51 protein-coding genes and 1 tRNA gene (1 of these 52 running past the window's edge) are annotated in these 57,671 nt (G+C 46.6%); 33 read left to right on the plus strand and 19 right to left on the minus strand.

Annotated elements, in window-relative coordinates:
* The 9 genes from QUA10_RS03940 to QUA10_RS03980 all read left to right on the plus strand — a co-directional run.
* Positions 1-1,633 (plus strand): hypothetical protein (locus tag QUA10_RS03940; RefSeq protein ID WP_333086176.1); only part of this gene is annotated, 1,633 nt, incomplete at its 5' end.
* A gap of 2 nt (positions 1,634-1,635) precedes the next feature.
* Complete coding sequence (locus QUA10_RS03945) at positions 1,636-2,646, plus strand: hypothetical protein (RefSeq protein WP_333081303.1); 1,011 nt, start codon at positions 1,636-1,638, stop codon at positions 2,644-2,646.
* A 5-nt stretch (positions 2,647-2,651) separates the two neighbouring features.
* On the plus strand, positions 2,652-3,755 hold the full coding sequence (locus QUA10_RS03950) for a hypothetical protein (RefSeq protein ID WP_333081304.1): 1,104 nt from the start codon (positions 2,652-2,654) through the stop codon (positions 3,753-3,755).
* A 127-nt stretch (positions 3,756-3,882) separates the two neighbouring features.
* Complete coding sequence (locus QUA10_RS03955; RefSeq protein ID WP_333081307.1) at positions 3,883-4,539, plus strand: hypothetical protein; 657 nt, start codon at positions 3,883-3,885, stop codon at positions 4,537-4,539.
* A gap of 8 nt (positions 4,540-4,547) precedes the next feature.
* The gene (locus QUA10_RS03960; RefSeq protein WP_333081308.1) at positions 4,548-4,796 is read left to right on the plus strand and encodes a hypothetical protein; all 249 of its coding nucleotides are present in this window, start codon (positions 4,548-4,550) and stop codon (positions 4,794-4,796) included.
* On the plus strand, positions 4,793-5,278 hold the full coding sequence (locus QUA10_RS03965; RefSeq protein WP_333081309.1) for a hypothetical protein: 486 nt from the start codon (positions 4,793-4,795) through the stop codon (positions 5,276-5,278). The genes QUA10_RS03960 and QUA10_RS03965 overlap by 4 nt, the downstream gene beginning before the upstream one ends.
* Positions 5,279-5,314: 36 nt before the next feature.
* The gene (locus QUA10_RS03970) at positions 5,315-5,608 is read left to right on the plus strand and encodes a hypothetical protein (RefSeq protein ID WP_333081310.1); all 294 of its coding nucleotides are present in this window, start codon (positions 5,315-5,317) and stop codon (positions 5,606-5,608) included.
* A gap of 180 nt (positions 5,609-5,788) precedes the next feature.
* The gene (locus tag QUA10_RS03975) at positions 5,789-6,001 is read left to right on the plus strand and encodes a hypothetical protein (protein WP_333081311.1); all 213 of its coding nucleotides are present in this window, start codon (positions 5,789-5,791) and stop codon (positions 5,999-6,001) included.
* Positions 5,989-6,423, plus strand: a complete 435-nt coding sequence (locus QUA10_RS03980; protein WP_333081312.1) for a hypothetical protein — start codon at positions 5,989-5,991, stop codon at positions 6,421-6,423. Before QUA10_RS03975 ends, QUA10_RS03980 begins: the two co-directional genes overlap by 13 nt.
* Positions 6,424-6,492: 69 nt before the next feature.
* Here the strand turns inward: QUA10_RS03980 and QUA10_RS03985 are convergent, their stop codons facing one another.
* The 3 genes from QUA10_RS03985 to QUA10_RS03995 all read right to left on the minus strand — a co-directional run bounded on the left by QUA10_RS03985 (position 6,493) and on the right by QUA10_RS03995 (position 11,148).
* Entirely contained in the window at positions 6,493-7,995 is a 1,503-nt protein-coding gene (locus tag QUA10_RS03985) for an RtcB family protein (protein ID WP_333081313.1), read from the minus strand.
* A gap of 410 nt (positions 7,996-8,405) precedes the next feature.
* Complete coding sequence (locus QUA10_RS03990) at positions 8,406-10,241, minus strand: APC family permease (RefSeq protein WP_333081315.1); 1,836 nt, start codon at positions 10,239-10,241, stop codon at positions 8,406-8,408.
* Between the two features lie 67 nt (positions 10,242-10,308).
* Positions 10,309-11,148, minus strand: a complete 840-nt coding sequence (locus tag QUA10_RS03995) for a prephenate/arogenate dehydrogenase (protein WP_333081316.1) — start codon at positions 11,146-11,148, stop codon at positions 10,309-10,311.
* 38 nt (positions 11,149-11,186) lie between these two features.
* Between QUA10_RS03995 and QUA10_RS04000 the strand changes: the two genes are divergently transcribed.
* The 7 genes from QUA10_RS04000 to QUA10_RS04030 all read left to right on the plus strand — a co-directional run bounded on the left by QUA10_RS04000 (position 11,187) and on the right by QUA10_RS04030 (position 19,348).
* A complete protein-coding gene (locus QUA10_RS04000; RefSeq protein WP_333081317.1) occupies positions 11,187-12,749 on the plus strand; it encodes a pentapeptide repeat-containing protein in 1,563 nt (520 codons plus the stop codon).
* 96 nt (positions 12,750-12,845) lie between these two features.
* Positions 12,846-14,408, plus strand: coding sequence for a pentapeptide repeat-containing protein (locus QUA10_RS04005; protein WP_333081318.1), 1,563 nt, complete (start codon positions 12,846-12,848; stop codon positions 14,406-14,408).
* Positions 14,409-14,487: 79 nt separating this feature from the next.
* The gene (locus QUA10_RS04010; RefSeq protein WP_333081319.1) at positions 14,488-16,017 is read left to right on the plus strand and encodes a pentapeptide repeat-containing protein; all 1,530 of its coding nucleotides are present in this window, start codon (positions 14,488-14,490) and stop codon (positions 16,015-16,017) included.
* A 22-nt stretch (positions 16,018-16,039) separates the two neighbouring features.
* Complete coding sequence (locus QUA10_RS04015; protein ID WP_333081320.1) at positions 16,040-17,548, plus strand: helicase C-terminal domain-containing protein; 1,509 nt, start codon at positions 16,040-16,042, stop codon at positions 17,546-17,548.
* A 106-nt stretch (positions 17,549-17,654) separates the two neighbouring features.
* The gene (locus QUA10_RS04020; RefSeq protein ID WP_333081321.1) at positions 17,655-18,893 is read left to right on the plus strand and encodes a transposase; all 1,239 of its coding nucleotides are present in this window, start codon (positions 17,655-17,657) and stop codon (positions 18,891-18,893) included.
* Between the two features lie 45 nt (positions 18,894-18,938).
* The gene (locus QUA10_RS04025; protein ID WP_333063857.1) at positions 18,939-19,151 is read left to right on the plus strand and encodes a DUF2839 domain-containing protein; all 213 of its coding nucleotides are present in this window, start codon (positions 18,939-18,941) and stop codon (positions 19,149-19,151) included.
* A gap of 125 nt (positions 19,152-19,276) precedes the next feature.
* Positions 19,277-19,348, plus strand: a tRNA-Val gene (locus QUA10_RS04030).
* A 93-nt stretch (positions 19,349-19,441) separates the two neighbouring features.
* Here the strand turns inward: QUA10_RS04030 and QUA10_RS04035 are convergent.
* On the minus strand, positions 19,442-20,287 hold the full coding sequence (locus QUA10_RS04035; RefSeq protein WP_333081322.1) for a hypothetical protein: 846 nt from the start codon (positions 20,285-20,287) through the stop codon (positions 19,442-19,444).
* Between the two features lie 27 nt (positions 20,288-20,314).
* Positions 20,315-20,569, minus strand: a complete 255-nt coding sequence (locus QUA10_RS04040; protein ID WP_006631515.1) for a hypothetical protein — start codon at positions 20,567-20,569, stop codon at positions 20,315-20,317.
* A 151-nt stretch (positions 20,570-20,720) separates the two neighbouring features.
* On the opposite strand from QUA10_RS04040, the gene QUA10_RS04045 reads away from it, so the two are divergent.
* Both QUA10_RS04045 and QUA10_RS04050 read left to right on the plus strand, forming a co-directional pair.
* A complete protein-coding gene (locus tag QUA10_RS04045) occupies positions 20,721-21,671 on the plus strand; it encodes a DNA polymerase beta superfamily protein (protein WP_333081323.1) in 951 nt (316 codons plus the stop codon).
* A 47-nt stretch (positions 21,672-21,718) separates the two neighbouring features.
* Positions 21,719-22,480: a nucleotidyltransferase domain-containing protein gene (locus tag QUA10_RS04050; RefSeq protein ID WP_333081324.1), complete on the plus strand. Its 762-nt coding sequence runs from the start codon at positions 21,719-21,721 to the stop codon at positions 22,478-22,480.
* A 160-nt stretch (positions 22,481-22,640) separates the two neighbouring features.
* Here the strand turns inward: QUA10_RS04050 and QUA10_RS04055 are convergent, their stop codons facing one another.
* Together QUA10_RS04055 and cobJ are read right to left on the minus strand one after the other, a co-directional pair.
* On the minus strand, positions 22,641-23,426 hold the full coding sequence (locus QUA10_RS04055) for a hypothetical protein (RefSeq protein ID WP_333081325.1): 786 nt from the start codon (positions 23,424-23,426) through the stop codon (positions 22,641-22,643).
* Between the two features lie 524 nt (positions 23,427-23,950).
* Positions 23,951-25,726, minus strand: coding sequence for a precorrin-3B C(17)-methyltransferase (gene cobJ / locus QUA10_RS04060; RefSeq protein WP_333081326.1), 1,776 nt, complete (start codon positions 25,724-25,726; stop codon positions 23,951-23,953).
* A 219-nt stretch (positions 25,727-25,945) separates the two neighbouring features.
* Here cobJ and QUA10_RS04065 point away from each other — a divergent pair, with 219 nt between their 5' ends.
* Positions 25,946-29,893: a cobaltochelatase subunit CobN gene (locus QUA10_RS04065; RefSeq protein WP_333081327.1), complete on the plus strand. Its 3,948-nt coding sequence runs from the start codon at positions 25,946-25,948 to the stop codon at positions 29,891-29,893.
* Positions 29,894-29,982: 89 nt separating this feature from the next.
* On the opposite strand, the gene QUA10_RS04070 is transcribed toward QUA10_RS04065, so the two are convergent.
* Positions 29,983-30,594 carry a COP23 domain-containing protein gene (locus tag QUA10_RS04070; protein ID WP_333081328.1) on the minus strand — a complete coding sequence of 204 codons (612 nt, stop codon included), beginning with the start codon at positions 30,592-30,594 and terminating at the stop codon, positions 29,983-29,985.
* A 363-nt stretch (positions 30,595-30,957) separates the two neighbouring features.
* On the opposite strand from QUA10_RS04070, the gene QUA10_RS04075 reads away from it, so the two are divergent.
* The 3 genes from QUA10_RS04075 (at position 30,958) to QUA10_RS04085 (ending at position 35,116) form a co-directional block, all read left to right on the plus strand.
* Complete coding sequence (locus tag QUA10_RS04075; RefSeq protein WP_333081329.1) at positions 30,958-32,643, plus strand: NAD-binding protein; 1,686 nt, start codon at positions 30,958-30,960, stop codon at positions 32,641-32,643.
* 169 nt (positions 32,644-32,812) lie between these two features.
* Positions 32,813-34,639, plus strand: a complete 1,827-nt coding sequence (locus QUA10_RS04080; RefSeq protein ID WP_333081330.1) for an N-acetylmuramoyl-L-alanine amidase — start codon at positions 32,813-32,815, stop codon at positions 34,637-34,639.
* An 81-nt stretch (positions 34,640-34,720) separates the two neighbouring features.
* Positions 34,721-35,116: an SH3 domain-containing protein gene (locus QUA10_RS04085; protein WP_333081331.1), complete on the plus strand. Its 396-nt coding sequence runs from the start codon at positions 34,721-34,723 to the stop codon at positions 35,114-35,116.
* Positions 35,117-35,355: 239 nt separating this feature from the next.
* Here the strand turns inward: QUA10_RS04085 and QUA10_RS04090 are convergent, their stop codons facing one another.
* From QUA10_RS04090 to QUA10_RS04110, 5 genes are all read right to left on the minus strand, one after another.
* Positions 35,356-36,273, minus strand: coding sequence for a sulfotransferase (locus QUA10_RS04090; RefSeq protein WP_333081332.1), 918 nt, complete (start codon positions 36,271-36,273; stop codon positions 35,356-35,358).
* Between the two features lie 112 nt (positions 36,274-36,385).
* Positions 36,386-38,134 (minus strand): hypothetical protein, encoded by a 1,749-nt coding sequence (locus tag QUA10_RS04095; RefSeq protein ID WP_333081333.1) that lies wholly within the window; start codon positions 38,132-38,134, stop codon positions 36,386-36,388.
* Positions 38,135-38,357: 223 nt separating this feature from the next.
* Positions 38,358-38,600: a hypothetical protein gene (locus QUA10_RS04100; protein WP_333081334.1), complete on the minus strand. Its 243-nt coding sequence runs from the start codon at positions 38,598-38,600 to the stop codon at positions 38,358-38,360.
* A 325-nt stretch (positions 38,601-38,925) separates the two neighbouring features.
* A complete protein-coding gene (locus QUA10_RS04105) occupies positions 38,926-39,486 on the minus strand; it encodes a Uma2 family endonuclease (RefSeq protein WP_333081336.1) in 561 nt (186 codons plus the stop codon).
* Positions 39,487-39,564: 78 nt separating this feature from the next.
* Positions 39,565-40,542 (minus strand): hypothetical protein, encoded by a 978-nt coding sequence (locus QUA10_RS04110; protein ID WP_333081337.1) that lies wholly within the window; start codon positions 40,540-40,542, stop codon positions 39,565-39,567.
* Between the two features lie 63 nt (positions 40,543-40,605).
* On the opposite strand from QUA10_RS04110, the gene QUA10_RS04115 reads away from it, so the two are divergent.
* Complete coding sequence (locus QUA10_RS04115) at positions 40,606-41,835, plus strand: CapA family protein (RefSeq protein ID WP_333081339.1); 1,230 nt, start codon at positions 40,606-40,608, stop codon at positions 41,833-41,835.
* A 101-nt stretch (positions 41,836-41,936) separates the two neighbouring features.
* Here QUA10_RS04115 and QUA10_RS04120 read toward each other — a convergent pair whose 3' ends face one another.
* A complete protein-coding gene (locus QUA10_RS04120; RefSeq protein WP_333081340.1) occupies positions 41,937-42,716 on the minus strand; it encodes a calcium-binding protein in 780 nt (259 codons plus the stop codon).
* Between the two features lie 164 nt (positions 42,717-42,880).
* A complete protein-coding gene (locus QUA10_RS04125) occupies positions 42,881-43,099 on the minus strand; it encodes a precorrin-6A/cobalt-precorrin-6A reductase (RefSeq protein WP_333081342.1) in 219 nt (72 codons plus the stop codon).
* A gap of 438 nt (positions 43,100-43,537) precedes the next feature.
* Between QUA10_RS04125 and QUA10_RS04130 the strand changes: the two genes are divergently transcribed.
* Positions 43,538-43,678: a hypothetical protein gene (locus tag QUA10_RS04130; protein WP_333081343.1), complete on the plus strand. Its 141-nt coding sequence runs from the start codon at positions 43,538-43,540 to the stop codon at positions 43,676-43,678.
* 231 nt (positions 43,679-43,909) lie between these two features.
* The gene (locus tag QUA10_RS04135; protein WP_333081344.1) at positions 43,910-44,428 is read left to right on the plus strand and encodes a transcriptional regulator; all 519 of its coding nucleotides are present in this window, start codon (positions 43,910-43,912) and stop codon (positions 44,426-44,428) included.
* Between the two features lie 212 nt (positions 44,429-44,640).
* Here QUA10_RS04135 and QUA10_RS04140 read toward each other — a convergent pair whose 3' ends face one another.
* Positions 44,641-46,569, minus strand: coding sequence for a penicillin-binding protein 2 (locus tag QUA10_RS04140; RefSeq protein ID WP_333081345.1), 1,929 nt, complete (start codon positions 46,567-46,569; stop codon positions 44,641-44,643).
* Positions 46,570-46,990: 421 nt separating this feature from the next.
* A complete protein-coding gene (locus QUA10_RS04145; protein ID WP_333081346.1) occupies positions 46,991-47,566 on the minus strand; it encodes a hypothetical protein in 576 nt (191 codons plus the stop codon).
* Between the two features lie 337 nt (positions 47,567-47,903).
* Between QUA10_RS04145 and QUA10_RS04150 the strand changes: the two genes are divergently transcribed.
* The 3 genes from QUA10_RS04150 (at position 47,904) to glgB (ending at position 51,733) form a co-directional block, all read left to right on the plus strand.
* Positions 47,904-48,107, plus strand: coding sequence for a serine protease (locus QUA10_RS04150; protein ID WP_333081347.1), 204 nt, complete (start codon positions 47,904-47,906; stop codon positions 48,105-48,107).
* Between the two features lie 532 nt (positions 48,108-48,639).
* On the plus strand, positions 48,640-48,789 hold the full coding sequence (locus QUA10_RS04155) for a hypothetical protein (RefSeq protein ID WP_333081349.1): 150 nt from the start codon (positions 48,640-48,642) through the stop codon (positions 48,787-48,789).
* Positions 48,790-49,438: 649 nt separating this feature from the next.
* Entirely contained in the window at positions 49,439-51,733 is a 2,295-nt protein-coding gene (gene glgB, locus QUA10_RS04160; protein ID WP_333081350.1) for a 1,4-alpha-glucan branching enzyme, read from the plus strand.
* Between the two features lie 383 nt (positions 51,734-52,116).
* Here the strand turns inward: glgB and QUA10_RS04165 are convergent, their stop codons facing one another.
* Complete coding sequence (locus QUA10_RS04165; protein WP_333081351.1) at positions 52,117-53,034, minus strand: glycosyltransferase family 2 protein; 918 nt, start codon at positions 53,032-53,034, stop codon at positions 52,117-52,119.
* 86 nt (positions 53,035-53,120) lie between these two features.
* Positions 53,121-53,951 (minus strand): hormogonium polysaccharide biosynthesis protein HpsJ, encoded by an 831-nt coding sequence (gene hpsJ-B, locus QUA10_RS04170; protein ID WP_333081353.1) that lies wholly within the window; start codon positions 53,949-53,951, stop codon positions 53,121-53,123.
* Positions 53,952-54,737: 786 nt separating this feature from the next.
* Between hpsJ-B and rfaE2 the strand changes: the two genes are divergently transcribed.
* The 5 genes from rfaE2 to QUA10_RS04195 all read left to right on the plus strand — a co-directional run.
* Positions 54,738-55,241 (plus strand): D-glycero-beta-D-manno-heptose 1-phosphate adenylyltransferase, encoded by a 504-nt coding sequence (rfaE2, locus tag QUA10_RS04175; protein ID WP_333081354.1) that lies wholly within the window; start codon positions 54,738-54,740, stop codon positions 55,239-55,241.
* Positions 55,242-55,386: 145 nt separating this feature from the next.
* On the plus strand, positions 55,387-56,256 hold the full coding sequence (locus QUA10_RS04180) for an STAS domain-containing protein (RefSeq protein ID WP_333056896.1): 870 nt from the start codon (positions 55,387-55,389) through the stop codon (positions 56,254-56,256).
* 55 nt (positions 56,257-56,311) lie between these two features.
* Positions 56,312-56,689, plus strand: coding sequence for an STAS domain-containing protein (locus QUA10_RS04185; protein WP_333081356.1), 378 nt, complete (start codon positions 56,312-56,314; stop codon positions 56,687-56,689).
* 264 nt (positions 56,690-56,953) lie between these two features.
* The gene (locus QUA10_RS04190; protein ID WP_333081357.1) at positions 56,954-57,352 is read left to right on the plus strand and encodes an anti-sigma regulatory factor; all 399 of its coding nucleotides are present in this window, start codon (positions 56,954-56,956) and stop codon (positions 57,350-57,352) included.
* 302 nt (positions 57,353-57,654) lie between these two features.
* On the plus strand, positions 57,655-57,671 hold the start of the coding sequence (locus QUA10_RS04195) for an ATP-binding SpoIIE family protein phosphatase (RefSeq protein WP_333081359.1). Its footprint extends 1,003 nt past the window's final position; 17 of the gene's 1,020 nt are visible here — the first part of the coding sequence; the start codon lies at positions 57,655-57,657; its stop codon lies beyond the right edge, outside the window.

The raw sequence follows: 57,671 nt of genomic DNA on the forward strand, positions 1-57,671 counted from the left end.
AATTAATCCCTGGTATGGCTCTCCTTATGATTACAGTATAGAAATATTAGAAATATTTCCAGCTCCCCCTTGTCCAGATGGGTACATTCCTGTCCCTCTTCCTTCTCCTGCACCTTCCCCTGCACCTTTTCCAAACCCACCACCAAGGAAGAGAGATATGGATGAATGTTGTAGAGCAAGCGTTGCGTTGTTAAGAAGAATTCACAAACATCTAGGAGTTAGCCCCGTACCGGGAATGGAGCCCCTAGAACAAATTGCAGGTGTAAAAACCAAAGGCGAAAATTTTCAAGGCGGTAAAATGGCTTTTCCTTTTGAGGTGCCCAAAGTTTGGCTAGACCCTAGGGTAAAACCCAATGAAAAATTAACAGTAAGAAATTTAAGCGAACTGTTACTTGTTATGGGCGCGCAATCCGAGCGATTAGAAAGCGTTTTCGGCACTAAAGAATTTTTAAAAGACAGCCAACGGCAACTGAGGCAAAGCGAAACTGGTACTTTAAGATGGCTTACCCAACGAGTTACCGGACTTGCTGGCAATGATTTTACCTATCCAGATCCAAATGATTTCTGGTTCAATACTGATGATGGAATTGTTAACGAAAAAAAGGTTGAAGTAAAGTCTTTTGCTGACGGGTTGCGGTATTTAATTGAATCGCAAAACCGACTAGAAAGAATTTTGCCAGTAGCAGAAATCAAAAACTCCACTATTCCCGCTCGCTGGGTTTATCCAGGTAAAAAAGGGCAGTTACGGGTAGGAAATCTAATTCACTTGATCGAGTATATGTTTAGGGCTGATGACCGCGCTCGCGGTTTTTGGCCTCAAAAGATAACAATTAAGGCAGCTAACCCAGCGATAAAAGATGACAAGCCAATAGAAACCGATGTACACTCCCAAGCCGATATGTTGCGAATCATACTTCAACAGCTTCTAGATGTTGAAGGCGACGGCGATATGGGTTCTAATTACGACTTGCGCCGGACATATTTGGATATTATGGCATTTCAAATGCTAGCCAAAAACACCAAATATGTTCAAGCTATAACCGAATATTTGGGGTTTGACATAACAGAGGAAGTTAGCAAAATCCCTATACCGTTCGATCCGTTTGCGGGACAAGACCGCTCAGTGATTGAGCAATGGTGGGTCAAGTACGGTTTTGGGGAAGCAAAAACAAACTTTCCTACTAAAAACACAGAATCGGAAATCGAGCAGTTATCGGCAGGTCTTTTGCAAAATTCTGAGTTAGAGGTTAATACTATCAAATTTGGCTCAGTAGATGCCAAGAAAGACCCCAAAACTTTAAAAGAAGCGCTAATCGAAATTCTAAAACACAGCTCGGCTAGCGCGGCAGCCGTAACTGAAGTGGCAACCGAGAGCGCACTCGATCGGGTAGTAGATGCAGCGGGCATCGCGCAAAAATTAGCTTCTTTTTTGATGAGACGAGACATCAGAGAAAGTCTAGGAATCGGCGATTTGGACAATTGGATATCTAGCGCTGAAAAGGGTTACACCGACAACCTAGAGAGCGAATCTCTGAGATTCCCAGAATCTAGCACGCTGGAACCCTACGGGCGGCCAGCAACACAAAACCCCACTATTCGAGAAATCGACACTAAAGACCCAAAGGCAGACTAACTATGCAAATACTAGACGGTCAAACAACTTCGGATTATTTTAACGGGACTGCTGAGAAGTCCTGGATAGACAAATTAGGCGATTTATTCAACTCTGCAACCGCATTCATCGGGGATGTTATCGGCAATATCCAAATCGGAGACGTAAAACTCGGTGACTGGTACGCAGCCGATCCGGTGGGAGCTGCTGCGGGTGTAACTCTGGGCGGCGTTATTGTTTACTTGGGCGGGCAGATTGTTGTCGGCGGGTATCAATCATTGAGCTCACTTGTTGCAGCTTGCCGATCGCTGGGAGTGTTGGGAAGTTTGCGAGCAGCAGCAATGGCAGCAGGTCATGGAGTGTTAGCTGCGGGGCGAGCGATCGGGGGGCGGGCGCTTTACCTGCTAGGTCATCCTGGCGCCTTGGTATCCAGCCTGCTCACGGGGGTAACAGTCGGCGCTGTCATGCGCTGGTGCGCGGGCAAGGCGATGCAACTCATCAACTTCAACTGGAATCAAACCGACGAAGCCTTGGAAAAAAGAATAGCATCGGCACAGGCTCAACTGTGGAGCGTTGCGGGCGGGACTCTAGGATTGCTACTAGGCGCAGCTTCTTGCGGTATCGCTCCAGGCGCTAGCATCGTTCGGGTAAATCCATCAAAATTAGCCGCTATTAAAGAAGTCAACCAAGAGCTTTATGAAGAAGCTATCCCGCAAGTTAGGAATTTAATCAACGCAACAATTCGAGTAGGTACGACGGCTGCATTTGTGCAAATCTTTAAAAATGCAAGAAAGTTTTTGAAGAGTTTATCACCAGCCATTAAAAGGGTTCCTTTGATAGGAGAAAGTGTGGCAAGCTGGCTTGAAAAATGGGGCGCGCCTGATGCCAAACCTTGGAGCATTAACAGCGGCGTAAAGGCTGTAATTCAAACGATTTCAGACAAGAACATACAAGGATTTTTCGAGGAATTGTGGGAGGAATTTTTAGAAAGCTGCCAAGAGGGAGTTTTTGTTCTGTCAACTGCTTTTGGATAAAAATCATGACATGGGAAGATAGGTTGAGAGAAACGATCGCCCCTACCGCTAACAAGTGGCCGTATAGAGTAATCCAGGTCAAGCCCAACAAGAAAAAAGACCAAGAAATTTACACGCTGTCGGGGCGGGAAGAGGACATTGCCGCCAATGGAGCGCTGTTTTTGGCGCTTTACGATTTGTTGGAGCGTGAGAAAATTGATTTCGAGGAGTGGTGGGAACAGTGGGAAAATGGCTTTCCGTTTCTATCAGAAAGGATAGAATCTAATTATCAATTATCTGGTCTTTCGCCGTGGCGACAAACAGAATCTCGCCCGCGCTATCGAGAATGGCTGCCCCGATCGGGCAGAGAAAAACTTAAATTTAAAACAATAGAATACTGGCGCGACCGCAACAATGAGTCAGATTCTGTAATATTCAGCGGAACTGATTTGCAAATTATCAATCAAATTATCCAGTTTGAATGGCAAAGCAGCGGCAGCGGCGGCATATCTATTCCCGGCAAAAATAGCAAGCCATTGTTAAAAGGGTGGCCGGCGATCGTTCTGACATTTTACGAACCTAACGACAACAGAAGACGAAAACCTACGGGAGAGCCTCGGAGTCGAGTCGAGGGCGAAAAAACGATTCGCTGCTGCGGCTACTCGGATGATTTAGAAATTGTGCAGCGTGGCTTAGCTGAACTTATCAGTAATAGTGATGTTCGGCGGTGGGCAACCAAAATTAGAGATGAATTCGCTTTGCCGGAGTTGTACCGATGGCAAAAGGGGCGCGAGTGTCTTTCTTACTCCGGCCAAATCGCGAGGCTTCAAGGCTTGGAGGGATACGCCCTAGTACGGACTCCCCGGCAAGGAAAAGAAATCTTCGAGAAATTGCTGAGAATTTTTAACTTTACCCCTGACCCCGCTGGTTTCAAATATTCGGTGAACGAAACACCGGAACTTGCTTATCCGCAAAATCCCCAAAACTTCCAACTTTTAGGGAAAGAATGGGAAGCCGAAACTAACAGACCCAACGCAACAGTAGTGTTTGATAACGCTACTTTGTACCTGCCAAAAGTGCGATCGCCGATTCCGCTCGTTAAGGGCAATAAAGTCATCTACGACGCTTAACAATTCTTAATACTACGCTTGCTAACTTTTTGGAAACCTATTAGGTTTCCGTGCTAAAAACGCTTAAAAATGCCTCTGGGCAAGAGTTTCAAGATTTGCTAGCCTAAAAAAAAAGGGGAAAGCGAAAATGGCACGACACGGTAAACGATTTACTAAAAAAACTTTGACGGCGACTGAGGTAGACATCTACGCAAGTTACCTCAAGGGAGAAAGAATTCACTCTCAACCCCGGAAAGCGCCGGCCGTATACAAAGAGCGACGGGCCGTAGGGGTTGTGCCGTTCGGGCTAAGTCCTGGTACGGCAGATAATTTTGTCCGAACCTCAATGACCCGCGGGGCCCTCGGTTTACTCGGTACGTTAGGTATCGCCAATTTAGATGGTATTTTTGGGCTTAATTTGACTAATACACCGACCGTAACTGATGCACCTGCGGGCTTTTATCCGGCAATCGCACGCATCACCTTAATTCCTCAAGCTGCCGTGGCAAATACCGCGGGAGTCTCTGCTTTTACAGGCCGACCAAGAAATTACAAAGGAGGTCGCAGCGGTTCGGTTCCTTTTGGCAGAGGCAGTTCAATAGTTCAAACGGATGCAAAAAATCCTGCATCTACGCAAACAACGATCGCCGATATCGACTATAAAGATGCTGAAAATGCAATCAAATTGGCGGTTGGCGCCGCCGCTTACACAGGCAAAAAGCGCCTTTCTTTCGAGCCGGAGATTTACCGATCGGAAAGAAGCCAACCAGGGTTTACCGGCGACGCAGTTGCTCCAGCATTCTAAAAATTAAAATGACTTCTGAAGCTATCAACAAAATCAAGTCGGCGCTGCAAATAGTCATCAACCTCGACGACTCGATAGAAGAAATTGAATATCGCTGGAATCTGGCCAAACAAATCAGCCAGCATTCAAAACTATTCTTAGAGGGGCGAATATCGGGCGGTGACTTTCTCGACTTAGCAGAAGCAACCGAAATTGATATTGACCAATACGCTGACGAAGTTGAGGAAAATTTAGAAGAAATAGGGCTTCTCCTGTGAGTTTAATCGTCAATCTCAATGACCCAAATTTGTGGGTTCCGGTTTGGGAGCTTGACGTTACTGCTCAAACATTAGGCTCGGATGTAGAGACTGACAGCTACGTTCGGATTCCCGAACAAAAATGCCCGATTATTTTGCATAAATCGCTTCTGGCGGTTTATGCAAGTAATCCCTTGGCAAAACCTGGCTGGTTTAGTGCGGGTTATTTGAGTCAAAGCATCTCTTTGCCCTTAACAGTGGGCGGTAGTCCTACAAGTTACGGGTCGAGCCGTCGAATTGTTTTAGGTAAAACGCAGATAGTACCTTTCCTCGACATTGGAGTTTCTGACTTTGCAATAGCATTTTTATCCCATCGCTGGCACCGACAAATAAAATTAGTTGTTTGGGAATATCAAGGGAATATTTCGACAACTGAGTTAACTGCTATAGCAGCTCTTGGTCAACAGCTAAACTCTATCGAATCAAAAATAGACGGCTTATAAGTAGCAGTAAATTGGAATTGTCGAAAAGTGTAAACGATGAACACTAGAGAGTTAATAGAGATTATCGGAATCGCGATCGGCTGTGCTGGAGCGGTTGCCACGGGAGCTTTCACGGTTGCCACGCTGCGAGCTGAAGCCAATATGAAAGAAGTTAGAAATGATATTAAAGAGTGGAACAAATTCGCTAAAAAATCAATTCAAAACGACAACCATACTATGGTAGAAATTGGGCTTTTAAAAACTGCCGTTAGCGATATCTTTAGAGTCTTGGACATGAAACGTAAGCCGACACTGCCGGAAGATAACAAGCCCAAACACACAGACTTTTAACAGTGGATAAATACTCGTACCGCTTCACAATTGCTTCGCTCAATGTGTCCGTGATCATGCTAGTTGGCGCGGGGATAGTATTGGTATTTCAAAAAGAAAACGCCACGCAGCTTATCCCTTATTTAGCGCCGATTCTGACACTGTTGGGCGGTTTGCTAGTTTCCCCCCCGAAGGCGCAACATGACAATAGACAAAGCTCGGCAACTTTTGAGCGCTGACAACCCTAGTAAACATCAATTAGTGGATTGCTTAGAAGATTTAAGCAAAGAATACGGATATATACAGGGCATGACTATCGGCAATTTGCGGGATTTGGTGTCCGGTCGCAAAACTCTTGCAGAAATCCAAAATCTAATCGAACAAATTAAACATAAAATAAAATGCACAAATTAATTTTTACAATGCAATTAGCTCAATCTTCAGAGCTAATTTACGGAAATTTGCAACTCATCTATCCCAACGGTCGGGCGATCGACTATCTGGCAACTTCTGGCTGTGCCGACTGGCAGCGCCCCGGCGATGAATGGGCGAGGGGGAAGGGCCCAATTCCGGCCGGCGAATACGAAATCCCCAGTGAGCCTTACTATCTCGAAACTCGCGGCGTAGAGGGCGACTTTTTCCACATCACGCCCGACCCGGTGGTTTCAGAAAAAGGAGTGCGAGCGGAACTTGGAATTCACTTTGACGCAAACGTACCCGGCACGGCTGGCTGCATAGGGGTGGTTCGCGAGTACGGGTGGCGGCGTTTGTGTGATCGGCTCGCGTCGATTGCCGATCTGGGCGTAAAGTCTTTGCCGCTGACTGTGAAGTATTAAAAAACTGGGAGGCTGGACATCCCCCAAGACCTAAACGGCGCAAGGTTATTGCCAGCCAGTCCTATATTATCATCTCTGGGGATTCATTTTAGCGACTACACCAACTATTTGCGCCTCAACCTGAACGTCAATTACTGGTTGAATTGGCTTGTAAGCGGCCGGTGCTTCTTCGATTCTGCGTTCTTCGTGCAAGGTAATGCAATCTACGCCAGTTAATCCCAAAGCGGAGTCAGTTTTGTCAACACCTTTGCGACTCATATTGAAGCGCGATCGCGCTTTTCCTGCACCGTGAGAGGCCGATCGCAAAAATCGATCGTTCCCCTTCCCAACCAGCAAAAAAGACGGCGCGCCCATCGAACCCGGTACAATTACAGGCTGACCGGAATGTGCGGGACAAGCGCCTTTGCGAGTCACCCAACCGGCACCTTCAGCTAAAGTGATATTGTGAGGCAAATCGTATACTAAGGGAGCTTCCACATCGCCGAAAACTTGCCGCAAACGCCAGCGCAGAAGTTCTGCTAGCAGCAAACGGTTGATAAAACCGTAGTTAGCGGCGGTTGCTTCCGCTTGCAGGTAGCTGTTCACAAGTTCGGGATTTGCTGCCACAGACAGCGGAAAAAGCCTGGATTCAGGATGTTTCAGAGTTTTCGGCCAGGCGTCGCAAGCTCGATCTCGCCATATTCCGCCGATGTATTTGCCGACATTCCGCGAACCCGAGTGAACCATGAACGCGATTTGTCCCGATCGAACTCCCCAAGTATAAGCCGTAGCTCGATCGATAACTTCCTCAACCACTTGAATTTCGACAAAGTGATTGCCGCCACCGATGGTAGCTAACCCGCCATCCCTGACTAAGCCGTCATTTGGGACTAATTCTTCCGGAGCCCATTTGACATCGCCATTCATGGAACCGCCGAGGAAAGTGCGATCGCACTCTGCGGCCAACTGCTGGAAATCCGAATTAGCCGCGCTGCCGGTGGGCTCGTCGGACATAGCATCCAGCCATCCGGGAATCCCGTGTTGGAACATCGCGCGAGCAGTTTTTGCACTCATGCTGACATCGCGAGTACCGAACAAATAATCCCCTTTGAGCAATTCTACAAATCGATCGCGCTGACTGAGGAATTGTTCGATCGACAAATCCGCAACGTGTAACCGCATCCCGCAGTTAATATCGGAACCGGTAGCCGCCGGAATCACCATTCCTGCTGTTTCTACAATAGAGCCGATTGCCACTCCCGCATCCCCCGGATGGAAGTCAGGAGTAGCGCAAGCGCGGCAAACGCAGCCGCCTTGAGGGTGTCGAACATTCGCCAAATTTGCTAACTGTTTGAGCGCCTTTGCTTCCACAGGAAAATCCTCTGGCAGCAAAAGTTCTGCTGTTGTGGCACTGGCATCTTGCCAGTGTTCATTCAAAGAACTATTGACTTCTCTTGTGGCACTGGCATCTTGGCAGTGTTCTTTCAGAGAACTATTGAGATAAATCGAGTAGACTTTATTGTCGTAACTAACATCAAGACCTTGCCGAGACAAAGCTCGCAAAAGCCTGTTCAAGTTTTTTGGCTGCTGCATAAATACTCTATTGCGGGTTGCTATGCAACCCCCAAGAGTTGAAGAGATTTTTTAGGGAACAAAAGACTTGGGTTCAGCAGCCACAATCTTTTTCTAGATAAGTTGAAAGGCAAATTATCTAACTACCAAAATCTTGACACATTATTTTTAATATGTCAATATATTTGAGATTTTAGATTATAAATTTATCCATCTACTCGTTCCCAGGCAGAGCCTGGGAAAGCATATCCGGAGGCTCTGCCTCCATTTTTTCTACTCTCCAAGCGAGGCAGAGCAAGAGTGACATCGATTCCCAGGCAGAGCCGAAGAACCAGTTAAACCAGTTAAAAAGTATTCCTAATTTCACAGTTTATAGTTGACAGCAAAAATCCGATTAGGGTTTTTGCTGTCAACTGTCAAATGTCAACTGTTTAAAGATAATATCTAACCGTTGTTACAACCCGACTTTTTTTAGCCCGCAAAGTCGCTTTCAAAAAGAAAGCAGTTTGATTGTGCAGCAGTCCCTCCCACCAATTTCGCGTCACAAAAGCCGGAATTATCAGCGTTAAATAAACTCCCGGTCGCTGCTCTTCAAACAAAGTCAAAAAGTGCGTCAAAGCCGAACTCACAGAACGGTAAGGTGAGTCCAGAATTTCCAAAGGAATATCTGACTGCAAATCTTTCCAAGCTAATTGTAATTTTTCTCGATCGGTCAAACCAATATCGACGTGAACTGCCACAACTTCATCAGCAATTAAACGAGCGTAATCAAGGGCCTCGAAAGTACCCCGGTGCAATTGCCCGACTAACACCACTGCCGGATGTGTCACCGTCTTGACTCTAGGTCTGCGAAGATAAGACCTCGGTTCTATTCCCTGAATGCTCAAGCGAGCCGCTACATAACGATAGTGCCGGTGAATAGCTAAAAATAGACTGACTACGATCGGGATAGTTACTACGACAACCCAAGCTCCCAAAAGGAATTTTGTAGCGAGAATTACAGCCAAAACTCCCGTTGTTGCCACTGCACCAATACCGTTCATCACAGCACTAACTTGCCAACCTTTACCTCGTTCCTTAAACCAGTGAATTACCATTCCCGATTGGGAGAGAGTAAAAGAAGTGAAAACTCCAACCGCATACAGGGGAAGCACCGCGCTCGTATTGCCTCGAAAGATGATAATTAAGAGAGCAGCGCAGAAGCTTAACAGATTAATGCCATTAGAATAAACCAGGCGATCGCCCAACAGCGACAATTGCCTCGGCAAAAACCCGTCCCGCGCCAAAAAATAACAAAGTCGCGGAAAATCCGCATAACTCGTATTCGCCGCCAACAGCAAAATCAACAGAGTAGCTGCCTGCAAATAGTAATAAAATATACCGACACCGAAAATCTGTTTTCCCAACACAGAAAGGAGCGTTTCATGTTCTGTAGGAATCACCTGATAAATATGAGCCAAGTAACTAATTCCCAAAAACATTGCTCCCAGAATTCCCCCCATATAGCTCAAAGTCAGGCGCGCATTTTTCCATTCAGGAGGCTTAAAAGCCAACACCCCGTCTGATATGGCTTCAACTCCAGTCAGGGCTGTACAGCCCGCCGCAAAAGCCCGCGCTAGCAGAAATAATCCCAAAGGTTCCTTAGCTGGAATATTTTGTAATGTCGGCATAACATTACCTGTTGCCTGTTGGAATAAACCGCAGCCAATCAAAACAAAAATGCCAACGAGAAACGCATAGGTGGGAACCATAAATATATTTCCCGATTCCCGCAATCCCCTGAGATTGGCAAACATGATTAGGACAATAAAAACTAAGCACAGTTCAACTGTGTAGGGGTGCAGCGAGGGAACTGCTGAAGTCAAGGCCGCCACCCCAGCCGAAATACTGACAGTTACAGTTAAAATGTAATCAATCATCAGCGAAGCTGCGGCAATCAAACCAGGATAAATACCTAAATTTTCTCGCGCCACAATGTAAGCGCCACCGCCGTTGGGGTACGCTTTAATTGTCTGTCGGTAAGACAGCGCCACGATCGCCAACAGTAAAATAATAATTCCAGAAATAGGCAGCGATAAACTCAAACTGCTACTCCCCGCTAGTAACAGCACTAGCAGAGTTTCTTGAGTAGCGTAGGCAACAGACGAAAGTGCATCGGAAGCCAGAACCGCTAGTCCTGTAGCGTTGCTCAACCGTTCATGAATAGATGCGCTAGTGGGGAGAGATTCACCTAGTAAAAATCGCTTGAGTCGAGAATAACTGTACATTGAAACTCAATATATAGGCATCCACAAATCATAATCTAGACGAGGACTGTTTTAAGTAATTTTTGGATCACAATTTGTAATTCTGTCTCGCTTGTTGAGTCAGCTTCAGCTTGTGTTCCAGAGCTTGCCAATTTTCGGCTTCGATATCAGTGATGAACTCGTCAAGACTGTCACGGTAAATAGAGAGCGATCGCAACAATTCCTCTCGATTGTACTTTGCCACCATCACTCCCAGTTCGGGATTGCCACCCCCCACCCGGCTCGTGTCCCGAAAACCAGAACTCGCTAAATGTTGGGCTAAATTAACAATATCCCGATCGCCCTCTCGATCGCAGGCAGCAACCAGCGTCGCGCTCGCCATGAGTGGCAAATGAGAAATCCAAGCCACAGCTCGATCGTGCTCTTCCGGTTCACATCGGTAAATTTTAGCACCAAGCAACCGCGCAATTTCCTCAACCTTATCCACCGCAAACGTCGGCGTCTGGGCAGTCGGCGTCACCACATAAGGCCGGCCCACAAACAAATCCTTTACCGCCGCCTCAATCCCGCTTTCAGCAGTCCCCGCCATCGGGTGTCCCCCCACAAAATTCGGCCACAGAGGAGACACAGCCTGCACTATGGGTGTTTTTACGGAACCGACATCGGTTACAATGGTATCAGGGGAAAGATAGGGCACTAACTCTCGGACGATCGGCTCGATCGACCCCAGTGGCGTGCAAATAAAAACCACATCGGCTGGTGCCATCAGAGACAGGTTTATGCTGGCTTCATTGACAACACCGCGAGCTTGCGCCCGATCGCAAGTCTGCTGCCGACTCGAAACCCCAAAAACATTAAACCCGCGCGATCGCAAATCCAGCCCGATCGAGCCGCCAATTAAACCCAGTCCTACAATACCGATATTCATAGCAATAAAATGGGGATATTTGATACGGTGCCGCCCCCATGACAGTCGAGGAACTCCTAAAAAAATATGCCGCCGGAGAAAGAAACTTTGCCGGAATCAACCTGACTGAGGCCAACCTCAGCGGCGTCAACTTGAGCGGAGCCAACCTCAAGGGTGCGAATCTGAGTGTAGCAAACCTAAGCGGAGCAAACCTCAGCAAAACCAACCTCACAGGTGCCAAACTCAACATCGCCAGACTCAGTGGCGCCCATCTAGGTGGCGCCGACCTCACCGACGCCGACCTCAACGTCGCTTATCTAGTGCGAGTTGACCTCAAAAAAGCCATACTCATAGGAGCCAAACTGATCAGAGCCGAGCTGATTCGAGCCGAACTCAGCGGCGCAAACCTCAGCGGCGCAAACCTCAGCGGCGCCACCCTCACCGAAGCCACCCTTCGAGGAGCCAACCTAGCTCAAGCCAACCTTCGAGGCGCTCACCTCAGCGGCGCGTGCTTAACAGAAGCCAACCTCGAACAAGCCAACCTGCAAGGCGCCGACCTCAGCCGAGCCGACCTCAGCGGCGCCGACTTGCGAGGCACAGAACTGAGACAAGCCAACCTCACTCAAGCCGTACTCAGCGGCGCCGACCTCAGCGGCGTCAATTTGCGCTGGGCCATTCTCAGCGGCTGCAATCTCCGCTGGGCCGACCTCAGCGAAGCCAAATTGAGCGGTGCCGACCTCAGCCGAGCCGACCTCTGCCACGCCAACTTGCTGAATGCCAGCTTAGTTCACGCCGACCTGACAAATGCCTATCTGATCCGCGCCGACTGGATTGGAGCCGACTTAACCGGAGCCACCTTAACCGGAGCAAAACTTCACGCAGTTTCGCGGCTGGGCATCAAAACCGAAGGCATGACCTGCAAGTGGGTTGATCTTAGCCCCAACGGCGACCACAGCCAAATTTACTGGTTGAACTCGGGAGGAACCCAGGAATTTTTTCATGAAACCTTGCCCACAGTTCGGATTGTAATTGACTCGCCCTTAGACCAAGGCGCTCATTTTGCACTAGCTGCAACTTATTACCAAATTGCCCAACAATACCCAAGTTTAAGTCAGCCTCCCACGATCGAAGTCAGCTCCAGGCGCACCGTACTCGCATTTAAAATGGACAGCGACGATAAATTATTTGCCACCGCTTACGTTGCCATCATTCCTTTTAACGACGCTGCCATAACTCAAAAAAACCTAATAGCTTTGATGAAAATGATTCAATCCCACGATGCAGGCAAACTTAACGTCAAAGAATCTAAACACGTCCAGTTATGCAGCAAAGCTCTCAACCAAGCTATCAGCAAAGTAGACCAAATCAAAATTTCCAGTTCTTTTCCAAAAATCGGTGAAAGCATCAATTTCTTTCAAATTCCAACACAGATGAGCTTAATTAATTCCCGCGATCAAAGACTCAGCGTGTATCACCACCCAGGCTTCGGCAAGCGCCTGATTAAAAAATACGAGCAAAGTAACTCACCATCGGGTAAGTTAGCCGAAAGCACAAAATTGGCTCAAGCTAATATCACTACCATTTTGGATTTTATAAAAGGCTTCCACAATATAGATGTCTAGGCATATTGCATCAAGTTACAAAAAATGCTTATTCTAGTTTAAAGGTTGGGACAATAAAGCTTTGTTCTAGCTAAGACATCAGGGAAATTGAAAAGCATGGATGCCGAAGAACTCATCACCAAATATGCAGCAGGAGAAAGAGATTTTACTGCCATCCTCCTTTGCGAGGCAAATCTCAGCAGGATCGATCTCAGCGGGGCTAATTTCAGTGAAGCAATCTTGAGCCTCACCAACATGAGCGGCACCAATTTGTCAAACGCCAACATGAGAAAAGCCAAACTTAATGTTGCCAGACTCAGCGGTGCTAATCTCCACAAAGCCAACCTCAGCGGCGCTATCCTCAACGTGGCCAACTTGATTAGAGCCGACCTCAGCGAAGCCCAACTCGTTGAAGCTACACTGATCAGATCCGAACTGATTCGAGCAAACCTCAGCAGTGCTAACTTGACCGGTGCAAATCTCAGCGAAGCAGATTTGAGAGAAGCAACCCTCAGAGAAGCCAATCTAGAGCAAGCCGACCTCAGCGGGGCTCACCTGAGAGGCGCTTTTCTAACAGCGGCCAACTTGGAACGGGCCAACTTGCACAGAGCCGACCTCAGCAGGGCAGACTTGCGAGGAGTCAACCTCTGCAATGCCGAACTCAGACAAGCTAATCTGTCTCAGGCAAACCTTAGCGGCGCTGACTTGCGAGGCGCTAATCTCCGGTGGGCTGACCTCAGCGGGGCGAACCTGACCGGCGCTGACCTCGATGAAGCGAGATTGAGCGGGGCTAACTTGTACGGAGCAAATTTGAGCAATGTCAATCTGTTGAACGCTACTCTGGTACACGCGGATTTGACTCAAGCGAATTTGATTCACGCTGATTGGGTGGGCGCAGATTTGACGGGGGCGGCCCTGACGGGGGCAAAAATTTACGCGGTTTCTAGGTTTGATGTGAAGGCAGATGACATTACCTGCGATTGGGTTGACCTCAGTCCTAACGGCGATCGCAGCCACATTCAGCGCTTTACCCCTGAAGAATCTCAAAGGTTTTTCAATGCTACACCACCGACAGTTCAAATTATTGTCGATCGACCCCTCGACCCCGATGCTAACTTTGTCCTTGCAGCTACCTACCGCCAAATTGCCCGTCAATACCCTGCTTTGAATCATCCTCCCAGTATCGAAGTTAATTCCAGACGCACAATCATATCATTTAAAATAGAGCAGGACGAGCAACTATTTCCCACAGCTTTCGTTGCGATTGTTCCCTTTAGTGATGCAGCATTTACTCAGAAAAATTTGATTACTTTGATCAAGATGATTCAACCCCAAAGTGGTAATAACCTGGGCGTCAGAGTGTCAAATATGGTAGTGCAATTAAATGTAGCCCTGACCAAAACCATGAGAAAAATAGGGGAAATGAAAATTCAGCCGATTCGCCTCGATCGCGAACCGATGTCAAGTTTTTTCCAATCGCCTACCCAAACTGTACTGGCCAACTCCAGCGCCGAAACTTTGATGATTCACTATCACCCAGATTTTGGCCGAAACTTGACAAATTTGCCGGGAGTCAACAAAACCTCTATCAGTCCTGCAATTAAAGCTCAAAGATTTACCACCCCGCCACTAAATACGGTCATTGAGTTTGTCAAAAGCTTTTATCAGCTCGGTGAGTAAGTATTATAAATTAATTTGATCTTATTTCTATTTATGCCATATAAAAGTTAGCCGATCGCCATTTTATTCAGGTAAACAAATGGAAGCTGAAGAACTGCTCAAACGATTTGCAATCGTCAAAAGATACACTGAAGGCGACAGAGATTTCACAGGAATCAACCTGAATGAAGCTAATCTCAGCCGCATCAACCTCAGCCAATCAATTTTAAGGCGGGCTAGCTTATTTGTCACCAACCTCAGCGGTGCTAACTTGAGCGAAGCTAACTTGAGCGAAGCTAACCTGAATGTGGCTAGACTCAGCAGTACCAACCTCTCGCGGGCAATTTTAAACGGGGCTACTCTCAACGTAGCAAACTTAGTGAGAGCCGATTTAAGTGCAGCTCAATTAATCCGAGCATCCCTGATTAGAAGCGAATTAGTCCGCTGCGAACTCAGCAAAACTAACTTCAGCGGCGCAAACCTGACTGAAGCAGATTTAAGAGAGGTAAAACTGACGGAAGCTAACCTGTGCGGTGCTAATCTTTCCGGTGCAAATCTCAGAGGTGCTTCGGCTGCTTCAGCTAACTTTCAAGAAGCTAACTTACACGGCGCAGATTTGACGAAAGCAGAACTTAGCGGCGTCAATTTGATCAATGCTGATATGAGACAAGCTTCTTTGCAACAGGTGAATCTCAGCAGTGCCAATTTGAGCGGAGCTAACCTCAAATGGGCTGATTTAACGGGAGCTAACCTCAACGGCGCGGATCTGAGCTTTGCTAAATTGAGCGGAGCTAACCTTAACGGAGCAGATTTAAGAAATACTAATTTAGGAAGTGCTAGTTTCGTTCACGCTGATTTGACAGAAACAAATTTGATTAATGCGGATTGGGTGGGCGCTGATTTGAGGGGAGCAACTTTAACAGGAGCAAAACTGTATTTGGTTCCTCGATGTGGCATCATTGCAGATGATATTACTTGCCAGTGGGTTGACCTCAGCCCCGCAGGCGATCGCACTCAGATTCAACAATTTAATTCGCCGTCAGAATCGATAAAATTTTTAAATCACACGCCTGGGTTAGTGCAAATTGTGGTTGACGCACTTTTAGACTACTCAGCAAACAGCACTTTAGCAACAGTTTACAGCGAAATAGCTCGGCATTACCGGGCAATGAATTTTCCTCCTAATATTGAAGTCGGCTACCGCCGCACAACTCTAACTTTTAGATTTGAGAGCGATGAGCATTTATTGCCAGCAGCTTTTTTAGCGATTCTTCCTTTTAAGGATGCTGTACAAACGCAGAGAAATATTATGGTTATCGGCAAAAATATTGAAAGTCAAAATTTAGATGAGAAACGAATACTGCAGTTGCGTAAAGCATTGAGTAAAGCTACAAATAAGTTAAATGAGTTGATAAATTTGCTCTCTAATATATCAGTGGTTAGTCAGCCAACAAAGTTTTTTGAGTCACCTACCCAAACTATTTTAATTAGTTCGGGACAGGAGAGTTTGATGGTGAATTCTCACGGGAATTTTGGGAAGGGAGGTGCAAGTCATCAGCCGAGTAAATTCTGTTTGCCTCTAGGTCAAAAAGTAGTTGATTTTCTGGCCAGTTTTGATTATCTTGAGTGAGAAATGTCAATTTTAAAACCGATTGATTGAGGTAGAAGTCCACAACTCATTGCTCCGCTTCCTGCGATCGCACTCCGAGCCGCACTGGCCTCACCATTTAACGATGGCGCGGCTCGTGGCGCGGGCTTTGCGCTTGGGGCGCAGCGCTCTGATCCAAACGGGGCTTCCTGCTGGAGCTTACCGACAGCGGTATCGAGTCAGCTATTTGATGCCGATTTTGATGTGGCCAGAGCCTGTAATTTTAGTGGCGCCGACACCGCTGATTGAGCATTTGAGAGCTGTGGAAATTCCGCGTTTGCAAGAGTGGCTGCAAACAGAGGGGTCGATCGAGACTTATTCGGATCGGGCCACTGGGCAAGGATTGATGCTAGCCGATCCAGAGTCTTGGCTCGCGGCTCGCTTGGCGGGGAATTCGGAACTACACAGGAATATTCCGACAATTATTGACGGTGTGGATGACTTGGAAGTTTGGACTCGCCAGCAATTGACAGCGTGTTTGCAACCGGCTGATTGGAATGATTTAATGCAATCTCAGCCTTTGGAAGCCGATGCAATCCTCCAAGGGCGGGTAATGCTAACGCGGGCTTTCTTTAAGCATCCGGCGAAACCAGAGGAGTGCTATTTGCTGGAAACGGCAGAGCAAAATATTTTGGAGGGGCTGTTTGAAACGATCGAGCCAAACCCCCTAATTCCGGCTGCTTGGAGCAATTTTTGGCTGCGGTGGGAAGGAAACGGAAAATTGCGGTGGGCGGAAATTAATCGGGAGGCTGGGTCATTTTCTCTGTTCTGCGCGCCGATTCAGGTGGCTGAGGTTTTGAGCAAAATTTGGGATTCTCAGCCTGTGGTGTTGATTGGGGGGGCGGTGGATGTGGAACCGAAGGCTCCGATCTTCCGGCAAATGCTGGGACTGCCAGAATTGACGAGCGTTAAGTTTTCGCCCGATCGACAAAGCGAATTAATTCAACTGTACATTCCCAACTGGCTGCCGCTGCCGAATACGCCGGAATTTCAGGGTGTTTTAATGGAAGAAATTCGGACTTTGCTGTTGATGAGCGCGTCGGTGGCGGGTTTAACGGTGCTGATTGTTGGTGATGTACCGCTGAGGGCTCGGCTGGCGGCGATTTTGGCTTCTGAGTTCGGTTCTCGGGTGCAGGTAGAAAAGACTGATGTGGGCGAGAATGCGATTTTGGTGACTGGGTGGGAGTTTTGGCGGGAACATCAGGGGGAATTGAGGGCGCCTCACTTGCTGGCGATCGCAACTTTGCCGCTACCTTCTTTGGAGAATCCTTTGGTGACGGCGCGTGTGGCTTATTATAAGGAACGGCGCAAGGATTGGTTTCGGTTGTATTTGCTGCCGGCGGCGCTGAATGAGTTGCAACGGGCGATCGCGCCGGTGCGAGAACGTCAAGGGGTGGTGGCGATTTTTGACAGTAGGGTGATTCACCGCAGTTATGGACAGCAGGTTTTAGCGGCGCTGAGTCCTTTTGCGAGGATTGATTATTTGGATACGACTTGGCTGACGCAGGCTTGAGATGACCTGTTGGCGTATAATTTGGTTAGGTATTGTAAAACTTTATTGACTTTATGGCCATTAATAGCCATTTCTAGTATAGAATAGTCAAAATGACGGTACAACAATGCAGCTAGTTGAAAAGCACATTATCGATCGAACCCACTGGCTATACAAGCAGCTAGATAATTTGTGCTTTCTCTCGAAGAATCTTTTCAACTACGCTAACTACCTAATCAGACAAAAATTTATTATCTCAGGAGAATACCTCGACTATTACAAAATACAGAAACTATGTCAGGGAACGACTGACTATCTAGCATTACCAGCCAAAGTATCTCAGCAAGTATTATTGAGATTAAATGAAAGCTGGAAATCATTTTTTGAAGCTACCAAGGAATATGCCATCCATCCAGAGAAATTCAAAGCCCGACCAAAAATACCCAGATACAAACACAAAACATTAGGCAGAAATGTCCTGACTTACACCGCTCAAGCCATCAGTAAAGAATGGCTCAAGAAAGGAATTATCAATCTCTCGAAAAGCCAGATATTTCTGACTACTAAAGTTAGGGTCGTAAATCAAGTCAGAATCGTCCCAAAAACTTACCATTACTCGATGGAGGTAGTTTATGAACCCAAGGATGTAAGTCAATCATCATCAGGTAGAGAAGGGATAGCAGGAATTGATATGGGGCTCAATAATTTAGCGACAATTACATCCACTCAAAAAGGGTTGGTTCCGCTGATAATAAATGGCAAACCCCTCAAATCAATCAATGCTTACTATCACAAAAATAAGACAGTGTTTCAGTCCTACTTGAAGGGGGAAAGAAAGACATCAATCAAAATTGAACAATTAACTCACAAGCGGAATGTAAAAGTAGATAATTACCTGCATAATGCAAGTCGATTCATCATCAATCATCTGGCAGCTAACCGAATCGGGACACTGGTGATTGGTAAAAACGATAACTGGAAACAGGGAATAAATCTCGGCAAGCGGAATAATCAGAACTTCGTAGCCATACCTCATGCAAGGTTTATTGAAATGCTAACTTATAAAGCGCAGTTAGCAGGAATCGTTGTGAAGGTTATTGAAGAAAGTTACACTTCAAAGTGTTCTTTTTTAGATAATGAACCTTGTGTCAAGCATTCGGAGTATAAAGGTAAACGCATTAAGCGAGGGTTGTTTCGTGCTGGTGACGGCAGACTGATTAATGCCGATGTCAATGGCAGCGCTAACATTGTCAAAAAAGCATTTCCCAACGCTTTTGCCGAGGGAATACAGGGCGTGGTAGTACGTCCGGTGAGGGTCACACCTTACAAAATGGTTGTCCGAGGCAAGTGTAATATTTGCCTATAAAACCTGTAACTATCCAGTTGAAATCTAATTTAGTAGACAAAGATTATGGGTGAAGCTAAGCGTCGCAAAGAGTCGATCGGCGACGAATACGGTAAAGAAGAACGCATCGTTCCCTGGCTGCCAATCACGAAAACCCAAAGCGAAGATTTTGTGAAGTGGACAAGTCGCGGAAGCTGGATGGGGATTAGTCTTTTGGTGGCTTGGTGGATTGTAGTGCGGTTTGTCGGCCCATCCGCGGGTTGGTGGCAGGTTAACTGATGCCAGACTCGACAAATGCCTGTATTCTTGGCATTGTGTCGAGTTTAACTCGGAAACAAGCGGCTGATTTTTTATGAAAAATTTAGTTGCGAATTTGGACTTGGTATGGTATCTTAGTTATCTGCGGGCAATTAGCACAGTGGTAGCGCACTTCCTTCACACGGAAGGGGTCGCAGGTTCAAATCCTGCATTGCCCATTAATTTTTATGATAAGTGACAAGTTATTTGTCATCGGTAATAGCTTTTTTAGCTTACTTGCTTTTGTTGTTGTCTTTACTGCAAAAATTCGGCTAAATCCCGAACTTCCGCTTGTTTACGGCTAACTCATAATCTAATACTGATTCCCCATTGTTCAGTTCAACTTGTCCTCCAATCCAGATTTGATCGATACTTTCAGGTACATCGATAGTTTGTATAATCTGACTTAAACTTTTAATTGAAAAAGTTAAGACGTTCGTGTGTAACTCCAAAATTAAAATCTTGATACAATCGCGATATTTATCAAACTTAGGAGCCGCACGTTCAATGAGTTTAGCTACTTCCGATTTTATTTGGGTGGATAAATCTCTTATTTCTTGTTGGCTATAGAACTTAAATGGGTTTTTCAGACTACAACAAATACCCGACTCAATAGGGGCATCCTCTCGGTCTATCTCTGCTATTCTGAAGAAGATCCATAACGGTGATTCATCCGTGGCAATTCCTTCGGAATTCTTAATCCATGCTTCATGCTCAATAACTGAGCTTGCTATTTCATTTGCCAACCTAATCACTTCTCTCTTGTTTTTTGGCATATCTACATTATTAATCTCAAGCACATAAACATCGTCGAAAAAAGTGCTTCTTACTTTATTTGTAAATGTCTTGGTAAACTCATGCCAAAGTTGGTGATGTCTGATATGGTCTGAAGTCCATGAGAACGCCTTACGCTCAATTACCATCCGTGCATCGCCATCACGAAGTAGAATCTCCGGTTCGGGAGTTGTACGATTATCGTTTTCAGGAAAGGATTCTAGGATGTAGTGTGTAGTATGAATGGAGTTATAAATATCTACAAAGTCTTTAAGATTCAACCACTCATTTTCATTGCTTGGGGGGAGACATCCAAAGGGGTATAACCAATCAATTTCATCCATCTATCAGCCTCTGTGTTCTTCTATACTTTAAGAGTGAGAGCCGGGAGAGTTGGTAGACGTTTCCAATGTTGGGCGCTTTGTAGAACAAAAGTAGTATACCGTATTGATTCCAATTACCTTCAAATTAAACGCCTTGCGAATATTCGACTCCGACAAATGCACGTTTTTTCTACGCAACTCTTGCCTCAGTGTAGCCTCTAACGTCACCAATTGCAAGTCCGTCACCGCTTGCCCGTTGCTAATCGTGGCAATTGTCGGGTGAGTCTCCACAATCTCCAACACCTCCCCCTCAAAGCGCTGGCGGTATTCCTCGTCGATCGTGAATTACACACTGTTCAACAAGGCAAAAACAGCCGATCGCCCAAAACTCCCCTTCTATACTACACTTATGCTACAATAACATTGTAGCTCGTGCCCCGCAGGAGGTTCCCTGATGGCAAATGCCAATCTTCCTCAAAATTTCAACTTAATTCTACCCGCAGGAACCCAAATTGTCACCAAAATCGAAGTCAAAAACCCCGCAGGCGACCAATCTTGGAAACCGGGATTAGTAGGTGTCATCGTTCAATCGCCTACGGACAATTCCCACGCATATTTAGTTAAACTCCCAGACGGAACACAAGTTAGTCTGCGGCGGCACGAACTCAGTATCCGCAAGCAGTTTCAGAGCGAAGGATTGCATTCAGGAGGAGATTTTCTTGCAGAATACAACCTCTATGATTCTGTAATTTACCGCTGCATTGTTGGTTCCAGAGCTTATGGCCTTGATAACGAGCAATCCGATACAGACAGACGCGGGATTTACCTGCCGCCCGCAATCCTTCATTGGTCGCTTTACGGCATCCCAGAACAATTGGAAAACAAGGAAAATCAGGAATGCTATTGGGAACTGCAAAAGTTTCTAGTTTTGGCACTAAAAGCTAATCCAAATGTGCTAGAATGTTTGTACACGCCTTTAGTAGAAACTGTTTCTCCTGTAGCACAAGAATTGCTCGAAATTAGGGAAATCTTTCTTTCTCAATTGGTTTATCAAACTTACAATAGCTACGTTTTGTCTCAATTTAAAAAAATGGAGCAAGACCTCCGCAATACCGGGGAAATTCGGTGGAAGCACGCGATGCACTTAATTCGCTTGTTGCTGTCAGGAATTACGGTGCTCAAGGAGGGGTTTGTACCCGTTCGGGTGCAGGATTATCGATCGCAACTTTTATCTATCCGCAACCAAGAAATATCCTGGGATGAGGTGAATCGCTGGCGGTTGAGTTTGCACGGTGAGTTCGATCGCGCTTTTGCTGCAACTTCCTTACCAGAACGTCCTAATTACGAGAAAGCGAACCTGTTTTTGATTAAATCTCGTAGAGGTGCGATCGAAATCGGATCTTGAAATCGCTTCTTGTCAAACAAAGCCGCCGCAGAGGGGGAGTGAAATAAATGACAGAATACATTTCCGATTTAGCACCAATTATCTCAGTTCAACCTTACCCGCTGCTGTTTGCGACTGTCAGCGGTTCGCATCTATACGGCTTTCCTTCCGCAGATTCTGACTTCGACTTGCGGGGAGTACACATTTTGCCGCTACCGAAAGTAATTGGACTAATTTCTGGAGAAGAAACCATCGAAGTTTCTGAAGTTCGGGATGGAATGCAACTCGATTTAGTAACTCACGACATTAAGAAATTTTTTGAGTTGCTGTTGAAGCGCAACGGCTACGTGCTAGAACAACTGTATTCGCCGCTGATAGTTTACACTACAAAGGAACACGAGGAATTAAAGGCTATTGCCTCGAACTGCATTACCAAGCACCACAGCCACCACTATCTCGGTTTTGCTAAAACTCAATGGAAACTGTTTGAGAAAGAACAGCCGCGTCGGGTTAAGCCGCTGCTGTACGTTTACCGGGTGTTGCTGGCTGGGATTCACTTGATGCAAACGGGGGAAGTCGAGGCGAATTTGGTGAAACTTAACGAGAAATTCCAATTGTCGTATATTCCTGATTTGATCGATCGCAAGCTGGCTGGGGAGGAAAAATCTGTGCTGGAAAATACAGATATAGAATTTTATCAGCAAGAGCGCGATCGGCTAATTAATATATTAGAAGAAGCAAGTTTTACAAGTCATTTGCCGTCAAATCCTCATGCCAAGGTTGCTCTTAGCGATTTTCTGGTAAAGGTGAGAAGGTCATCTGTGAACTAACCTATTTCACGCCTAATTACTCGTTTAGTGCAGCAAGCAGCCTACATATTAGTAATGGGGTGCGCCGAAGAGCGCAGAACCACATAAACCGGGTTTTTTATTGCGATTAAATACCCAAGAGCAGTATTTTCGTTGTCCATCAAACCCGGTTTCAAGTGATTTACTTTAATAGCTTTCTGTTTGCTAGTTCGCTAATGGCAGCTATGCCAGTATTTTGTATCTCGGTAGGTTGTGTATTTTTTCCTTGTATGTAAATATTCCAACTTACCCCGCCTAAATATGTCTTGATATATGACATCAAGGCATGGATAAATACAACGATGCCCACCATTTCTAATGACTCTTCAATCGTCGCTATTATCACGTAGGATACATTCTCCATCCCCGTTGTAGAAGCGAGGTATCCCCCTAGCATTTCCACCCCGAATGCACCTCCAATATACAGAGCACTGGCTACAACAAACAATTTTTTTGTAGATACAGGAAGGTGCAACAGAAACTTAATGTAGGATAAGAGAAATATCGCTACTAGAAAACTTATCGGCACAACCCAAGTAAAGTAAAGAAATCCTGTGGCATTTAGCAGGTTTCGCATCGGGTCAACCAATTTTTCGTGCAATTGGCCAATTTCGTCTAAAGATATATATAAAAATATGAATGATAAAATTTTCCACTGATGCTTGTAGCGACAGCTATCCAAATTTTTCGCATGGGCGATGACACCCAGCAAGATAGAACTAAACAACAATGCCAAAAATGAGTATAAGGTTGGAATGTTCCGCTCGTAATCAACGTTGAATGCCTTTGCGAAGTAGTCTCTAGACGGGTATTCCGGCAAGAAGTACAAAGTCATCTGACTTAAGAAAGATAGTACAACTAGACCGACCACCACTCGCAGCAGAAACTGGGTTACAGCTCCAGGAGTTAGAGGAATTTGGAATTTCATGTTCTCTTAACCCTTCTCTTAACCTTGATTTAAAGGTATGCTATCAAAAAAAATCTTTTTTCGGTATATCTACAGATAGAGAAGACTCATCCTGGTGAAGGCGCTCTTTTTTTTAACTGTAAGATTACTGCCAGATTAAGGAATTTAGCCGACATCGATCGCCCTTAATTTTATTGTGGCTATATAAAAATCTTTTTATTTCCTGAGACGTAAATTGTAACTCTCCCCAAATGAAGCTGAAATCCTTACTACGGTTGAGTCGCTCTCTAAATTCGATCGATATCTGCAAGAAAAACTCGGCTTCAGGAAGCCGAGATCCTCTGTACCAAGGATTTCTGTAATCAAAGGCGATCACTCCTCAATCGAGAGTGACAACTATGAGATGAAATAAGAGGTCGATCGCGATCGAGTGATTCGCCGCCATTTGTTAACCTAGACTTCCCCCAGCGAGATCAAAAAATATCCTTGTCAAAGTCAATTAGCTTTGAGTCAATTGCTGATTTCCGAAGTTTTTGCTGCTTTACTTATTTTTCGTACCTGCGCGGCGTGTAAACCCAAACATCTCCATATTTGCGAGGAATAATCCGAGTTTGACTCGAACCGACAATCACTAAAGTTCTCATATCGGCGTCTTGCGGCTGGAATTCGCCGAGGGTGCAAACGCGCACAGATTGACCGGGCCGGCCGAGGTTTCGCCCCAATATGACGGGGGTATTAGCATCGCGACTTTGCAACAAAATCTCGATCGCCTTTGCGAGTTGCCAAATCCGCTGTTTCGAGATCGGATTGTAAAATGCGATCGCGAAATCTGCGATCGCAGCAGCCGAAATCCGCTGTTCTATGACCTTCCAAGGCTTGAGAATATCCGAAAGCGAAATCACGCAAAAATCGTGTCCGAGGGGTGCTCCGATCGCAGCAGCGGCCGCCTGCATGGCTGAAATGCCCGGTGCTACCCGAATATCGATGCCTTGCCATTCGGGTTTGGCGTCAAAGTCGATCGCCTCAAACACCGCTGCAGCCATCGCAAAAATACCCGGATCTCCCGACGAAACGACGGCTACAGATTTGCCGGATGCTGCTAAATCTAGGGCAAAACGGGCGCGATCGATCTCTTCGCGGTTGTCGGAATCGTGGCGCTTTTGCCCTTCCCGCAGGGTTCCGGCTAAGTCGAGATAGAATTTGTAACCCACCCAATCTGTGGCTTCGCGCAAAATTTCCTTAACTTCCGGGGACATCCAGGCCGCGCCTCCTGGGCCGGTACCGACGATCGCGAGTTTGCCACGGCTAATTCCGATCGCGCTAGCATCTATGGGTTCGGCGGCTAGGGCGATCGCGCAATTCAGGGATAAAGTGCGATCGGACTCGATTAAGTGACTGTTGGCACCGGCTGCTGTCAGGGCAATTTGTGCGGCCTTATTTTCGATGAATTCAATTGAGTCTAATTCGACAAGTTCGGAGAGATTGAAAAAGCGGACGGGGACTTTAAAATATTGTGAAACTGCTTCAAGTGCCGGATTTCCCATCTCCTCTTTTAATGCAAAAAATCCCGCCACAGAAGCTGCTGCTAAACCTGCATTTTCCAACACTTGATTGACCAATAAAACCGCTATTTCCGGCTCAATATTCGATAGCTTTGTGAGTGCAAATGCCACATTTTGCGGATGGTAAACTAAACAATCGGGCGTTGGCGCAATTGCTTTTTCGGTGACGCGGATAGTCAATTTTGCGTCGGGGGCGATCCTCTTCGAGGGCTTCGCTAACGGCAAATTGCTCTCAGAAAGCCAGCTTGCAGCCCCTTCTAGGCGTACTTTTGCCCCGGCGAGCAAATTTGAAATAAAAGTCTTCGCGTCCTCTGGATTTGCCAAATAATAGCCTTGGGGAGGACTCAGCAACGCGGTGCGAAACCGGATATCTCCCGTTGTTGTAATTGCAGGTTGTACGCCGAGGGCTGCTGCAATCTCTCTGGCCAAATCATTAACGCCGTGCAAACCGCCCAGCAGCGGTACTACGGCGCTTCCGTCTTCTGCGACGGCTAAAACTGGCGGTTCGGCGCGTTTGTCTGACAGCAGCGGGGCGAGGGTACGGATGATAATTCCGGCGGCGCAGATGGCGATGATTGGGGTTTCTGTTGCAAATAATTCCCGCAATGTTTCGCCGAAGTTGCTAAAGTTGATGTCTGTGTTGGAAGTGCGATCGATTAAACCGTAAATCTGGGAACCGGGGAAATGTGCGGAGATTTTTTTGGCGATCGGCAGGCTGTTTTGACCTAAGATAACTATTGCGGGAGGTATTCGCTTCACGGTTTTAATTATGTGTGTGTTTGGAGTGGTTTGATTATTTTAATCTTTTGTTACTTTCAGAATAAATATTTGACGAACCGCGAAGGCGCGAAGGGCGCGAAGGAAAAGTAAGAAGTGAAGCAAGTAGTTTTTCTGTTTTATTAGTGACCCAGGCATCTTGCCTGTGATTTTCTGCAATTAGTCTATCATTAAAAGAAGCAAATATTTCGAGGTAGGGCTGTGAAACGCATTGTCTTAATTGCAGGGTTTGAATCTTTTAATGCTGATTTGTACCGCAAAGCTGCCGAGTTGGCTGTTTCTGGCTGTCAGGGATTGGAAGTGCGGGTTTTTAGCGATCGCGCCCTCGCAGATGAACCCGATGCTGTAGCAGCCGCCCTCTTGAATGCTGATGTGTTTTTCGGGAGTTTGCTGTTTGATTACGATGCGGTAATGTGGTTGCGGGAAAGGGTGCAACATATCCCGATTCGCCTGGTTTTTGAGTCGGCTTTGGAATTGATGAGTCTTACTCAAATCGGCGCTTTTAAAATTGGCGACAAGCCGAAGGGAATGCCGAAACCGGTTAAGTTTATTTTGGATAAGTTCAGCAATGGGCGAGAAGAAGATAAGCTGGCTGGTTACATCAGCTTTTTGAAGGTTGGGCCGAAGTTATTAAAGTATGTGCCGGTGCAAAAAGTGCAGGATTTGCGAAACTGGCTGATTATTTATGGTTACTGGAATGCGGGCGGTGCGGATAATGTTGTCTCGATGTTTTGGATTATTGCCGAAAAGTATTTGGGGCTGAAGGTTGCAGAAATTCCGCCGCCTGTGGAAACTCCCAATATGGGTTTATTGCATCCCGATTATAATGGTTATTTTGAATCGCCTCGGCAATATTTGGATTGGTATCTCGGTAATCAAATTGGTAGCGGGCAAGATGTCCGTTCCACAAAAGAGGGTAGACATCTTGATAGAAAGGGTTATAACGGGCAAGATGCCCGTTCTACAAAATTTGAGACGAATTGGTCTGAAAATTTAGACCGGGTTTCTAACGGGCAAGATGCCCGTTCCACAGAATTTGACACCAATTGGTGTCAAAATTCACACACAGGAAAATCCCCTGTTGTCGGAATTTTGCTTTACCGCAAGCACGTTATCACCAAGCAGCCTTATATTCCTCAATTAATTCGCTATTTTGAAGATGCGGGAATTGTGCCTTTGCCGATTTTTATCAATGGCGTTGAAGGCCATGTGGCGGTGCGGGATTGGATGACGACTGCTGATGAAACTGCGCGGCGCAAACAAGGCAATATTGAAACTCTTTCGCTTTCTAAAGATGCTGTGGAAGTTGATGCGATTGTTTCTACTATTGGCTTTCCTTTGGTTGGCGGGCCTGCTGGTTCGATGGAAGGTGGAAGGCAGGTGGAAGTTGCTAAGCGGATTTTAACTGCTAAAAATGTACCTTATTTTGTGTCCGCACCTCTGCTGATTCAGGATATCCATTCTTGGACTCGTCAGGGGATTGGGGGTTTGCAAAGTGTGGTATTGTATGCTTTGCCTGAGTTGGATGGCGCGATCGATCCTGTTCCCCTGGGCGGTTTGGTGGGTGAGGATATTTATCTGGTGCCCGATCGCGCGAAACGCCTGACAAGTAGAATTAACAATTGGGTGAAGTTGCGCCAAACTCCGCCATCTGAAAGGAAAATTGCGATTATTCTCTACGGGTTTCCTCCCGGTTACGGTGCGGCGGGTACGGCTGCTTTATTAAATGTACCGAAATCGCTGCTAAATTTCCTGCACAAACTTCAAGCGGCAGGTTATACAGTTGGAGAAATTCCGGCTGACGGTGAGGAGTTAATTCGCAGGGTGAAAGAGGCGGATGATGCTGCAACCGCAGATGGGGGCGGATTAACGCGGATGAACGCAGATGGGAGGGGAGGGTTTGGCAATACTGTTAATGTTAAAAATCTGGAGAAGTGGCTGGGGTATTTGTCAATAAGTCGTATTGAAAAACAGTGGAAATCTTTGACTGGTACTGGGATTAAGACTGACGGCGACGAGTTCCATATCGGTGGCATTCAACTGGGGAATGTTTGGATAGGTTTGCAGCCGCCGCTGGGGATTTCGGGCGATCCGATGCGCTTAATGTTCGATCGCGATTTGACGCCTCACCCTCAATACGCTGCTTTTTACAAGTGGCTGCAAAATGATTTTCAAGCTGATGCTGTGGTTCACTTCGGAATGCACGGCACTGTTGAATGGTTGCCCGGTTCTCCTCTGGGAAATACTGGCTATTCTTGGCCGGATATTCTGTTGGGAAGTTTGCCGAATCTTTATATCTATGCTGCTAACAATCCCTCGGAATCGATGTTGGCAAAACGGCGCGGTTACGGTGTTTTGATTTCTCACAATGTGCCGCCATACGGTCGCGCTGGCTTGTACAAGGAATTGATGGCTTTGCGGGATTTGATTGCGGAATATCGAGAAGATACAGCAAAGAATTATGTGCTCAAAGAGGCTATTTGTAAGAAAATTTTAGATAGCGGTTTGGAGGCTGATTGTCCGTTTGATGAGGCTCGCAAGTTGGGGATTGCTTTTAGTTTTGAGAATGTGGGAATGTTCAGTGCTGATGCTTTTAACCGCTATTTGGTGAAGCTTTATGAGTATTTGCAGGTGGTGGAATCTCGCTTATTTTCATCGGGTTTGCACGTTTTCGGAGAACCGCCTAATTCTGAGGAAATGACCTCTTATCTTGAGGCTTATTTTGGGGAGAGGTTATCACAGGAACAGGTGCAAAAACTGGTTTTTGAAGAAAATGAACCGCAGAAGTGCAGAGGGCGCAGAGAAGAAGAGAAAGAGGGGTTTGGTGGGGTTTTTGAGGAGGGTTTGCTAGTTAGGGATTTGTTGTTGCAAACGACGGATGAGTTGACTAATCTTATGCGAGGTTTGAATGGGGAATATATTCTTCCTGCACCGGGTGGGGATTTGTTGCGGGATGGGGCTGGGGTGTTGCCAACTGGTCGAAATATTCACGCTTTAGATCCTTATCGGATGCCTTCTCCTGCTGCTTATGAAAGGGGGCGCGAAATTGCTCGAAACATTATTGAGAAGCACCTTCAAGAACATGGGAATTATCCTGAGACTGTGGCGGTGATGTTGTGGGGTTTGGATGCGATTAAAACGCGGGGCGAATCTATTGGAATTCTGCTGGAATTGGTGGGGGCTGAACCTCTTAAAGAAGGTACTGGCCGCATTGTTCGCTATGAGTTAAAACCGTTAGCTGATGTCGGTCATCCCCGCATTGATGTGTTGGGAAATCTTTCGGGTATTTTCCGAGATAGCTTTGTGAATATTATTGAATTGTTGGATGATTTGTTCGTACGGGCGGCGGATGCTGATGAACCGGAATCGGAGAATTTTATCCGCAAACACGCTTTGATTTTGCAAGCACAAGGCGTGCAGAATTATTCGGCAAGGTTGTTTTCTAATCCGGCTGGCGATTTTGGTTCTTTGGTTAACGATCGGGTTGTTGATGGTAGTTGGGAATCGGGGGATGAGTTGGGGAAGACTTGGGAAAGTCGCAATGTTTTTAGTTACGGGAGAAAGGATAAGGGGGAAGCGAGGCCGGAGGTTTTGACTCAGTTGTTGCAAGGGTGCGATCGCATAATTCAAGAAATTGATTCTGTTGAATACGGTTTGACTGATATTCAAGAGTATTATGCCAATACTGGCGGTTTGAAGAAAGCCGCAGAAAAGCAGCGCGGCAAAAAGGTTAACACGAGTTTTGTAGAAAGTTTTTCTCAGGATACCACGCCGCGCAATTTAGAATATTTGCTGCGCTTGGAATATCGAACTAAGTTGCTAAATCCTAAGTGGGCTAACGCGATGGCAAATCAAGGTTCTGGCGGCGCTTATGAAATTTCGCAGCGCATGACGGCGTTAATTGGTTGGGGCGGAACGGCTGATTTTACTGATGGTTGGGTTTACGATCAGGCGGCTGATACTTATGCTTTGGATGAGGAGATGGCGGAGAAGTTGCGCGAGGCAAATCCTGAAGCTTTTCGCAATATTGTAGGGCGAATGTTGGAGGCTAACGGGCGGGGTTTTTGGCAGCCGGATGCCGATAAGTTGCAGCAGTTGCGCGAGTTATATGAGTTAACTGATGAGAAGATTGAAGGGGTGACAGTATAGTTTTTTTAGTCTAAATATTTAGGGGCGGGCTAGAAGCCCACCCCACAATAGTTTCCAATTTTTTCAGGTGCACGTTAGAGGCGCGGCTATTAAATACCCCGATCGCCCTGCGGTTTTGCTACCGGAACTGACGGTTTCTTATTGGGAGAGTTAAAAGCTCGATCGACCATATCTCCAAAGGGAACAAACTGCGGTGCCGCCGATTGAGATCCGGTTCTGAACGTTGTAACTGGCCCGCTGCCGTCTTGGGCAAAGTTAATCAATCTCGTTAAAGCATCACCGGGATTTTTAGCATTTCGCTTGTCTAGGGTGAACAGCAGATTTTGAGAGTTGCAGCGCCCCTGTCCGTTTACGTAACAAACTACGGGCAAGTTATTAACAATTCCTGTTGTTAACTGCAAGTTGCTCAATCTTCCGCCATTCTGGGCAACAGCTTTGGTCAATCTATTGGAAACAATTTGGCAGCGCTGCCAAGGTGTATATTCGCGGCCGAACTCGGTAGATTTCCACAGAATCATTGGATCGGTCGTGACATTTCCCCGCCGTGCAATTGTGACAAAATTGCGACCGGAAGTAACGCACTGAAATGTTGTTCTAGTGTTATTCCAGTTGCTCGTTGGAGCTGCTTGCACTTGGCTTGCAAAGGCGACAGTACCGGCGAAAACTAAAGCGGATGCTAATAAGGGTGCAGTGAATTTCATAATAACTCCTGCCGCTAAGGCAGCTAAATTTATGTAGGAAGTCATAGTTGTAGGGACAGGACTGTGTCCCTACCTATTCAATTTCTGCTGGTGGGCTGTCGCACCCGGATATTTTTCAAATATTAAATTACGTTATTGCACCTCATATCTGTAGGTACAGGGCACTGCTGTGTCCTTGTTTCAAAACTTGGGAACGCGGCTTTAGGCACACGGCACGGCCCTTTCCTTGTTCCAACACTTCGAGACTGTGGCACAAGTATTCTAGATAGTGTTTTTAGCTACATTCTGCAAAGCCAGGAGAGTCAACAATGGTAAGTAAAATTACGAAGGACAGCTCCGAAATTGGCTGGCAAATAACTTTTTATGAAACCTCGAATCATTGTTTGCGGGTTGGGGCACACGGGACACAAGATTTTTTGTTTGTTGAGACAGCAAGGAGCGATCGCGATCGGTATTAGCGATCGCCCAATTCGCGGCGAAACTTCTGATGTGGTTGTCGGGAATTTGCAAGCAGCTTCTACCTTGTTGGCTGCTGGCATTCAAAACGCTCACACTTTAGTAATTGCAGGAGACGATGATGCTGTGAATTTGGCAATTTTGATGCAAGCGAGGATTCTCAATCCTCAGATTCGCATCATCAACAGATTGTTCAATACTAGCTTGGGCGACAGGATTGATCACACTTTGCCCGATCACACTTCCATGAGCGTTTCATCGTTGGCGGCTCCGGTTTTTGCCTTTGCAGCTCTCGGAAATCAGGCAATCGGACAGTTGCGTTTGTTCGATCGCACTTGGCCGATTCACGAAGAATATATCGATGAAACACATCCTTGGAAAAATCAAAAACTCAGCGATTTGTGGGACGATCGATCGCGAATGTTGATTTATTATCTGCCGGCTGCTAACAAAACTGATTTAGTATCGGCGGTGCTTGCCGATCGGCAGTGTCAGCAGGGCGATCGGCTAATTGTTGCCACTCAGCCGACTCTCCACAGCCCCCAAAAAACTTTCACTCAAAAACTGCTCAAAACATTAACTAACCTGCACCGATTTCAGCAGCACAGCCAAGCAGCAGTAATTGTTGTACTGACGCTGCTGGCAATGATTGCCGTTGCTACTGCCACCTATATTTGTGTTGACGAGCATATCTCAATTGTTGATTCTCTGTATTTTTCAGTAGGGATGATTACCGGAGCCGGAGGCCATGAAAAAGTAGCCGAACAAGCTCCTGAAAGCATTAAACTATTTACAGTTGTCATGATGTTAGTTGGAGCTGGCATCATCGGCATCTGCTACGCACTGCTCAACGATTATGTCTTGGGAACTCGCTTTACCGAATATTGGGATGTAGCGCGAGTTCCGCAGCGCAATCATTACATTATTTGCGGGCTCGGAGGAATTGGTATCCAAATTGCTAAAGAACTGCACACTAACGGTTACGATATTGTGGCAATCGAGCAAGATCCAAACTGCCGCTTTCTGAACACGGCTCGCTCAATGAAAATTCCGGTCATTCAGGGAAGTGCCAGTTTACCTGCAACTTTGGAAGCTGCTAATGTTAAGCAAGCGGCAGCACTTTTGGCGGTAACTAGCAGCGATATGTCTAATGTCGAAATTGCCTTGAGTGCTAAAGGATTGGCACCAAAACTATCAGTTATTGTGCGCAATCAAGACCCACATTTTGCTTTGATGGTGCAGCAAGTTTTTGAGTTTGAAGGAGTTTTGAACCCGACGGAATTGGCGGCTCCTGCTTTCGCGGCGGCGGCAATTGGAGGCAGAATTTTGGGCAACGGGATGACTGCTGATAGTCTCTGGGTTTGCTTGGCCACATTGATTACGCCAAACCATCCTTTCTGTGGCTACCGCATTCAAGATGCTGCTATGTCTGCTGATTTTGTGCCTCTTTATGCGGAAACTAAGTGTCAAACTCTCCACGGCTGGGATTTACTGAATTGTTGTTTGAGTACGGGGGATGTTTTGTATTTGACGATGCCGGCGAATCGGTTGGAGCAACTGTGGAGAACGCCCTCTGAATTAATTAAAACTTAATGGTTTGACGCGGGAATTTATATTGCCGATCGCTCAATTGCAACTACAAACCTGATAAAATTGGCTCTGTCTAGTAAATAAGACTTACGACTAATCCTCAGAAATCCGGTTTCGTAGGGCAAGTTCTAGTATAAATAACCCACAGAGTCTCAATTAGTTGCGGTTTAGAATGAGAAAATTTTTAGCATTATGTGTGTTTGGGCTGATAATGGCGATCGCCTCTGTCGCTGTCGCCACTCAACCTTTGTTTCTCGCTTATCCTCCCGCCAACCACAAAACTACAGCCGATCGCATCTTTTTAATCGGTACAGCGCCTGCACCGGGACAAGTGTTAGTAAATGGCAACCAAATTTCGCGCACCGCATCCGGGCATTTCGCCCCGACTTTTCCGCTGCAACTCGGCGAAAATCTCTTTACCTTGCGTTACGACAATCAGGAAGTCAAAATTAAGGTGACGCGCGAGTCGAATCAGCCGGAAGCCCCTGTAGGATTGGCTTTTGCTAAAGATTCCCTGACGCCGAAAGTCGATGTCGCGAGTTTGCCGGGAGAATATATTTGCTTTGGGGCGATCGCACCTGCGAATGCTCAAGTTTCAGTGAAATTGGCGGGTGTTACTATTCCTTTAAAAGCGCGATCGCAAGTCGAATTACCCGACAACGCATCTGTACTGTTAGACGCAAATTCCCCCATCAAAAAAGGCGGCAGCCAACAGTATCAAGGCTGTGCTAAAACTCCCCCCACCCCACCATTGGCAACGGGAAGCAATGAGTCTAGATCTTCCCTACCCAAGGCTGAAAAAGTTGAATTAGGAGTGCCTGTATTTGAGCTAACAATGAATGATAAAACTATCAGCCAACAAGGTACTGGCAAGATTACTATTCTTTCTCCGGCTGACTTAGAAATAGCCGAAGTAACAGCAGATCCTGGTGTCGCCAGAACCGGGGCAAGCACAGATTTTTCTCGGATGACACCGCTGCCGAAGGGAACGCGAGCAACAATTATTGGGCGCGAGGGAGAATGGCTCAGACTCGATTACGGTGCTTGGATTAAAGCCTCGGAAGTGCGAATTGTCCAGGATTCAGTGCCTCCGCGATCGATTATTCGTAGCGCCAGCTCGCGTCAAGTTTCCGGCTGGACAGAGGTGTTGTTCCCCTTAGAAACACCTGTCCCAGTCACCGTGCAGGAAGCAGAACGCACCTTCACTTTAACCCTGTACAATACTACTGCTCAAACTGACATTATTCGCGTCTCTAATGACCCGGTAATTTCACGTTTGGAATGGCAACAAATCTCGCCGCTGCAAGTACAATACACTTTTAATCTCAAATCTGCCCAGCAGTGGGGTTACAAGTTGAGATACGATGGCACAACTTTAGTGTTGTCTTTAAAACACCCGCCGACCAATACAAGCGCGGTGCCCAATTCGCAAGCAAAGCCGCTGTCGGGAATTAAGATTCTCATCGATCCGGGACACGGCGGGCCGGAGGATGGAGGTGCGGTGAGTCCAGTGGGGATTAGAGAAAAAACAGTAGCTTTAACTGTGTCAAAATTGGTGCAACAGGAATTGCTAAATCGGGGCGCGAATGTGGTAATGACGCGGGTAGAAGATGTGGATTTGGATTTGCCGCCGAGGGTGGAAATGATTCAAAAAGAAGAACCTGCGATCGCAATTTCGATACACTACAATGCTTTGCCGGATAACGGCGATGCCATTAAGACTAAAGGCGTCGGCGCTTTCTGGTTTCACCCGCAAGCGCACAGTTTGGCAATATTTTTGCACAATTATTTAGTTGCCAAGTTGAACCGTCCGAGCTATGGTGTATTCTGGAACAACTTAGCCATGACTCGTCCTGCCGTTGCTCCATCTGTTTTAATGGAATTGGGATTTATGATCAATCCCGAAGAATTTGAATGGATTGTGAATCCGACAGAACAAAAGAAATTAGCTGAGGCGATTGCCCAAGGTGTTACCGAATGGTTTGCCTCGGTCAAATAATAGTTAGTAGTAAGAACTGAAATCCTTCTCAAAAAATTCATAGTCAGGACTTCAGTTCAGTCAATCCACGGAAATGAAATAATGCTAATTTTTACTCAATCAAAAGCCTTTTTTATTGCAGCCGTCGTTGCAAGTTTTAGCTTCTCACTTTACAGCTTTCCTGTTTTCGGCAAGCAGCAAAGCCTTGCTCCCGCAAAAGCAGAAGCTTTAAAAAAGCAAACTCATTGCTCATTTATTACAGGTGAAGGTGGCGCTGTTAACATTCGCAAAGGCCCAGGCAATAAGTACGCGGTTGTAGCTAAACTCAAAAGAGGAGACGGAGTTAGAGCTGTCAGCAGACAAGGTAATTGGGTGAAAATTGCGGCCAGATTTTCGGGTAATCCTCCTAATGAAACTTTGACAATCCTTGACGGTTGGGTGAACAATCAATTTATTAATGGCTGTTCCGAAGACCAATTTGACAGGTGGCGGCAATAGATACAGGACTTACGTAACTGGCACTATAAGACGGGTTACGATGATGGGTAAGGGCAATCGTAGCGATCGCTATGTGTCAGTTGCGTCCAGGACTGGATATCAAAAAAGTGTGAAAAATCATTAGCGATCGCGCAGACTGTGACGCTCCTGCGTCGCTAACGCGGAGCGATCGGGCATTCGGATTCGCGATCGATCCATAAAAGCCTTCAGCAAGACTGCCCTCTACCTTTCTTCGATAATTAGCTTTTTGACTTACTTGATTTTTTTGAATTAGAAGCATTTAGAGAGTCAAACACCGCTGCATCGATTGGAGGGGCTACGGGAATCTTTGGCTGGGCAACAATCACATTTGCTAGACTACTACTCGTCGGAGTCTCCCAGAAAGATAAACCCTCATATTGAGCAAACAAATCAGGGGGTAAAACGGTTGCACGAGGTTGAAACTCGACTTTAGAGCGCACATGATGCAGTCCATCTGTATTTAGTCGGCGATCGAATTCGTTGGCTTCGTACTGCACGTTGGTAAAATCATGCTCGAAGGGTTCTTCTCCCAGAAATTGATAAATCAGCGATAAAGTTTTATCAGGAGCTTGGCTTAATATGTCGTAGTCCACCAGGAGTAAAGATTCACTATATTCACTATAAAAAGCTTCTTTGAGAGCGTTATAGGCAAAGCCGACTAACCTTCCCGACTGACTTAAAGCTTCGGTGCGCGTGTAAACGGTAGAACGTTCACCAGAATTATTGAATAAACGCGACACATCAAAAGCATTTTTCCTAATCAACCGTTCGACACTATCCATTATCCAAGCGAGATTCCGCACGCAGCAAATCACTTTGGCGTCGGGAAATAGCTGGTGGATTAAAGGCAATTTGCTACACCAAAGGCGATTGGTATCGAAGATAATTGCTTTGTCGGCTTGGGGCTGATAGAAAGTAGAAAAAATCGTTAAAGTTAGAGCTTGTTTTTGTTCTGGTGTAATAAAGACTGAAAACTCATTATTCTCACTCATGGCTTCCAGCATACTGTTGACCAGACCCCCAACAGGACTGCTCATGCTAGCGTGAAATCGGGGATTTTGCCACAGTAAAGCTCCGAGTAAGGTGGAACCCGAACGGGGTAATCCAGAGATGAAGTGTAGTTTCGGCTGTGTCATTCGGTTTTGGTTAGTTACTAAAAATAAGGGGTAACGGGGAAGGGGGAAAGGTTTTTAATCCTTTCCCTTTCCCCTTTTACCTTTCCCCTCTAATTAGATGGTTTTACCCTGGCTAGGCGACAATCTGAAAATCGCTCGCATTCAGTGGTGGGTTGCCTTGAATCGTGGCAATTCGAGTGAACCTCAGCGCCGCAGGACTGTCAGAGATGTAGTTCAAGCCTCCCGTCTGTTTGTTGTAAACAATATTGACTGGTCCGAGACTCCCAAGAAGGTCGCTGAGGGCATTCGTATTCTCGACTACTCGAAACTCCCCACTTTGACTGAATCCATCGCCCACTGCACTATCAATGCCTGTGAAAGTGGTCTTGGATAGAACAATCTTGTCAGTACCTCGCACGAAATCGGTGATGGTATCTTGTCCCACTAATTCGGCGTTAGCTTGGGTGAACTGTTGTCCTGAATTGAAGATAAAGCGATCGGGCCCTGCACCGCCAATCAGGGTGTCATTGCCAGCACCACCGTTGAGCGCGTCATTGCCGAGTCCGCCGTAGAGTATGTCAGTCCCAGCATTGCCGTTGAGGAAGTCGTTGCCAAGGGCTCCGAGTAAGATGTCGTTGCCACCGCCACCATTTACAGTGTCGTTACCAGCACCGCCATCAAAGGTTTCGTTGCTGCTAGTGCCATTGATTAGATCATTACCAGCCTTGGGTTCAGTCACCGTAGTGATGGTGCCAAATACGTTGCTAGTACCGTCGGCGCCGGAATTACGTAAGAAAGTTGGCATCATCCCCTCAGAGACAACAGTAGGTAAAGAGGTGGGCATTCCTTGGTTATTTTCTATGCTGGAATTTACAGTGGACTGCATAATGAACAATCCCCCTCCAAAGCCTATACCGCCATTGGCTCCACTGCCGGGAATAGCTTGGTTGTTATCCAGAGTGACGGAATTGAGGGTGAGTGTGCCACTACGGATAAAAATACCACCTCCCATAGCTGCACCACCACCGCCACCCTTGTTGTCATTCGCGCCGCGGCCGGCACGGCCACCACCGTAGCCGCCGTTGCCGAAGCCGCCGTAGCCGCCGCCGCCGCCGTAGCCGCCGTTGCCGAAGCCGCCGTTGCCGCCGCCGCCGCCGAAGCCGCCGTTGCTGCCGCCGCCGCCAAAGCCGTAGCCGCCGCCGCCGCCAAAGCCGCCGTTGCCGCCTTGGAAGTTGCTGAAGCTGTCGCCGCCAGCCCCGCCGCCGCCGAAGCCACCGTTGATGCCAGGGCTTCTGCCACCGTTGATGCCAGCGCTGCCGCCGTAGTTCCCATTGCCACCATAGCCGCCGTCTCTGCTGCCGTCGCCGAATAGACCGCCGCCACCAAAGCCGCCGTCGCCGAACATACCACCCCCGCCGCCTTTTTGGATAGAATTGTTACTGATACTGTTGCCACCTACCGCTAGGTTAGTGTCAAAAGTTACATTGCTCAAAAAGACATCCCCTCCGTAGATGAACATCCCTCCTCCCATTCCCGCACCGCCTCCTCCACCGCTTTTACCATCCCCTCCTTTAGCGGTGCTAGTGGCTATAGTCAGGTCGCAGAATTTCACGTTTCCCGACTTGATGAAGAACGGACGCACATCTCCACTGTCGACTCGCCCATTGTTGTTGGCATCGCCACTGACGGTCTTGCCATTGCCGATGACCACGATATCACTGTCGGGCAGGGTCTTCATCACCCCGGTAATTCTGGTGTTCGTTTTGAACTCAATACTGTCAACCCCTTCATTCACGTTAGCTTGGCGGATAGCATAGCTGAGGGTGCCTACCGTGTCCCCGTTGCCGTTATCGGTGCTTTGAGTGACTTGATATAGTGTCATAGATTTGATTTCTTCTTTGTTTAACGATTCGATAACCGCCACATGAATTTCCCCTTGGGCTGATCTGGCTGAAGTGAAGATGAATTTTGCACTGGGAAATTGGACGTGGTTAAACCTCTCCAAGACATACACAAAGCAAAATCTGCCACTACAGTTACCTGTAAAGAAATGAGCGGTAAGTGGGAATGTAAAAATACTTATGTAATTGTACTGGGTTGGCTGTTTAAAAGTCAATCCATTTGATATTAATGAGGCCTCCAGACACATTCACCAGTTCGCACTGATTAGGAGGAGCTCCGGCCCAATCAATTGCGGTTTGCCTTAATACGTTACTGCCCCAGTTGAGATATTTCCTCATGTCTTGTAGTAGGGCTTCTTCCTCTAGAACCGCAGGCTGAACTATAACGGCGATCGCAGCCAAGGAAGAGGCAGGGGGCAGAGGGCTATTGGCTGGGGAAAGGTACAAACCTCGCCCCAAGTGGTTGTTTTTTCTCCCTTCCTCTCTGATCCCTGCACAAGAGCTTTTTGACTCGGCTGCTCTGCCTTCTTACTTTCAAAACCTCGATAGCTGTCTTTGTCGCTTCTAGTTCGGAAGCAACATATCGTCTAGTTTGCGAGCGCTTCTGTGTGGCGTGGCCACAAAGAAGAGGTTGTGCCAGTTGCGTAAGTCCTGAGATAATTTGGTTTGTACTAAGGACTTAATTCCTGAGTTTAAATGATGACTAAAGTCCTCAATAGCAACCAAACGGGCAAAGTTTTAAAAGTGGTACAAAAAAGACGATTGCTCTGATTCATTGTTGCATTCTCAACCAGCTAAACACCTGTTCAGCGGTGATATTCAGGGCAATCATTTCGGGCACAGGAAGGACATCGCTACCTTCGCAGAATTGCGGTTGTTGGTTGGGCAAAAACGCTAAAATCGATCGATCATCTGGATCGATTAGCCACCCCAACTGACAATTATGTTGCAGACAGTGAATAATTTTTCTAGTTACGCGATTTGAGCTTTGCTGTGGCGACAGGATTTCGATAGCCCAATACGGTGCAATTCGCAGATCATCCACTGGTTCGCCGCTTTTATCAAATTCAATTTGTTCCCATAATAGTACCGCAATATCTGGAACAATCGATCGACCGCCAAAGGTGCACCGCAACTCTGGAAAAGCGTAAGCTATCTTGGGTTCCTCTACCACTTCATTAATGACACGCAGGAATTGCCCCTGGAGACGAGAATGTTTAGTTTTCGGCATAGGTTTTTGGAGAATCTCCCCCTCAATGTATTCGCTGGCAGGTTTAGTTTCTGGCAGTTTCAAAAATTCTTCCAGGGTCAAGCGCCTAGTTGCGACTGTCATAAATAAATTCCTCAATTCTACCTATCTTCAGTGTAATCCAAAAATTATTTATCTTGCATAAAAATGGTGTTATATATTCTAATTTTCCCGAACAATCTGCTGTTTAAATTCAAACAAATTAGGATTTGTAGGGTCATAAAAAGCCCGCAACCAATGCACGTTTGGAGAACCAAAAGTTTCAACCCTAGTAAAATTTTTCATTCTCGGTAGTTGAGTCTCATCGGTAAAATGGGGTAAAGGTTTATCGATGCGGAAATAGTGAGTATCGCCGTGGACGAATACAACCTGCCCTGGGAAATTGCCTGTTTCTGTTTCCAGAGTTGCGATAAAATCGTTGTAGCCACTTCTTCTTTTGTCCGTCGGCTCGAATTCAAATCCCGGATTTGCCTGTGCAACTAACACAATTCCTTTGCTGTTGATTCGTTTGGCTAAAGCAAAACATTCTTTTATCCACGCTAAGTTAGCCCAATTGCGATCGGCATATTCTGCATCTGCTTCGGGAGTGCGGCCAAAATTGTTGTTGCTTCCCGGCATATTAATCGCGAAAAACACAACGCCGTGATAAATCCAGCGAACATTTTCGCGGAATTTAGCAAACTGCGGGTTTTCGCTTTGACGGGTGAGAGTTAAGGTGCGCTTTCCCAAACTTTGATTACCTTGGTTGAAAATTTCCCGCAGTTTAGCGAGTCTTTCTACTGGATCGTAACTTCCGTTATTTGAACGGTGGCAATCCGTCCATTCATTGTCACCATAAACTAGAATAAATGGAATTTCAAAATTGTCAAATAACTGCTTGCGGCTGACAAAAGTTGCATCATCGCAGACACTAGAACCGTTTTTAATGTCGCCGTCGTGGACTACAAACGCTGCGGGCGATCGATTGATATCTGCAATCAAACTCGGAAAGTTTGCTTCCTGTTCGGCACTGTAGGGCAAATCGCCAATTAAGGCAAATTCAAAAGGTTTATCGCCCGAAGTTTGAGCGTAAGTTAAAACGCCAAAACCAGTAATTGCTACAAAAACAATAAAGGCAAGAATTAGATAGTTCTTTTTCATTTGGTTAGCCGGAAATAAATTAGTTATGATACCATATAAGCCGAAAAATCACTCTCAAAAATCATGAATTTTCGTCGGTTGCTCTCGGTAATTGCCATGCTTTCGATCGCAGGCTGCAATATCCAAACGCCACAAACCAACACACAGTCTACAGAAAGTCGTAGCTTGCGGGGCGGGACGCCATCGCCAATTGCAGCCCCTGTTCCCCCCAAACCACAGTCTGAAATCAAAGAAGCGAAACTAATTGCTGTCGGCGACATCATGATGCACAGTACCCAAACGCGATCGGGCTACGACGCAAAAAAGAAAACATACAATTTTGACACTTTCTTCGCACCAGTTAAAAGTATCCTGTCAACAGGCGATTGGGTCATCGGAAATCTCGAAACACCTTTAGCGGGCGAAGATGCGGGCGGATATACGGGATATCCGCTATTTAACGCACCGGCTCAATTAGCGGATGCTGCTAAAAAAGCCGGATTTAATATCTTGACAACCGCGAACAATCATGCATTAGACCGTGGAGAAAAAGGAGTAATTAGGACGGTCGCTAATCTGAGCGATCGCAAAATTGCGTTCACAGGAACAGCCACATCAGCCGCCGAAGCTTCACGCACTTTAATCAGCACCAAAAACAACATTTCATTAGCCAAGCTAGCCTACACCTACGGCACAAACGGCATTCCCATACCCAAAGGCAAAGATTACTTAGTTTCGCTAATAGACGAAAAAAAGATAGTCAAAGACATTGCCAAAGCCCGAAAGCAAGGAGCAGATATTATCGCAATTTCCCTGCATTTTGGCGACGAATATCAGCGACAGCCAAACACTCAACAAAAACAATTAGTTGAAAACCTATTAAAAGCTGGTGCAGACATCATTCTCGGTAGCCATCCCCACGTCGTTCAACCTTACAAAATTTTTAATTTTCCCGGAAAAAATGGCAAAACTCGCAAAGCTGTAGCAATTTATTCAATGGGAAACTTCATTTCCGGTCAGAATAAAAAATATACAGACTTAGGCGTGATTTTGCAAGTAAATATTCGCAAAAAATTTACCGAAAAAACCACCGAAATTACAGATGTAAAAACATATCCTACTTGGGTACAACGCTACAGCTTGAACAACAAATTAAACTACCGCGTTTTGCCCCTAGCAAAAACTGTCACCGATAAAAAAGATCCACTCTTAGCAACTTCGCAATATCCAATTTTATCAAAATATTTGCAGGATATGAACAATCATCTTAACTCTTTAAATAAACCTCCAGATAAGAAGAAATCCCTCCCTTAAGGCGGGGGGACTGAATAGCACTCTATCTAAGTTTTAGGTTTTAGGTTGGATACTTAGTCTATTCCATCTACCACCTACCACTTATTTTTGAGAAGTGTTTTTTACACGTAACTGAACCAACCTAGAGCGCTCTGAGTTAAAAATCTGTCCTGCAAAACGGCAATTAATTCGTAATTTGAATTTTCTTCGCGGTAAATAGCAGTGCCAGAAATTCCCTGAATTGGAGAGCCATCTAAGAGGTAGTCAGACGCACTTCCTTGCAGTTGAATTGTGTCTGCAAAGGGCAGATAATCAGTAATTAATGCGTAGTCAGCATCGCCGCCAACATTGTAGAAAGCCTGACCGGGCGCACCGAGAACGAAGGTATCCAATCCTGTTCCGCCAATCAGCGTATCTGCATCAATTTCCGCCCCGTAACCGTAAGCAATTATTCGGTCATTTCCGCTACCGCCATCTAAATAGTCGCTGCCATCGCGGCCTACGCCACTATCAGTTAGGATGTCGTTTCCATCGCCGCCGTAAAGAGAATCATTTTCCGTGCCGCCGATGAGAAAATCATCTCCAAACTCGCCGTCTAATTTATCGTTTCCGCTACCTCCAATTAGGATATCATCCGCATACCCGCCCCGCAGTTCGTCATTACCGCTACCCCCATTTAATTGGTCGTATCCATAGCCACCGTCGAGGAAGTCATCGCCATTTTCACCAAATAGTTGGTCGTTGCCAAAACCGCCATAGAGTGTATCGTCATCTTCGCCACCGTACAGAAAGTCGTTTCCGCCCACGCCGACTAGAGAATCATCCCCTGCTAAGCCGTAGATGACATCATTTTCTAGGGTTCCTTTCAAGCTGTCTGCTTCTTCAGTTCCAGTGATAACCATTGTTTTAGTTCCTGAAATTGCTAGTCGGGAGCGCAAATCGTGCGAGCGAAATTGCCATCGAGGTGGGATGGCAAAATCTAAGAGCGCGATCGCTCTCCCTTAATCAGTTATATCTACTTTAACTATTTTGAAAATTTTCGACCAGTCGCTTATTTGAGTGACACTCATTTTAGGGAACTCAACTGCTGAATGAGCCAATCAATCTCCCCTTCCACATCAGCAACCTGCTCAACATCGGGAATCTGCTGGCGCTGCACCATCACCACCGGAATTCCCAGTTCTCTAGCCGCAACAACTTTAGCATAAGTAGCAGATCCTCCGCTGTTTTTACTAACAATTATATCAATCTGGTATTTTAATAGTAATTGCCCCTCGTATTCCAATGTAAAAGGTCCCTTGCTAATAACAATTTACCGTTAGGTATAGGAGTATTTAGTGCAGGAGGATCGATCGCCCGCATCAAAAACCAAATAGTCACTGATCTAGGGTGCGTCAGGGAAAACGATATTACCCGAAATCGCGGTACGGCAGTGCCGTTTCCCTACAAATCGGGCGATCGTTACATCCGACCCGGTTGATTTTACCCGTTACCCGAAATTAGGACACCGCACTGCCGTTTTCCTACCATTAACCGGGGAATCGTTATATCCGATCGCTCGATCACCCTGGACTCCGCAAGATTATGATGGAGTTCTTCTGTATAATTCTCACAGTGAGGACAAACTATTCTTGACGCTAAAACACGAGCGTCGAAAGTAAATTTGTCTCTCAAGTTGAGTACAAGTTTCCACCTTGACTCTCGGCAAGTCGGGAGCATCTCAATGAAAGCAGGCAAGCTAGAAATTGAGATTCTCCCTACATACCTTCGGGCTCTGATGCGATCGGGCGATCGACAAGATTGCTGTAGGGAAACCGCACTACTGTTTCCTGACTGCCGTTTCCTTACCCCCAGTTTTTTTTAAAGTCGCATAAATTTTCAGTAAATACCGATCTACACACTTCCCAAACCCAAAGTTAAAATATAGCCAATAAAAAAAATAGCTCTTCCTAGCTGTTTTTTTGGCAAGCTAAATATCAGGGAGTTCATCTACGTGTCAATAAATAAAACGCTTAAAGGCAGAGCCACTACACCTGCTGCAGGTTTTACAATGATTGAGCTATTGATAATTCTTTTAATCATAGGAATATTTTGTGTGATCGTCGCCCCCTCTTGGCTAATGTTTATCAACAACCACCGTTTAAAGCTATCGCTCGATAGAGCTTATTGGGCAATGGAACTTGCCCACAGCAACGCCAAACGATCCAAAATTTCATGGCAAGCCAGCTTCAAACAAGTAGGAGAAAATGTACAAATAGCCGTTCACCCAGCCGACATTCCCCCAGCTCAAATACCAGACAGTCAATGGAAAAACCTAGAACCGCAAATTCATATAGATCCAGATGAAACAACAGTGCTCCAAGTAAATGAAAGCAACGAGCAAAAAACAAACGGCACAATCCGGCGCGTCATGTTCAACCACAGAGGTTGCCCCGTATCTCGAAGCGACCACGATTGCACGCTAACGAGTATAAGAGCCAAAGGAACCCTAACGCTATATCATCCCAACTTAAGAAACAGCCAACGCTGCATCATCATCTCCACTCTTTTAGGACATAAACGCACCTCCAAACGACAATCAAAACCCAACGAAAACAAAAGATATTGTTACTGAGTCACTGATGTAGGGTGCGTCAGGGAAAACGATATTACCTGAAATCTGGACACGGCAGTGCCGTTTTCCTACAAATTGGGCGATGCTTACATCCGATCACCCGATGAATTATGTTGGGGGTAGGGAAACGGCATTGCCGTCTCCTCCATCGCCTTGTTGTCGATAGCTATATTCGATGTCAATTTCTGACGCCACATCTCAGATATAATCAACTACTTCTTACTCGGCGCAATCTTCTCAATAGAAATCAGCGCCTCCATCACCGACTCCACAATCGGCGCCGCCACCGTACCCCCCGAAGAACCCTGATTAGGCTCATCAATCACCGCCAGCACCACATACCGAGGAGCCTCCACAGGCATTATCCCCACAAAGCTAGTAATAATCGCGTTCTTAGAATAACCCCCACCAGCATTAGCTTTTTGAGCCGTGCCTGTTTTTCCAGCAATCCGATACCCAGGAATTTGTGCAGCTTTCCCCGTACCACCATCAACCACAGTTTCCATCATTTCTAACACCTGCTTAGTAGTTTCCGGCGAAAAAACCTGCTTTGGAACCGCCTTCGGAAGCTTCCAATAAGCTTCGCCTTCCCTATCAAAAAGTCCCCGCACAACGTGAGGAGTCACTAACTTGCCACCATTAGCCAAAGCGCCGTTAAGCTGCACCAACTGCATCGGAGTAATCGAAAAACCTTGCCCAAAGGCCGTAGTAGCAACTTCCACCGGAGAGTTAATAAATTGCTCTCGATTTTTAAGTTGACTGCTTACTTCAAAAGGCAAATCAGTTCCCGCAGTTTGTCCGAGTCCGAGTTTTTCTAAAGCTTGATAGTAAAGAGAAGGTTTCATGGTTCTCATGATGTGCACCATCCCCACATTACTAGAATGTTTCAAAATCTCAGTAACAGTCGAAGGGCCGCGCGCGCCTGCTCTTTGGTAATCGGAATTTTGGATAGTCCAGGGATTCATATAAATCCGACCTTCATCGTTAAACACAGTATTAGGTTTCACCGCACCCGCTTCCAGAGCGATCGCCACATTAATCGCTTTAAAAGTCGAACCAGGCTCATAAACATCAGTGACAGCCCAATTTTTATAGCGCGACAAATCGAAATTAAAATATTGATTCGGGTCATAAGAAGGTTCCGCCACAACTGACAGCAATTCCCCGTTACGGGCATCCATCACAATCACTGTGCCCCGCTTCGCATCGTGTTGCTTCATTTTTTCCTTGAGGGCACTTCGGGCAGCCCGCTGCAAGCGACTGTCGATCGTCAATTGCAATTTCAAGTCATCAAGCTGTACAAATCCCGCCGTCAGCCGATCTGGAACCCAATTCCCATTGCTCGACCTGCTAAACTGAATCGACGGCATCGATCGTTCCAACAAATTCTGCTGGCTGTATTCCACCCCGGCTTGTCCCTTCCGTTCCCCGTCCACATAACCGAGGATATCCGCCGCCAACTCCTGCTGGGGGTAAAAACGCTGCTGCTGCCGCAGCAACTCCAAGCCATCGACCAGACTCTCTTTAATTTGCATCTGAGCGACGCGATCGGCAACCTCTTGAGGCAGAGACTCCGCAATTGTAATACCGCTGTCAGCAAGATTAAACCTGCGTATCAGTTCGGTTTCCGACGTAGTGCCCGGAGTCAGTTCGATCGCCAGCATCGGAGCCAATTTAGCAGCAATTTCCGCTTTCGAGTGGTTAAACAACTTCGGGTGAGCGTAGAGCGTGTACACCTGTCTGTCGATCGCCAAAACATTTCCTGCGCGGTCAATTATCGGGCGTCTCGGTACAAAGGGCTTCGTTTTGAGAGTTTGCTGCTGCTCGGCCTGTTTACGCAGCGCCGGAGCTCGCGTCACCTGCAAATAAAACAAATTCACAGCCAGCCCCAGCCCCCCCAGCATCAACACCGCCCACACCGCCCACAAACGGAACTTGCTGCGCTTTAAACGCTCCACCGGTCGCCCCCAAGATGCAGCCGTCTGTTGTGGCGATCGGCCGAAACTGCCCGAAGATCTAGGTTTGGCTGGTTTTTCCCACCCAGTACGCGCGGCGAAGCTATCCCGTAGGGAATCGCCCGCCTGTTTTTTGCGTTTAAAATTCGGCGATCTGTAGCGGTCAAAACGGGGGTCGTAGCTCATGGCATTAAAAATTCAATAGCAAGTTAGAGCGTTTTAGAATTTAGAATTTATAACTTAAATCTTAAAAGACAAAATTCACTACTTGGGAATGATATCAAATCCGTTAGCGTCGGAATAGTAAATTCAAGTTCGCTGTTCACTGTTCACTGTTGACGGTTGACTGTTCACTGTCCACTGTCAATCGTCAACATCATGTATGAGTGTAACCGGAAATGATATGAGCATTCCCTATCAGGGTTTGGATCACCTACAGTTGCATTCTATTTTGTGAAGTGGTCTTAATTATTTTTAATCTGTAACTTACGGTGGGAAGCAGAAAATCGATCGCGACTTGCAAAAAAGTCAAAAAGGAAATTAGATCCTCCAATTCTCAAGCCCTCGGACACTCAGGCCCTCGGGCGCTCTCCGCTTTGACACAGGTTTAATAGCCCAGCGGTGTTTCCACACCAGCTCGACTCTTGAGAGCGGGCTCAGAATTTGGTGCCGCAACGGGTGATCGAGTTTCAGGGGCCGGCTGCAAGAAAATCGTGTCCCCAGGATTCTGTGGAACCAAACCGGTTTCGGAATTTTGGGCTTCTTTAGCAAGTTGGTGTTTCAAGACTTCGCTAGAAGCACTCAATTGCTGTTCCCGGAGGCGCAGAGTTTCCAGTTTTTGATACTCCTGACTCCAGCGCTGCTCGCCGTAAACTGTCAAGCCGTAGAGGCTCAGAGCACCGCCCAAAAGCATAAGCGCTACCACTGAGGAGGCGCGCTGTGCCTGCAGGAGCGATCGTAACCACACTGGCTGCTGCTGGCGATTGGGCAAGACTTTCAGCACTGATGCCGACGATCGAGCCTGAGCCTGTTCGTCTGCTGGCGAGTAGTTGGGCAATACCGGCCCTGTCTTCGCCCGCCTAGCTTTGGCAATAGAAGTAACTTTGCTTTTGGCAGCACCAGCAGCGGGCTTGCGGGTCGATCGGGAGCGGGGAGAATCCGGGGATCTGATAGCAGCGGTCATAGAGTTCACCAATACGTAAAGTGGGGTAGCTTCAGCTTGATTGAGGTTAAAAGTTTTGTGTCTCCCAGATCGCCAGTGGTGGCTATCTGCGTTCGATCGGTTATCCTTACCAAGGATACCTCACAAGCCAACCAACCCATCCTACCACTGGTCTCTTTGACTTCAGGATTTGCCAAAAAAAAGAAATCTTTGCTGGTTAGCGATAATCTATGTGAAATTTATTAATAAATGCAGTATTGTAATCAACGAGCGAATCGTTGAGCTATTCGTGCCAGCATTGTTTCTCAAGTACACTATTCCCTTCCTTGCGATGGGTTTTCAATGTTAAGGAGTTTTTATGAACAAGGGATTAATTCGTTTGACTTTGGTAGTGGGCTTGGCAGCCGCCCTCGGCGCCTGCGGAGGTGAGACCACCAGCCCCACCAGCCCTTCTCCGGGCGGACCTGGCACTACTACTACTACTCCTCCTGCTGCTTCTTCTCCATCTCCAAAGTCCACTCCACCTGCTAGCCCAGCCCCTGCTCCTAAAAAGACTCCCTAACTAGAGTTCTCCCGGAGTCGGTGCCCAACGAGCCTAGCCTCGGGGTGAAAAATGGTTCGCTCCTCGCATTTTTTCATCTCATCGGTCTAGGTCTCAAGTTGGGTGGTAGTGATTGTCTGATGCTTTTACTACTAAAGTTCAGTACGCCCCCCTACAGCAGCAAAGTCCGCTGATTTGCTGCGTTATAAAAACATTTTTTTTCAACTAGAAAATTTGACCAATAATTTCTTGATGCTACCCGCCACGTGATTTGTCCGTGGAATCAATCCCAAATCCAAAATCCTTGCATCCTCAAGCCCCCGGATTTATCCGTGGTGTCAATCTAAAATCTAAAATCGAATGACTCCCGGCCTGCAGGTATTGAAACTCAACCCTGTGACAGGATGTTTGAGGACATTGCCAATGCTGCTGCCTCAACTGAACATCCACCGGAGGCAAGCGAGACTCGACGCAAATTTTGCACTCTATCCAGTCTCGCTTGCCTTCCCCGCAACTGTTCCCACAGACGAGAGGAAAGCAAGCAGAGACTTGGATGCTCGTCGAAAACTGGCTCGATGACAGCATCGGCATTGCTACTCGATTTGTTGACTACGAGTTTCGCGTCTGTGTGGTCAAGCACATCGAGCCGTCTGTTTTGAGCAAGTTTAGTTATTCAATTGGCGCCGCACCAGTTCGTTATTAACCCTGCCTCGGCAAAACTCGCCCCAGTTGCGCCTCAGTGCTGCTTTACACCTATTGCACCGTCGCTGGTACGATGGTGCTAGTTTGGTAGGCAATTCCTTAAGGATGGCAGATATTGCTTGCTGGTGTCGCCATGCTGAGTGCTTTAGCTTTAATTCCTCAATACCGAGTTAAGCATCCTTGGCTGTTTGAGCGTATTGCCCAAATTCACGGACTTTGTGGGGAAACCCAGCCTCCAGAATCTGAAAGTCTATCGATCAGGCTATTCTCCCTACCTGAAAATTTCAGGTAAACTATTAACTGCTGCCCCACACTTACAGGCTTGACCCTCCTGTCGTGGCAAATCGACAATAGTTTGAAAATTTCTCATATCACATATTAAATAATAAGTCAAGGATATTTCGGAAAAATATAAATTTTTCAATTTGTTTTAATATTTCTATACTTAGATGTTAGCAGCAAAACCCCAGCTCTGCCGCCGGCAAGGCAACAGCCTGCCGTGTGTGAAAGGGCGCGCGCTGGAGCTGCAGCAGTCAAGATCATGCTAATCAGTGGTAGGATCAGCGATCAAAAATGTATCCAAATGTAAAGTGCAGCGCCGCTCTAGGTTTTGAAAGCCATTTAGTTAAAAGATTGAGGTAAGTAGTTTTATGCCCGCGACCGTCCCCTTTGAACAGATTGACCGCATTGTTTGGAATCAGCACCACGATCCATTTGAAGTGCTAGGCCCTCACGCGATCGAAGAAAATGGCAAAAAAGTCTGGGTCGTCCGAGCTTATCTGCCGAATGCGGATGCGGTATCCGTAGTTTTGCCGGAGGCCAGGGCCGAATACCCGATGAAATCAGAACATCACCCTCACTTTTTTGAATGTACGATCGACACCCCAGAACTAGCAAACTATCAATTGCGGGTCAAAGAAGGGGAACACGAGCGCTTCATCTACGATCCCTACGCCTTTCGATCGCCCAAACTCACAGAATTCGACCAGCACCTATTCTCAGAAGGCAATCACCACCGCATTTATGAAAAACTCGGGGCGCACCTCACCGAAGTAGGCGGCATCACAGGAGTATATTTTGCCGTTTGGGCTCCGAATGCCCGCAACGTCTCTGTTTTAGGAGATTTCAACTATTGGGACGGTCGCAAACATCAAATGCGGAAGTCGCAAAACGGCATCTGGGAATTATTTATTCCGGGACTATCCGTGGGAACTTCCTACAAATACGAAGTGAAAAACCAAGACGGACATCCCTACGAAAAGTCCGATCCTTACGGTTTCCAGCAAGAAGTGCGGCCTAAAACAGCATCAATTGTCACCGACTTAGACACCTACACTTGGCACGACAGCGCTTGGATCGAAAAGCGGCGGCACACAGACCCACTGACGCAGCCGATTTCGGTTTACGAATGCCACATCGGTTCTTGGCTGCACGCGGCTAATGACGAACCCGCCGTGCTAGCAAATGGGGAAATAGAACCCCCCGTGCAGGTTTCGGAACTCAATCCCGGGGCGCGCTTTCTGACTTACCGGGAATTAGCCGATCGGCTGATACCCTACGTCAAAGATTTGGGATTCACCCACATCGAAATGCTGCCCATCGCCGAACATCCTTTCGACGGTTCTTGGGGCTATCAAGTAACTGGCTATTTCGCCCCAACTTCCCGCTACGGCAAACCTGAAGATTTCATGTATTTTGTTGACCAGTGCCACGCCAACGGCATTGGCGTACTGGTGGACTGGGTACCGGGACATTTTCCCAAAGACGGCCACGGCTTGGCTTTCTTTGACGGAACTCACTTGTACGAACACGCGGACTCCCGCAAGGGCGAACACAAAGAGTGGGGAACCCTAGTATTTAACTACGGCCGCAACGAAGTGCGGAATTTCCTAGTATCAAACGCTCTGTTCTGGTTTGACAAGTACCACATCGACGGGATTCGCGTGGATGCCGTAGCCTCGATGCTTTATTTGGATTACTGTCGCGAACCGGGAGAATGGCTGACCAACCAGTACGGGGGCCGGGAAAATATCGAGGCGGCAGATTTTCTGCGTCAAGCGAATCACGTCATTTTTAGCTATTTCCCAGGGGCGCTGTCGATCGCCGAAGAATCTACCTCTTGGCCGATGGTATCTTGGCCGACCTATGTAGGGGGTTTGGGTTTCAACCTGAAGTGGAACATGGGTTGGATGCACGATATGCTCGACTACTACCACATGGACCCGTGGTTCCGCCAGTTCCACCAGAACAACATAACTTTCAGTATGTGGTACAACCACAGCGAGAATTTCATGCTGGCTTTGTCCCACGATGAGGTAGTTCACGGCAAAGCCCACATCATCGGGAAAATGCCAGGGGACGAATGGCAAAAGTTTGCAAACGTGCGGTGTTTGTTTACTTTTATGTTTGCTCATCCCGGAAAGAAAACGATCTTTATGGGGATGGAGTTCGGCCAGTGGCAAGAGTGGAACGTTTGGGGGGATTTGGAGTGGCGTTTGCTGCAATTCGAGCCGCACCAAAAGTTGAAGCTGTTTTTTAAAGATTTGAACAATTTGTACCGCAGCGAAACGGCACTTTACAGTCAAGATTTTGCTGAGGATGGGTTTGAGTGGATTGATTGCAGCGACAACCGACACAGTGTCGTGGCATTTGTGCGCCGAGAGAAGGATGGCGACGAGTTTGTGGTGACGGTGTGCAATTTTACGCCGCAGCCGCACTCTCACTATCGCGTAGGAGTGCCGGAACCAGGTTTCTATACGGAGTTGTTTAACAGCGACGCGCGGGAATACGGCGGCAGCAATATGGGGAATTTGGGGGGCAAGTGGACTGAGGAGTGGTGGTTCCACAACAGTGCTTATTCGATCGACTTGTGTTTGCCACCTTTGGGGGTCTTGATCTTAAAGCTTGATCGGGCAAAAACAACAGCAAAATCTCAACAGTTTTAAGTTGTGAGTCATGAGAGTTTTGAGTTAAACATCAAAACTTTATTAAACCTAAAAATTTGAGGGTATTTAGAAACCCGGTTTCTTGGACAAACCGGGTTTTTTCTGTTTTGTTGTTGCGAAAAAAGGAAGTTCTGCAACGGATTCGCTTTCTTCGGATTTAAGGAGTTTAATATTAATTCCGGTTGCATCGGAATGATTTAACCGCAGAGTACGCAGAGATCGCAGAGGAAGAGAAGAGAGAGATGAATAATTTCGATGCACACAGAAAGGATATAATAACTCTTCTAAATACTTAGGCTACCCCTCGATTCCGATCGGCGGGGGAACCGCGAGGGTATAAGTTCCCAATACTACCGCTAGGCGAGCGTACCTCTTACCAATTTTTAATTTCGAGTATCGGAAGCGCCAAGATTATAAGAAACTTTTGACTGCTCAACTGTTACTACTTCCGAAAGAGATTGTTCTGTCGATACCTCTAAAGCTGGCAGTGGTAGATGCTTCATTTCCCAAACTTTCAGCAAAATTAGATATTCATAAAAAGCTTGCAGCGTGCACCAAGCCAATCCCGCTTGGCCGTCAAGAAATCCGCCGAGTAAAATATACATATAGAAAAAGCGCACCACAGGCCGCAAAGGCAAGCGCAAAGAAAAATCTTTCAAAGCGCGGCGCCTTTCCACCTCTGACGCGCCAAACAATAAATCCCACCAATTTACTTGACCTGCTTCTAATTGACGGAGAGTTTCAGCCGCCTCGTCAGTCGAGTAGCGGTTGTGCTTTTCAATCCAGCGGGAAAGACCTTTGCTGCAAGTATAGTGAGGGTAAGTTTCCTTCAAAAAGTGAGTAGGCCCGTTGCAGACTTCCCGTTCAGTGTGACCGTAGTCAGTAAACCAAACTCGGTCTTTGCGAAAGAGACGCATTTGATAACGGGGATATTGAGTGCTGCGGCGAATCCAGCGCTCCATAAATATTACTTTTTCAGCTACGTAATAGCCGATATATTCTTGACTTTCGATCGCCTTTAAGCATTCAGCAAACAGTGCAGGCGTCATCCGCTCGTCAGCTTCGAGGATGTAAACCCATTCGTACTTGCACGGCACTTCTTGGAGCATCCAAGTCCGCTGGCGTCCGTGAGTTTCAAAGCGGTGCTGCACTGTTTGCACGGCATAGTTCTGAACAATCTCAAGGGTGCGATCGGTGCTGAAAGAATCAACTACAATGATATCGTCACAAAGCAGTGCCGATTCAATGCAAGCGGCGATATCAATCTCTTCGTTGTAAGTCAGAATATAAATTGAGAACATTCCCAGCTTTCAGTAAGGGCAAACTATTGGGTAAACAAACTATTTCTCAGGGATGTCTCGACCAGCGTGATCCCTGCCAGCGCTGGTCAATTTTTGCGGCGGCCGAACCGCAGAATTCCCATACTTCTCAATCCCGTCCAACCAACAGTAATGTAGCCTATCGCTAACAGCAAACTGGTGATTCCCGTCTGCAAACTCGAATTTCTCGATCGAGTTCTTAACTCTTTCTCTTTTTGTTGCTTGCGGGTGCGAATCTCATTACGAGCTTGAGTCGGAAGTGCTTGAGCTTGCTGTTCCAGGAACTTGTCAAGGGCTTTCGGGTCATTTTTCGACTCCTCCAGCACAGCTTTCAATTCCTTGGGAACCTCTGGACTCTTGAGTGCTTGTTGCAGCTTCCCGTTGTCTTCCAGCAGCGCCCCTATCTGGCTGCGACGCTGGCTTTTGAGCTGTTCTACCTGAGCTTTAAATTGAGGGCTTTTAAGTTGTGCCTCAAGTTGACCTTCCGCTTGTCCCGCTTCTTGATCGACTTGAGCCAGAGCATCCTTGAGTTCCAAACGAGTATTGTTGAGGTGAACGGGAACCAGAGATAGGTAAAGTAGACCTAACAAGCTGGAAATCAACAGCGCCCAGAATCGCAAGTCCAGCCAAACGTTGCGTCGCTCAATAGAGACTCCACTGCTGCTGTCCACCCAAAAGCCAGTCATCAGGAGGGCAATACCGATCAAAGGAATAATGCCCTTGTCAACTATCTGAGTTGCTGCAGTCAACTGCCAGCCTCGATTGAGAAGGTCTGAAGTTTCTCCCGGCAGCGACAGAACAATGCAGTCAAGCAAAGCAGAGAGAATCAAGATAATCCCCACTACTTTGAGAGTTCGAGCAGCTACTGAAGAAAATTGACGGCTATTACTTGCTTTCATAATTCGTGTTAGATAATTCTACACCCTTAGATTCAAGGGGGTATTTGAGTGGATTTTGTTGAACGAGTTTAGCTATTTTCCACCAAAATAGCTGCTTCGAGTACCGAACTCGACTTTCCTCTGGGTTTTCACAGGCTGCGGTTACGACCCAAAAGGTCGAGTTTTTGCACAGCTATATAGAGTTGGACACAGAAGTCTGTGCGCTTCTGGGTTGGCTGTAAAGCTTGGTCAAGATTGCGCCCAGACACGGCAGCAAGCAACTGCTGGCTTCTTCTATAGTCTGACGAATCCAGCGTAAAGATGAGTTCTGCACGCTTGGGTTCGGTGCTTTTAACTAGCTTTCGCTCGCGCGGCGGTGTCAGAAATAATAGACACAGGAGGAGCGCGTTTCGTTGGGTTTCACCCCCTAGGGCTCTCACTCCCCGATCGCCTGCCCGATGCAGGGGAACTAAATCCCTTGTCTTATAGTAATTGATATAAGAGAGGGCGGGAATAAATAATTGTTTACCAACTTTTTTAACGTCCAATTACCAACAGCAGGATATGGCAGTTACCGATAGACGACTAGCTGTTTTTTACTGGAAATTATGTTTTCCAAATCAGCTTCGCCGTTGGTAACTTTTACTTATATTTTTTAGTTTAACAGTTACCAATTACTAATTAATAGTAAGTCAGAGATAACTATTAATTAGTGGAAAATAGACTGATTTATTTTTTAATAACGAAAGTGCAAACTATCACATTTTTTGGTAGGATAATTTTGAGTGCTGTTAAAATTGGGTGGTAATGACTGCAATGATTTCTGATGTTTATACGTTGAGAGAACTTGAAAGATTGATCGCATCCGATCCGGACAAGTGGCGTCCGATCGTGTTTACTAACGGCTGCTTTGATATCCTGCACTGCGGTCACGTCCGCTATTTGCAGGCGGCAAAAAATTTGGGGCGATCGCTCGTGGTGGGATTGAATAGCGACGCCAGCGTGCAAGCTATCAAACCGCAGCAGCCGGGATTGCCACCCCGCCCGATCGTACCGGAAAATCAGCGAGCCGAAGTGTTGGCCGCCCTCAAACCAGTAGACGCCGTAATAATTTTTGCCGAGATTACAGCAATTAAACTGATAAATATCCTGAAGCCTGATATATACGTTAAAGGAGGCGACTATCAAGTCGAAACTCTGCCGGAAGCACCGGCTGTTATCGCCGGAGGTGGCAAGATTTCCTTAATCGAAATAGAAGTTCCGAGTTCTACCAGTGCGATCGTCAAACGCATTTTACAATTAGGTACTTAACCCTCGATCGCAAACAGCAAACAGTGAGCTAAACTCAGAAGTTGCCCCATCATCAAAAAACACGCTTGGTGCGCGCGTGCGAAGCTATCCCGTAGGGAATCGCTCGTACAACTTCATTCCAATTGCTAAGCAGGAGATAATTTTAATGGAACTCACAAGCAATAACACGATCGCGGAAATCCTACAAAGACACAAAGCAGAGTTACTAGCAGACTGGCTCAAAGAACTGCAAAATACCGGGCTGCGGCGGGACGACTTGATGAGAGCCAAAGAATTGCGCTCCGAGTGTCAAGAGTTCCTGCAATTGCTCCACATTGCAGTGGGGCACGGTAACTTTAGCGACATCCAGACACCCGAATGGGAAAATATGCGGGTGTTGCTAGCAGAAGTTTCGCGATCGCGCGTTCAGAGAGGCTTTACTCCCTCAGAGATAGCGAGTTTCATTTTATGCTTCAAAAAGCCATTGTTTGATCGGCTTTGTCATGAACTGACACAAAACCGCGACGCACTTGTCGAACAACTTTGGCTTTCCACCAGTTTATTAGACCAGCTAGGCCTTTGGGTGACAGAAATTTTTCTCAAAGCTCGCGAAGAAGTCATCGAACGCCAGCAGCAAGAAATGCTCGAATTGTCAACACCCGTAGTCAAACTTTGGCAAGGCATTCTCGCTTTACCCATGATCGGGACTCTCGACAGTGCCCGCACTCAAATAGTAATGGAAACTCTGTTGCAGGAAATCATGGAAACCGGCTCAGAATTTGCAATTTTAGACATTACAGGCGTGCCGACAGTTGACACTTTAGTTGCTCAACATTTATTAAAAACTGTCGCCGCCGCCCGTTTAATGGGTACTGAGTGCATCATCAGTGGCATTCGTCCGCAAATAGCTCAAACCATAGTTCATTTGGGAGTTGACTTGCAGGATATTCTCACAAAAGCTACTTTAGCAGATGCTTTTAAGGTCGCGTTGCAGCGCCAAGGTTTAACTATAAAAAATCTTAAAGAGGAAAGATAAACATATTGCATTCTGACAGGTAAACCCAAGTAAAACTTAACGAATAGGTGAATTTGTGGAACGAATACCGATTCTTCAAATGGGAGAATTTTTGCTAGTAACAATTCAGGTAGATATGCATGATCGCTTAGCAATGACGCTGCAAGATGACCTGACAAACCGCATCGTCAAAACAGGTGTCAAAGGTGTGTTAATAGAAATTTCTTCTCTCGAAATTGTTGATTCTTTTATCGGTCGTATTATCAACAATATCGCTAGTATGTCGCGAATTTTAGATGCGGAAACAGTTGTGGTCGGGATGCAGCCAGCGGTTGCTATTACGCTCGTTGAGTTGGGACTTTCCCTGACAGGAGTTCGCACAGCTTTAAGCGTTGAAAAGGGCATGATTTTGTTGCGAAAATCCTTGGGTTTGTCTCTTGACGAGCAAGCGTAAGCAGTCGATTAATTGTCCCCTGACTAAGGCACAGGCAGTCAATAAAGCTAGTTTTTTTGTAGATACCTTGTTGACAAACTGAAGATTTCTTAGGAGAGGGCTTACGCACTCAAGGGGGTTAAATCAAGGGTTTGAGATTCCTGCACTATCTTCTCTTTTGAGAGAAAATCGTAGTAAGTGCGTAAGTCCTATTAGGAGAAACTAAGTTGATGAGCGTAAGTCCTATATTTTGGGGAGAAGTTCTATTTTGGTACAGTAGCCGCCATGTCAAAACGTGAGACACTAGAAATCCGATCGTCATCCGATATAGTCCACGTCCGACAGCAAGTGCGAACTTGGGCTGTAGCAATGGGATTCGGTTTATTAGACCAAACTAAAATCGTTACCGCAGCCAGCGAACTCGCCCGCAATACTGTAGAGTACGGCAAAGGGGGAACTGTAACTCTTGAAACGCTCGAATTAGGAACGCGCAAAGGGCTACGACTGATATTTGAAGATAAGGGGCCGGGAATTCCAGACATCGAATTGGCTATGACTGACGGTTATACTTCTAATCAGGGTTTGGGTTTGGGGCTCAGTGGTTCTAAACGGTTAATGCACGAATTTGAGATTGTTTCCAAAGTGGGTAAGGGGACTAAAATTGCGATCGTCCGCTGGCGGTGAACCAGTAATAGGATTTGAGAGTTGAGATTTTTGATTAAACCATTGGGAATGACCGAAAGTATCCAGGATACAAGCCCCCGGATGAATCCGTGGGGTTAATGCTTCAATTCTAAAATCTAAAATCTAAAATCTAAAATCGATTGAGTGAGGACGATCGGGGTTTGGAGCTTGCGTATAGTTGTATTATTTTTTAAATTGGTATAAAGAGTAACAAGCAAAGCCAAGAAGTGATTCTTGGAATCCCACACCATACCCGGAGAGGGTTGGCGTATGGAGGATTTCATTATGAGAACTGATAAAAAATGATAGATGCCGTAGC

This window comes from Microcoleus sp. Pol8_D6, assembly GCF_036700965.1.
Classification (GTDB): domain Bacteria; phylum Cyanobacteriota; class Cyanobacteriia; order Cyanobacteriales; family Microcoleaceae; genus Microcoleus.

What these genes read in the sequence shown, in the direction of transcription:
- QUA10_RS03945 (WP_333081303.1), top strand. Translation starts at nt 1,636, where the DNA reads ATGCAAATACTAGACGGTCAAACAACTTCGGATTATTTTAACGGGACT.
- QUA10_RS03950 (WP_333081304.1), top strand. Translation starts at nt 2,652, where the DNA reads ATGACATGGGAAGATAGGTTGAGAGAAACGATCGCCCCTACCGCTAAC.
- QUA10_RS03955 (WP_333081307.1), top strand. Translation starts at nt 3,883, where the DNA reads ATGGCACGACACGGTAAACGATTTACTAAAAAAACTTTGACGGCGACT.
- QUA10_RS03960 (WP_333081308.1), top strand. Translation starts at nt 4,548, where the DNA reads ATGACTTCTGAAGCTATCAACAAAATCAAGTCGGCGCTGCAAATAGTC.
- QUA10_RS03970 (WP_333081310.1), top strand. Translation starts at nt 5,315, where the DNA reads ATGAACACTAGAGAGTTAATAGAGATTATCGGAATCGCGATCGGCTGT.
- QUA10_RS03975 (WP_333081311.1), top strand. Translation starts at nt 5,789, where the DNA reads ATGACAATAGACAAAGCTCGGCAACTTTTGAGCGCTGACAACCCTAGT.
- QUA10_RS03980 (WP_333081312.1), top strand. Translation starts at nt 5,989, where the DNA reads ATGCACAAATTAATTTTTACAATGCAATTAGCTCAATCTTCAGAGCTA.
- QUA10_RS03985 (WP_333081313.1), bottom strand. Translation starts at nt 7,995, where the DNA reads ATGCAGCAGCCAAAAAACTTGAACAGGCTTTTGCGAGCTTTGTCTCGG.
- QUA10_RS03990 (WP_333081315.1), bottom strand. Translation starts at nt 10,241, where the DNA reads ATGTACAGTTATTCTCGACTCAAGCGATTTTTACTAGGTGAATCTCTC.
- QUA10_RS03995 (WP_333081316.1), bottom strand. Translation starts at nt 11,148, where the DNA reads ATGAATATCGGTATTGTAGGACTGGGTTTAATTGGCGGCTCGATCGGG.
- QUA10_RS04000 (WP_333081317.1), top strand. Translation starts at nt 11,187, where the DNA reads ATGACAGTCGAGGAACTCCTAAAAAAATATGCCGCCGGAGAAAGAAAC.
- QUA10_RS04005 (WP_333081318.1), top strand. Translation starts at nt 12,846, where the DNA reads ATGGATGCCGAAGAACTCATCACCAAATATGCAGCAGGAGAAAGAGAT.
- QUA10_RS04010 (WP_333081319.1), top strand. Translation starts at nt 14,488, where the DNA reads ATGGAAGCTGAAGAACTGCTCAAACGATTTGCAATCGTCAAAAGATAC.
- QUA10_RS04020 (WP_333081321.1), top strand. Translation starts at nt 17,655, where the DNA reads ATGCAGCTAGTTGAAAAGCACATTATCGATCGAACCCACTGGCTATAC.
- QUA10_RS04025 (WP_333063857.1), top strand. Translation starts at nt 18,939, where the DNA reads ATGGGTGAAGCTAAGCGTCGCAAAGAGTCGATCGGCGACGAATACGGT.
- QUA10_RS04035 (WP_333081322.1), bottom strand. Translation starts at nt 20,287, where the DNA reads ATGGATGAAATTGATTGGTTATACCCCTTTGGATGTCTCCCCCCAAGC.
- QUA10_RS04045 (WP_333081323.1), top strand. Translation starts at nt 20,721, where the DNA reads ATGGCAAATGCCAATCTTCCTCAAAATTTCAACTTAATTCTACCCGCA.
- QUA10_RS04050 (WP_333081324.1), top strand. Translation starts at nt 21,719, where the DNA reads ATGACAGAATACATTTCCGATTTAGCACCAATTATCTCAGTTCAACCT.
- QUA10_RS04055 (WP_333081325.1), bottom strand. Translation starts at nt 23,426, where the DNA reads ATGAAATTCCAAATTCCTCTAACTCCTGGAGCTGTAACCCAGTTTCTG.
- QUA10_RS04070 (WP_333081328.1), bottom strand. Translation starts at nt 30,594, where the DNA reads ATGAAATTCACTGCACCCTTATTAGCATCCGCTTTAGTTTTCGCCGGT.
- QUA10_RS04075 (WP_333081329.1), top strand. Translation starts at nt 30,958, where the DNA reads ATGAAACCTCGAATCATTGTTTGCGGGTTGGGGCACACGGGACACAAG.
- QUA10_RS04080 (WP_333081330.1), top strand. Translation starts at nt 32,813, where the DNA reads ATGAGAAAATTTTTAGCATTATGTGTGTTTGGGCTGATAATGGCGATC.
- QUA10_RS04085 (WP_333081331.1), top strand. Translation starts at nt 34,721, where the DNA reads ATGCTAATTTTTACTCAATCAAAAGCCTTTTTTATTGCAGCCGTCGTT.
- QUA10_RS04090 (WP_333081332.1), bottom strand. Translation starts at nt 36,273, where the DNA reads ATGACACAGCCGAAACTACACTTCATCTCTGGATTACCCCGTTCGGGT.
- QUA10_RS04095 (WP_333081333.1), bottom strand. Translation starts at nt 38,134, where the DNA reads ATGACACTATATCAAGTCACTCAAAGCACCGATAACGGCAACGGGGAC.
- QUA10_RS04105 (WP_333081336.1), bottom strand. Translation starts at nt 39,486, where the DNA reads ATGACAGTCGCAACTAGGCGCTTGACCCTGGAAGAATTTTTGAAACTG.
- QUA10_RS04110 (WP_333081337.1), bottom strand. Translation starts at nt 40,542, where the DNA reads ATGAAAAAGAACTATCTAATTCTTGCCTTTATTGTTTTTGTAGCAATT.
- QUA10_RS04115 (WP_333081339.1), top strand. Translation starts at nt 40,606, where the DNA reads ATGAATTTTCGTCGGTTGCTCTCGGTAATTGCCATGCTTTCGATCGCA.
- QUA10_RS04120 (WP_333081340.1), bottom strand. Translation starts at nt 42,716, where the DNA reads ATGGTTATCACTGGAACTGAAGAAGCAGACAGCTTGAAAGGAACCCTA.
- QUA10_RS04130 (WP_333081343.1), top strand. Translation starts at nt 43,538, where the DNA reads ATGAAAGCAGGCAAGCTAGAAATTGAGATTCTCCCTACATACCTTCGG.
- QUA10_RS04140 (WP_333081345.1), bottom strand. Translation starts at nt 46,569, where the DNA reads ATGAGCTACGACCCCCGTTTTGACCGCTACAGATCGCCGAATTTTAAA.
- QUA10_RS04145 (WP_333081346.1), bottom strand. Translation starts at nt 47,566, where the DNA reads ATGACCGCTGCTATCAGATCCCCGGATTCTCCCCGCTCCCGATCGACC.
- QUA10_RS04150 (WP_333081347.1), top strand. Translation starts at nt 47,904, where the DNA reads ATGAACAAGGGATTAATTCGTTTGACTTTGGTAGTGGGCTTGGCAGCC.
- QUA10_RS04155 (WP_333081349.1), top strand. Translation starts at nt 48,640, where the DNA reads ATGCTCGTCGAAAACTGGCTCGATGACAGCATCGGCATTGCTACTCGA.
- glgB (WP_333081350.1), top strand. Translation starts at nt 49,439, where the DNA reads ATGCCCGCGACCGTCCCCTTTGAACAGATTGACCGCATTGTTTGGAAT.
- QUA10_RS04165 (WP_333081351.1), bottom strand. Translation starts at nt 53,034, where the DNA reads ATGTTCTCAATTTATATTCTGACTTACAACGAAGAGATTGATATCGCC.
- hpsJ-B (WP_333081353.1), bottom strand. Translation starts at nt 53,951, where the DNA reads ATGAAAGCAAGTAATAGCCGTCAATTTTCTTCAGTAGCTGCTCGAACT.
- rfaE2 (WP_333081354.1), top strand. Translation starts at nt 54,738, where the DNA reads ATGACTGCAATGATTTCTGATGTTTATACGTTGAGAGAACTTGAAAGA.
- QUA10_RS04180 (WP_333056896.1), top strand. Translation starts at nt 55,387, where the DNA reads ATGGAACTCACAAGCAATAACACGATCGCGGAAATCCTACAAAGACAC.
- QUA10_RS04190 (WP_333081357.1), top strand. Translation starts at nt 56,954, where the DNA reads ATGTCAAAACGTGAGACACTAGAAATCCGATCGTCATCCGATATAGTC.